Below are 55,015 nucleotides of genomic sequence, written 5' to 3' on the forward strand. Positions count from 1 at the left end.
GCCTGGGGAGTACGGCCGCAAGGTTGAAACTTAAAGCAATTGGCGGGGGAGCACACAAGGGGTGGATGCTGCGGTTTAATTGAATCCAACGTCGGAAATATTACCAGAAGCGACGGCAGGGTGAAGGTCAGACTGAAGATCTTACCTGACGAGCCGAGAGGTAGTGCATGGCGACCGTCAGCTCGTGGTGTGAACTGTCCGGTTAAGTCCGGTAAGTCTATGAGTGATGCAATGACACAAAAATTAAGGCTAACACCAGAAACAAGCTATATGCTTGGAATATACAGGTGCAATGCAGGAAAGCGCATTGAGCTTGCCTCAAGCGACGATGATATGATTGCGAGGTTCGCCAAGCTCGCTATGCAAGAGTTTGGCGTAGAGCCTAACAGGATACTCATCGAGAGCGAGGGCAGGCGCAAAAGGGCTTTCTTCTACAATTCCACATTAGTCAAGCGTTTTGAGAAAGCGCTTGAAAGAAGGCCGAATATATTCAAGTATGCTAACGCATACTCAGGCAGCTATTTCGCAGCGCTGTTCGACTGCATGGGCGGCAACGATGCAAAAGGCATCTTTATAAGCCGCCTTGACAGCGTTGACGAGGTGGTGCTTGAGAGGCTTAACATACATACGGAGAAGAGAGGCAGCAAGTCGTATTTCATTAATACTTCATCGTTTATCATGCTGATAAAAGAATACAGCCTTAAAATTGCGAGCATTGCTCATTGACCCGGAAACGAGCGAGACCCTTACTAACAGTTGCCATCTGTCTAGAGATAGGCAGAGCACCCTGTTAGGACCGCCTTCGTTTAAGGAGGAGGAAGGAGAGGGCGACGATACGTCAGTATGCTCTGAATCTTCTGGGCTACACGCGGCATACAAAGGTCGGCACAATGAGATGCAACACCGAAAGGTGAAGCTAATCCCCTAAAACCGGCCCAAGTTCGGATTGAGGGCTGAAACTCGCCCTCATGAAGCTGGAATCCCTAGTAATCGCTTGTCACTATCGAGCGGTGAATACGTCCCTGCTCCTTGCACACACCGCCTACCAAGCCACCCAAGTGAGGTCTTAGTGAGGCAGCGCCGCTGGCGTTTTCGAACTAAGGTTTCGCAAGGTGGGCTAAGGTATAACAAGGTATCCGTAGGGGAACCTGCGGATAGATCACCTCAACAATATAAGTGTGCGGGCCATATATCGGTACCTGCATAAATCCTCAAGACTGCAATTTTTGCTTCCCAGCGCGAGCCATTTTCTTTTTTCGAAACGTTTTTAGCTATTTAAAACAATAAATGCACGCAAGTGATAGAATGAACTTCTCAAAGCAGACGGACAATTTCCCGGAGACGTTTTACGCGTTCATAGAGATACCGCAGGGCAGCGGCATAAAGTATGAGTACAAGGAGGACCTCGAAGCGGTGGTTGTCGACAGGTTCCTTTTCACCTCGATGACGTATCCCACAAACTATGGATTTGCGCTTGGAACTAAGGGAAAGGACGGAGATCCCCTTGACGTGCTTGTAATGTCGCAGGTGCCGATATCAAGCGGCATGGTGATAAAAGTCAGGGCGATAGGCATCGCGGTGATGAGCGACGAGGAGGGCTCCGACAACAAGGTAATAGCCGTGCCTGTAGAAAAAGTTGATCCTTCGTTCGCTTCGTACAAGGACGCCCAGGACATACCTGAATTCATGAAGAACAGGATAAAGCATTTCTTCGAGCACTACAAGGAGCTTGAGAAGGGAAAATTCATGAAGTTCGAGAAGTTCGAGGGCAAGGAGGAAGCGATGAAAGAACTAAAGGAATCAAGAGTCTAAAGGGATTGAAGAACGCCATCTCCTATTTATTCTTTCTTTTCCAATTTGGCTTATGGCATTGGTTCTTTTCGTATGCAAGGAAAACACCTACAGGAGCCAGATTGCCGAAGCGTTGTTCAACAGCATGGCAAAGAGGGATTCGGCAATCAGCGCTTCAGGAGCAGAGCCGGCCAAAGAAATAAGCCACGATGCTATAATGCTACTCAAGAAAACGTATGGAATAGATATGAGCGGGCAGAAGCCGAAGATGCTCACGGAAAAGATGCTCAAGTCTGCCTCAAGGATAATAACAGTATGCGATCCCAAGGACTGTGTGCTTCTTCCTAAGAGTTACAACGCAGAGCACTGGAGCATACCTAAATTCGAAGGAATGAACGACGAAGAAAAGGAAAAGAACCTTAAAAATTTATATGAAAAGGTAAAGAAGTTGGTGAACGAGTTGGAAGCTGGTTCACCTTGATCGCGAAAGCTGCCCGTCCATTTCTACTGCAACACTGCAGTTTTTGTCCCTGCAGAAAGGCCTTGACCACTTCAGCAGCGGCAGCGCCGCCCTGTCCAGATCGCTGCCTTTGGCTGTAATAACGTAATGCACCGAATCGTTATCTTTGCGTATCAGCCCGTTGCTCTCCATCAGCTTTAATACATCAGCTAGGCCCTTTGGGCTTATCGGCGACAGCCTTTCCAAGAGTTGGTTATACCTTGAAGGGCCATAAACTGCTATGCTATTAAGCGCTATAAGAAGCCATTTCTTCGAGACCAGCGACAATGCTTCCTGTGCAGCGCATGCGCCTGAATTTTTCATTGCATCACCTTTCACTTTATAACTATAAAGTTTGTAGTTTAAATACCTTATTTGCTTATATTTAACAGTAGATTGCATGAACAGCTATGCGCAAGGCAGCAGTTTTGAAGCATTTGAAAGTACGACCGCAATCCTTAAGACGCTTAAAGTAAGGTTTCTGGCATTCTTCGCAGTTCTGTTCGTATTTTACTACGTCATTTTTTCATATTTCCATTTCGGCCTGGCGCTTTTCGGGATAGGCTATTATTTTTACTATATATTGGCATCTTCATTTGTGCTCTCAATACTTGCAGCTTTCTCCTTGGTCATAGGGCTTTATTCTCAAAAAGCCTTCAGTAGCGGCGCGAAGAGCAGCAGTAATGGTATTTATGCATTCATAATAAGCCTTGTGCCTTCCACAATGTGCTGCACCCCGGTCATACCTTCTATCCTTGTTGCAGTATTCGGATCAGGCGGCATTGCCCTCGCGTCAGGTGCAATACAAGGACTTCTTTCAGATTTTAGCCCTGTGTTCATAGTATTTGCAGCGCTGCTCCTTTATTATTCAATCTATGTTTCGTTAAAGAGGCTGAAGAAACCTTCGTGCAAATGTTAGCTGGTGAAAAAATGCAAAAAAAGAGAGTTATCTATGTATTTGCGGCAATATTAATTGCAATTGCTCTTGTATATTTCTTTGGGATAAATCGAAGCGCAGGAGCTTCGCAGTCGTTCATGCCGGCAGTGGGGGCAAAGGCTCCGAATTATTCCTTTATATACGCTTCTAATGGCACAGTGGCGAATGTTTCATCGTTGACAGGCAAGCCAGTGCTTCTTTGGTTTGTCGCAACGTGGTGCAGCGGATGCGCAGTAGGAAACGAAATGCTAAATGACAACATCAGTTACTTCAAAAATAAAGGCATAAATGTAATCGAAGTTGAGCTCTATAAAGACTTGGGATATAGCGGCGCACCCATAAACACATTCGTAAATGATTATGCGCCGGATGTGACTTCCTACAGCAACTTCAGAAGCGCCATTTCAGGTTATAACTTATCTCTTGCATACGATAAAGACGGTTATCTTGACATATATTATTTGATAGGACCAAATGGAAAGATACTTTACGAGAATGACGGCAGCCTTGCAGCCACGATGAAAAATCTTAAAAGTAAAATAAACTCCCTATCTAGTTCATTGTGATAAAACAGGTTTTATAAATGGAAAAATTCGACTATGCGATAATCGGGCAAGGAGCAGCTGCGTTCGCCGCAGCAATCAAAGCAAACGAGCTAGGTAAAAATACGGTAATGATAGGCAAGAATGCGACCGAAGGGGCAACGCTTGGAGGAACGTGTGTAAATGTAGGATGCGTGCCTAGCAAACGCATGATAACAGTTGCAAGATTCGCAAGAGAGCTGAAGGTCAAGCGCTTCAGAGGGTTCGACTATGATAAAGGCAGCCTGAAATACAAAGAGATAGTTCAGGAGAAAGATGACCTGGTAAAAGGATTCCACGAATCCAAATACGAGAACGTGATGGATTCGCTTGAAAAAGTCACCTATTTGAACGAGTTCGGCTCGCTACAGGGGGCTGGCAGGATAAAGGCAGGTTCCAAGGAGATTGAAGCAGGCAAGATACTGATAGCCACAGGGGCAAGGTCGTTCATACCGAAAGTCCAGGGCATTGAAACGGTAAAATGCCTGGACAACGAAAGCGCCCTGTCTCTAAAGGAGCTTCCGGAAAGCATGGTTGTCATTGGCGGCAGGGCAATAGGATTGGAATTCGCACAGATGTTCTCCATGTTCGGCACGAAGGTGACAGTATTGCAAAGGAGCCCTACAATACTCCCGAATTGGGAGCCTACGATATCAAAGCATTTGGACAAATACCTGCGAGATGACGGAATAGACATAAGAACCAATGTAGAGGTTAAATCCGTTGCTGGGAGTAGCGGCAGGACTGAAGTGAAAGCGCTGGTTAACGGCAAGGAAGAAAGCTTCGTTGCGGACAAATTGCTTATGGCTACAGGAAGAACGCCGAATACCGAAAAGCTAGGGCTAAAAAACGTAAACCTTGAGACTAATGATAAAGGTTTCATAAAAATAGACGGTATGATGCAGACAAACGTGAAGGGCATTTATGCGGCAGGTGATGTGACCGGCAATCCGATGCTTGAAACGCTTGCTGCCAAAGAGGGGAACATAGCTACGCAGAACATGTTCGGGAATAAGAAGGTGAAGATAGATTTAAACGAAGTTCCAAGCGCAGTGTTCACGGAGCCAGAAGCAGCAATGGTCGGCAGAACAGAGGAGCAAGTAATAAAGGACCTTAATAACTGCGGATGCAACGCACTTCCAATGGCGCTCGTTCCAAAAGCAGGCATAATATCTGATACAAGAGGTGTAATAAAAGTGGTAATAAACCCAAAAACGCATGAGATACTTGGAGCCCATATGCTTGGACACGGAGCTGCAGACCTTATACACGAAGCAGTAATGGCAGTAAAGTTCCATATGAAACTGGAAGACATAATAGACACGGTGCACGTATTTCCAACGATGAGTGAGGGATTCAAGCTTGCGTGCCAGTCGTTTTTTGCAGATGTATCCAAACAGAGCTGCTGCACGGTATAACTTGCACAAAGCTGGATGGAATTAATTTATACTTTGGCTGCTAAAATTGACTGTGATAGCATGGACGAGAATAAAAGCAGCCTTATTTCGATTATAGAAAAGTATAGGGACGACATGGTAAGCACTATGTCAAAGATGGTCTCAATACCTTCGATTTCGCCGATGAGCGACGGAAAGGGCGAAGGCGCAAGGGCTGATTTCCTTGAAGGAAAGCTCAAGGAATGGGGATTCGAAGTAAAGAGGTATGAGTATACCGATGAGACAAGCACAAAAAGGCCGAACCTTGTAGCTAGGCATGGGAATGCTCCAAGCACAGTATGGTTTGTGGCGCACATGGACACAGTCGCGCCAGGCGACAGGGCTTTGTGGCTTACCGATCCTTTCAAGGCTGAGATAAAGGAAGGCAAAATTTACGGCAGAGGAACCAATGACAATGGGCAGGACTTAATAGCGTCGATGTACGCGCTAAGGGCGCTCAAGGAATTTGGCAAGGAAACGGCCTTCAACATAGGCGTTGCATTGGTGGCGGACGAGGAACTCGGAAGCAGGTACGGTATACAGAAACTTTTGCAGGAGCAGGGAATATTCGGTGATAAAGACATGTTCGTAGTTCCAGACTATCTTAGCGAAGGAGGAGGCATGGTTGAAATAGCGGAAAAAGGCTCGCTTTGGCTGAGGATAAAGGTCAACGGGAAGCAGGTGCACGCGAGCACGCCTGCATTAGGGGTCAACGCCAACAGAAATGCATCCAAGCTCATAACCAAGATTGACGAGGTGCTGCACCAGAAGTACAATGCAACGGATGGGCTCTACCAGCCGCCGTATTCGACTTTCGAGCCTACAAAGAGGGAGAAAAACGTAGACAGCGTTAATATAATACCAGGTTCGGATGTTTTCTATTTTGATTGCAGAGTGCTGCCAAAATACAAGCTGGACGATGTGCTCAATGATGTCAGAGCCGTATGCAATTCGGATGAATTCAAAGCAGTTAAAGTAGAAATAGAAACGTTCAGCAGGGAGGATCCGGCCTCGCCCACAAGCATGGATTCTGATGTGGTGAAACGCCTTCTCAAAAGCATAAAAGAGGTAATGGGAGTCGAGGCAAAGCCCATGGGCGTAGGCGGAGGCACGTGCGCAGCATTCTTCAGGCATAAAGGATTCCCTGCGGTTGCTTGGGGCACCGAAGCGGAGGACATGGCACACCAGCCCAACGAATACTGCAGGATAGACGACATGGTAAACGATGCAAAGGTATTCGCCAACATGTGCTTATAAATTTTAGCGTGGCATTGCTTTATTTTATTAGCATGCCCTGGGCTATGCGCTTTGAGCCGCCGCCCCTGAATTCCTTTGCCTTTAGCTTAGCAAGGCTTGACTTAATGAATTCGCTTGCATCCTTTCCTGAATCGTTTCCTGATATGCATACCACGTTTCCAGATTTATTATGGAGTATTATTATCCTTGATGAATCAGTATCGACAACCTTTGTGGCGATCTGCCTAAGCATGTCGATGTCGTAATCCATTTCATAAATCATCGATTTTTCATTCGAGGATAGAAGCTTTTCCGCAGCCTGTGACACTTTCTCTGATTTCATTGATTCTATTGCGCTTTTATATTCAGAGAGCTGCTTGGACATCTGCGACAGCGTGTCTGTCAGCTTGGAGCTGTCGGTGCCGAGTATCCTTTCCGCTTCCAAAAGTTTTTCTTCCATAGAGTTTATGTGCTTGTATGATGCAAGACCAGCTACGTACTCAAGCCTGTCTATGCCGTCGTGTATCCTTTGTGAGCCTATTATTTTTATCGTTCCTATTATAGATTCTATGCCCATAGCGTGTATCCCGCCGCACGCTTCCGCGTCTATCATATTGCCCTCCATGTCGGTTATCTCCACAATCCTTGGCCGTGCTACAGGGATCCCATGGCCCTGGTATATTGAAAACCCGAATTTTGACTCGGCTTCATTCCTGTCCATCTCTTTCATGGTTACGCGTATCCCGTTCTGGAGGTATGAATTTGCTGTGGCTTCTATCTCTTTAATCTGCTTGTCGCTAAGCTTTTCATAATGCGCTATGTCTATATGCGCCTTTGCAACACCTTTGTGCGCACCTTCCTGCCAAGCATGCTTTCCTAGCACGCTTCTTGCAGCTGCGCTTATAAGGTGCGTAGCAGTATGGTGCGCTATAAGCTGCATCCTCCTTTTCCTGTCAACCAAGCAATGCACTTTCGAACCAACCTTGAAGTTGGGCCTTCCTTCAAGGAGATGTACTATCACGCCGTTCTGCGACTGCACATCCTTGACCTTTATGCCGTCAATTGTGCCGTGGTCAGCTTCCTGGCCGCCGCTTTCAGCATAGAACGGCGTCTTGTCCAGAACCACCATGTCAGAGCTGCACAGAAGCACCTTTGAATCAGATTCCAATGCGAAATTGTAGAAAAGCTTCTCGGTTTTCTTTATTCCGGAAACGTCAAGATCAAAACGGTCCTTTTTATTGGGCTTTTCTGTAAAATCGCCCTTTATTATGCTTGAGTACGAGCTTTCCGGAAGCTCAAGGGTAACGCCTCTTGAAGCTGCCACGCCGTTTACAAGGTCTGGAGTTATACCATTGCTCTCGTACAGCACCCTCATCCTTTCCGGAGTTATCTTTTCGTGCCTGTCTATTATCCCGTTTATCGTCTTTATTGCAGATGCCATCGTGTTTTCATAGCGCTCCTTCTCAACCCTGATTACGTCTTCTAGCTCATCTATGCTGCTGCTAAGCTCCGGATACATATGCGACATGGATTTTGCTATGATCTCCATGAGTTCCCTCATGTCGAAGCTCATGCGGTACCTTGAGCGGAAATCGAATATGCGCCTCAATATCACCCTGAGGTTGTAGCCACCCCCTACATTGCTTGGCAATGCGCCATCGGTTATGGCAAACAGCAGGGTTTTTGCATGGTCAGCTATGGCATATGCAGCTTGCATAGGCTTTATTATAGAAGTATACTCTTCCATGCTTATGCCTGCTGCCTTGGCTACTTTTAGTTCCACGTCTTCGAAGGATTTGCTCTCGCTGAGGTCTATCTTTCCGAATTGGCCTGCCACCTTTGAGTAAAGCGCTGTGTTCGGCCTTATGCCGCTTTCTTTATGGATATAGTCTAAGGCTTCCTTGAATACCTGGTCGTAAGCGGTCTGGGAACCGCTTTTGAACCATACTAGCCTCTCGAGCCCCCAGCCCACATCAACAACCTTCCCTGAAAGTTCGCGCCTCACCTCATTATTATACTCGAATTGTGTGAAGACGTTGTTGACCATTTCCAGGCCTCCGGAAAAGGCTTCGATACTTGGCCCAAACTCCGAGAAATCCCCCATAGCCCATACGTCTTCCACGTATGTCAGGTCCTTCTTTTTTACGCCGACGATTTTCGTAAGCACTTCGTAGTTAAGCTCCATCGTCCTGTCCCTCCAGTAGCCTTCCTTTGGGTAATTGAAGGCGGTCTGGCCTGCCATGATGAACGAAGTAAAGTGGCGCCCGGTAACCCCGACATTTGGTATGTCGTTAAACCTAAGGCACATCTGCGGCACTAGCAAAGGGTTTGCGTTGTATTCGAAGCTCATAACTCCGTTCTCTATCCTTTGGAAATCCTGTATGCTTGCAATTGTAAAATAAAGGTCCTGGCGCCACCTGCTTACGACAGGATAGCGCTCTATAACTGCGTGGCCGTTGTCCTCGAAGAATTTTGAGAATTTTGACCAGAATTTTTCAAGCGACACCTCTTCAGGGTCCTTTTTCATAAAACTGTATCCTTCATGTTCGGAATCCCCGCAGTATTCACGGCTTTCGTCAGCTGTCCAGAAGAATTTGCCGCAGCCCTTGCATTGCTTGCGAATAAAGCCTTCCCTTTCGAATAGTTTTGTGCTGTAATAGAGCTCTGGCTTCTCCGAAAATTCCTTCCTGAGCGATTCTTTGTCAAGCATTTCGATCACTTACAGTGTTTTTTGCCCGAACCACACTTTGCACTCTTTCCCGAAGAAAATGCAGTATTCGCATTTCCATTTTTCCTCATACGGCACCGGGAGGGCCTGCCTTTCGCCTTTCCAGTATTTTAGGGCGAAGTCTATGGTTCCGTTCAATTCTTCTTCGGTTATCCTGAATTTATAGTTGTCTATCCGCTTGCCAGTGTATTGGTTTATGTACCTGATTACCATGGTGTCGCTCAGGTGGCCTATGCTCCTGTATGCATTGAAGAATTTTTTGGTTATTTCTGCAAGATTCTGGGCAAGCTTGGCTATATTCAGTGCATCGAGCTGCCTTTCAAACTCTTTTGTGATGCTAAGCCTGTGTATGCCGTATTCCTTTGCAAAAATATCCTCGTTATAAGCGCCGGATATGATGTCTCCTAGCAGTTTTTTATAAAGGATCACCTGGGCCCTATGGGATCTGATCTGCGCTTCCGAAGGCATCTTGTCCGTGGCTCGCGTCTTATCCTCTATTATTACAACGCTCCCTCCTGATACGAGTAGCTCGTCCATCTTTCCTACTGTTTTGTAGCTTCCGAGGTTTCCATAAAGCAGCAGCTCCCTGGATTTCCTGTTCTTCTTAAGGGTCTCAAGCGCTTCATATGTTGTATAAAGGCTTTTGTACATGAAATCCGCATAGCTTTTCGGCTGCAGCACTATCGGTACGTTTGTTTCATTTTCCAGCTCTTCGTGTATCTCCTTCCCTTTTATTATCTCCCTTGTTATCTCTGGACCGTGGAGATAGTTTAGCTCCATCTGCTTTTCACACCAGTATTGCGCAGCTATGTCTGTTGCACGAATGCTTTTCTTTCCCAATCTTTGCAAAGCGTCCAATAAATCAGCCCGCCTACCTATCGTCATAGCCTTAGCTCAGCGATTACCTCAATCATCACATAAAGGTTTTCTGATTAAGGTTATAAATAGCTTTTGAATGCACAAAAGCAGTCACTTTTGCATGCGGGTCATGGCGATTTTGTATATTGCGTATAAGACTATGGCAAATGCGCCTATCGCAGCAAACGTTAATGCGATATGGCTTGTGGAAATCGCCTTCATCCCGAATATTATGAGGATTATGTCGTATATTCCAGTCCCTAGTATAGAGTATGCATAAAATTTTTTCTGGGACATTCTGGCAAAGCCGGCAGGGAAGCTCATTATGGTCCTCAATACAGGTATGAATCTTGTGAAAAATACTGAAGCGACGCCGTTTTTTTCAAACCATTTGTCAAATGCATCGAGCCTTTCCTGCTTTATGTGGAAAAGGCGCAGGTGCTTGTAGACTACGTCTTTGCCCAGGTAATAGCCTATATAGTAATCGACTGCCAGACCGCCTATGCTTCCTAAAAGCGCCGCTATATAAACAAGGAAGAAATTCATGGACCCGTTCGCCACAAAAAAGCCGGCCAAGGGCAAAACAACTTCACTTGGTACAGGCAATGACGAGCCCTCCATAAACATGAGCGCAAATATGCCAAAATAGCCGTAACCCTTGACTATGGCTACGACTTCTGATGAGGTGTGGCTTATAAGCGCGCCTATTGAGGCAAGTATTGAAAGTTCAATCATTTGTGCACCGCATGTTCTTATGCAACAGGGCATGGTATGGGGCGCGTCTTTACTATTTTAAAGAACGCAAGCTGGTTTGCATAGCTTGAATTTTCATAATATGCAAATAATCCAGAGCATAGGAACCCCGCAACTTCGCCTTTTTTTATTACTTCTGCAATTGCATTCGTTTGATTAAGCATTGCCTGAATATACCTGTATGAATATATCGTTATTGTCCCGTTCCTGTTTATTGATTTTAATGCAAAGTTGTAAAGACGCTGGTCTGGGCTGCATACAGCTGTAGTGCTGTTGTTTTCCGTGATGTAGGATTGGGTGCACGGGGCATACGATGCAAGCGAGCTGTTTGCAATCACATTCGTGGTGTTTGAGGTTATTCCTAAATTGTTTAGTGTAATGTTGATTGTAGAGCCATTCGGGCCTGTAGTGATGTTAAAGACTTTGTATATTTTAACTATGAACATCGCGCATGCTAGCCCAGGAAAGCAATATGGCGAGCTAGAGCCGTTGACTGTAATTGTGTACTTTGTCTGGGGCTTTAAGCCTGTAAATAACAGCTTGTACCTTGTATAGTTTGGGACTTGCAGCGTCTCGTTTGGCAGGACCGGACCAGTCACTTCGCCCCCTATGCCATATGTGGCTATGCCCAGGCTTACAGGCACAGTGGTGCTGTAGCCGCTGCCGTTCAGCGTTATTTTCATGCTGCTTGTCATATATTGCGATGGGATTATAAGCAGCGCTATGGAAGCGTAGCCATGCGGCTCTTGGCTCAGTACTGCTATTGCATGCTCGGAATTGTATAGTGCAAATGCGGTTACCATTAACGCTATTGCAAGCACTGCTACAAGCGCGACAAGCGCATACGCCATGTGTTTGTCGTAGTTATGGTTCTGATTGCCATGCATATTGATTCAGCCATTTAATTTATTTTGATTATTATATTTATACTATTAAAGCTTAATCCCCAAAGTAAGTGCAGTGCATATAATGAAGATGGTCAAGTTCTACCAGAATGAAGGCTTGATGAGGCTCAAGCTTGAAGGGACAGAGGATTTGTGGACCGCCCAAAGAATAATATTTTCAAACGACATAGTAAGGTCGAAGAGCTTGAGGCGCTTCAAAGCGAACGAAAGCGACACTGGCGAGCTTAAGGAGGTTGTAGTTTCCTTGCGCGTTGAAAAGACGGAGCTCGACAAGACCGCCATGAGGCTTCGCATAACAGGCAAGATAGTTGAAGGAAAGCCGGAGCAGTATATAAAGTTGAACAGTTACCACACTTTGAATGTTGCCTCATTGGATACCATAGATATAATCAAGCAGAAGTGGCCCGAATACCTTGTAGGCGTAGTTAAAGAGGCGGTAAAGGATACCAAGAAGCCAAGGCTCGGCATAATAGTGGTTGATGACGAAAAGGCTTTGCCGGCTTATCTTCTAGGGTATGGGGTTGAATTTAAAAGCGAGATTTACAGCAACCTGAGCAAGCGCATGAGTCAAAAGGATTTCCAGGAGCAGCAAAAAAAGTACTATGAAGCAGTGATAAATGCAATAGAGGGCATGGACGCAGAAAGCGTGATACTTGCCGGCCCAGGCTTCACGAAAGACGATATAAAATCGTATTTGGAAGCAAAGCAGGAGAGGATTGGTAAAAACATAATTTATATGCAAGCGAGCAATACGGAACGGTCAGGCATTTACGAAATAATAAAAAGCCCTGACGTGGCAAATCTGCTGCGGAGGGAGAGGATAAGGCACGAATTTATGCTTATGGAGGAATTCCTCAGGGGTCTTGCGGTCGGCACGTCTAAATACGGGCTAGCAGGAGTTAAGGATGCAATAGAAGCGTATCAGGCCACAATAGTACTTGTAAATGATTCTGTGCTAGGCGAACCGTCGATACAAAGCTTATTGGCTGCGGCAGAGGAAAAGCATTTGCGCATAGAGGTATTTAACTCTGGCGACGAGGTCGGGCAGCAGCTTGCGTCATTTAAGGAGATTGCCTCACTGGTCAGCATGTCACCATAGGTATTCTGCTTCCCTGATTGCTGCAGTGTAGTCGTTGTTGTAGAAATCCTGCAATATCCATTGTATGCCTGCGCTGGCCCAGTCATCAGGCGTGAGCTTGAAAATTTTCTTGTGCACCTTTTGGGCAAGCCACATAGTCGACTGCTTTCGCATTTTTGCCCCCCTGAAAAGGGATTTCGGAGGGTCTACCGAATCAAGCATGTTAAAGTTGCTTATCGCCTCTGACAGTGCCAAGCCTGACAGAAGACGGCCAGTATCTGATGCATCGATCTTAGATACTGCCAGGTCATGTTTATAGTAGTCAAGGAGCGGCAAAAAGCCATAGGCTTCAAAATCTTCATATCTTACGGCATTGGGCGAACCCTTAATGCCCACAATGAATCTCACTGCTGATTTCCTATTTGCCGGGTTGCTTGCAAAGTTGCTGTTCATGTACAATCCTGCAAGATGCTTCATCGACCCGCTGCTTATGCCTGTTGCACGTGCAGATATTACAGCCTCAAAAATATTAGGGTAGAATAAAAGCACAAACGATAAATTTTCATTCACAAGATCAGAGTTGTCCTGTATTATGCCGTTCCTCTTTTTAACAAGCCATAGTACGGCATCGTCAGCGGCGTCTTTGTTCCTGACGACAGACTTGCTCAGGGTTTTGAGGTCCCATATATGGAAATCCCTTTCTGGGTACGCATCCTGCAGTATCCTTAACATTGCTGGCGCAGATTTGACGCTTCTGGATGAATATGATTGAAAAAGGCTGAAAACTCCGAATTTAAGAAAATCATCGCTGCGCAAATCTATTGGATCGATTTGCAGCGTTTCAACCAGCTTTTTTATAACTTTTACCCTATCCTCCCTTGAGTTCCATTTGGTTTTGGGTTTATACCTGTCGTTATCAACATGCATGTATCCTTCATGCTCTAGCCAGCGCATGAAATTCAGCTTGGCATTTTTATCGTCAGTGCGCAGCATGCCGGAATTCGGAGCGCGCAGCACATTCTGTTCCTTGCTTATTGTCATAAAACCGCGAGAATTTGTGTGCTATATTAGATATTTATTAGTATGCTATTTTATTCCTTGCAATAGGCGTACTTGTACATAAGCTTTAAATATTATTCTGCATCTCTAAACTTAAGAACAAAAAGCGAGAACGCTTTTATAGAAGCAGCAAATGATATATGGTGTGATAATGCAAGCTGGGCTACTCTGGAATGTTTCAAGAGTCTCATCCTTTGTTGGTAGCTGCAGCATTACAGATCCAATAATTAAGTACACACCATTGAATCATCTGGCTGCATAAACCTCTTTAAAAAATTTTTGGGTGGTTTATGTGCGCCAGATGGTAGATAGTAGGTATGAGAATTATGAAAGGCTTACTCAGCGTGAGCAGCTGATCATAGTCGAAATAGGGGCCGACAAGATAGACAGCGCCAGCAGTTTCGTTATTTACATGAGCGAGGCTTATGGCATATCAAAGAGTTCGGTTTGGTATGCGCTGAACAGGCTGAAGGAGCGCAGGCTGGTAGATTTCGCAAGTAAGGACGATCCTGGAAGGCAGCTTGCGCTTACTGAGCAGGGGAATGCTGTGCTCCACAAACTTGCGGGGATGAGAAATAGGCTCTTGGAGAGCTATGCGACTGCATACTTGAATGGGAATGGGATTGTTACAGACAGAGTGTATAAGGAGTTTAGTAGCGTGCCAGGGCATTAAATGCCCTGGCCTGCCAACTAGACACTGCCCTTAGCTAAAGCTTTGCACCTTCAGCATTCAGCAAAGCGCGCTTTGCCTTTTTGCCGCCTGCTGCAGAGTAATTTCCTATGTCTCCGTTGCTTCTTATCACCCTGTGGCACGGCACTGCTGGAGCAAATGGATTTTTAGCCAGGGCGCTGCCCACTGCCCTGTAGGCCCTTGGATGCCCTATCATGATCGCTATTTCCTTGTATGTGCGCGTTTGGCCTTTAGGTATGGTCGCAGTCGCTATAAGAACGCTTTTCTGAAATTCCGTAAGGCCTGACCTTGAAAGCATTGCCGTAATGCGCTTATTCATTTTATGCACCCTGCGCATAGAATTAATGCATATAATTAATATTATCCTTTGCATTATTAATTTATGATGAGAGCATGAAGGACAAAAATTTTAATGTCTGGCTTGACGGCAAACTTGTGCCTTACGGATCTGCGGTTGTGCCCATATTAACGCATTCGTTGCAGTATGGATCAGGCATCTTTGAAGGGATAAGGTCTTACAGCACCCCTAAAGGCGCTGCAATATTCAGGTTGCCGGAGCATTTAAAGCGCTTCATGCAGACTGCAAAAATTTACTCCATGGATTTAAACCGGACTGAACGCGAACTGGCCGACGCGATCAAAAGCGTAATACGCTCGAATAAACTAGAGCAGTCTTATATAAGGCCTTTTGCGTTCTATAACGAGGATGAGATAGGCATAAACGCTTATGGCAAGAAGGTAAGCGTTTTTATTGCTGCAGTGCCGTTTGGAAAATATTTCGGGAGCGGCATGGATAAGGGGATAAGGTGCAAGGTTTCTTCATGGCGCAGGATAAATTCCGAAATACTCCCAGTAAGGGCCAAGGCGAGTGGTAATTACATTAATTCAATAATCGCCAGCAACGAGGCGAAGGCCGCTGGCTTCGACGAAGCGATACTATTATCTGGCGAGTATATAGCCGAGGGCCCTGGGGAAAACATATTTCTGGTACGGGACGGCAAGCTATTCACTCCTAACCAGGAATCAGACATACTGCTGGGCATAACAAGGTATACCCTAATCACCATAGCTCGAGATTTGGGGATAGAGGTTGTGGAATCCAAATTGCACAGGGAGGAGCTTTATACTGCAGATGAAGTCTTTTTTTCCGGAACGGCTGCAGAAATAACTCCGATAACAAGCGTAGACGGCATACCTGTAAGCGATGGGAAGGTCGGGCCGATAACAAAGAAACTGGCAGCTGCATATATGAACGTAGTAACAGGCAAAGATAAGAAATATGCAAAATGGCTCACGTTTGCTTGAGCTTTTCAAAGGAGCTTCAAGCCTCTGGTAAAAACGTCTATTTCGCCGCTTTTCCATGGGCCTATGCCTAAGGCTGTCTTGCTTCCTTTCGGAACTTCCGTTAGCCCGGCGTCAGTTACAAGTGCGCATGGGACCTTTTTGAATTTAAACGCATTATACAGCTTTATTAGCGCTTCCTCATTGCTTACCTTCAGCACTATCTTTTTTTCTCCGGTTTCAAGCCACTCTTTTGCCAGCTCCGGGTCCTGCCTTTCGGCTTCAAAATAGCTCATAAGCGATGCGTGGGCTGCTTGCGCGGCTATCTTGCCCTTGCTCATCTCTAGGTCTAAGCGCACGATTATTGCCTGCTTGAGCTCCTCTTCCAATGCAACACCATTGTTTTTAATTATTCACGGCTATTTTTATATTGGTTGCTGTACATCATTATCTGCAATGCATTTGTGGCCTTGGCCAGTGGTGTTCTTGTGTCTGTATTGGTATTCCTATATTCGCTATTTATATATCCGATAATTTACATATTCCCTGCCTACGCGGCAAATGGCGCGCCGGTGCTGTTTGGTGGTGGGAAGCCCCTTGATTTCAAGGCCAAAATAAGGAATAGAAGGGTCTTTGGAGACCACAAGACAATCAGAGGAACGGTCTCAAGCTTCTTGGCAGGCATAGCTATCGGCCTTATAGAATATCCGTTCCTTCATTACATGCTCCCTGTGGCCATACTCTTGACGGTAGGGGCTAACTTCGGCGACCTGCTCGGCAGCTTTATAAAAAGGCAATTGGGAATTGGTTCAGGGCGCAGTTTTCCTGTAATGGACCAGTATGGCTTTTTTGTATTTGCTGTGATATTCGCGTATGTTTTCAAACCTGGCGTATTTCCCGCACCGCTAGGCTTTCTATTCCTAGTCGTATTGACAGGGCTGATGCACGTGCTCACAAACAGGGGCGCTTATAAACTGAAGCTTAAGGAAGTTCCATGGTAGTTGCACAGGAGCGCGCAGATAAATTAAGTATATAAACCTGAATAGCAATAACTTAATCGATGTAATTGCTTTATTGCACAAAAGCGGATACAAAATGGCTACGACAAAAGATGCGCGGAGCGCCAGGGTTCAGCAGATAATAAAGCAAACTCATAGGGTGCCTATATGGGTTTATAGGTTAAAAGACATAGTGCTCAGGATTACAGAAAACAATAACTTTGTAGACGCCCTGTTAATTGCTGCTGCTTTCCTGCTTATAGCGTATGTATTCCCGTTTTACCCGTATCTGCTGGCTTTGCTGGTTCTGGTATTCTTGTTTGCATCTACGGAATACCACCCATTCCTAGGATTTATATTTTTCATGCTAGCAATACTTCCGATCTTCATATACCAAACTCCTGCGCTGGCATGGATATTTTTGTTCATACTCAGCTTTTCGCTTGTTTATGGCTACATGCATTATAGGACGATAATTTTTACTTATATACTTATAGCGGCATCCCTGTCGCTGCTGGGCTTTATTGTGGCCATACCTGCAGCGATATTCGCAATACTCACTGTAGGATTCAAAAGAGCATCAATAATGTTCATCCTTGTGATATTGGGTGTCGCAGCATTTTCCGGCACTACCGGCTTGAACGCCGTAGGCATTACTTCGTATAATGGCGCTGCGCACTACGCAAAGATTTCCGCGGGAAACGCGAACCTGCTAACCAACCTTAAGCTCGGGCAGCTTTCGCTAGTCAATTTCGTGCCGGCTTTTTCCAAATCAATAAACCTCTTCCTCTCTTCTGCAGCAATGGGCAGCATCGACAATACGTTTGTAATATTGGTCGGGGCCATAACTTCGGAGCTTTCATACCTCATAGCGCTGCCTATTGCGATACTGGCTGCATTTGTTATAGAATATTTGGCAATAAACAGCAGGTCTAAGTACAAAGGGAGCAAGGCGAGCCTTGCCGGAATAATATTCCCAGTAGGATACGAGATAGTTGCATACTTCCAAGGCTCTGGAATAAGCCCCTTTCCGTTCATTGGATTTGCCATTGCGCCTCTCCTCCTTGTAGTGATGGAGCTATATAACGTGCACGTTGTCAAGGCTCTTGATGTTAAAAAGCAGGATACCAGGATGAAATTCGGCGAAGCGTTTGAGGATCTGCAGCAGGGCAATGTACACGAAACGTTTGATGACATAGGCAACTATGAAAATACAAAGGAGGAGCTGAAGGAAGCCGTAATTGGCCCGCTCGAGAAGCACGGCATATCAAGGGCCTATAACATAAAGCCGCTGAAGGGGCTGCTGTTTTTCGGACCGCCGGGAACCGGAAAAACGATGATGATGAGGGCATTAGCAAATGAGATACATGCTAACTTTTTCTATGTAAAGGCGACAAACCTCATATCGGCATACACAGGCGAATCAGAGAAGCTTGTGAGCAACATATTTGCAACTGCAAAAAAGAATACGCCGTGCATATTGTTTATTGATGAAATAGATTCAATTGCACAGAGCCGCGAAGGCGAAATAGATGAAACGCACAGGCATGCATTGTCGCAGCTTCTTGTAGAGCTTGACGGATTCCAGAGGCTGGACAATGTTATCGTTGTTGGTGCAACCAACGCACCAGACAAGCTTGACCCTGCAATACTGAGGCCAGGTAGGATGGACAGGGCGATATACATGCAGCTGCCAGACTTCAATGGCAGGAAGAAGATTTTTGAAATTTATTTGAAGGGCTTGCCGCTTGCAAGCGATTTGGATCTTGACAAGATTGCAGAAAGCACACCAAGGTACTCAGGAGCCGATATAAAAGCGGTATGCGAAAGCGTTGCACAGATTGTCGCACAAGAGGCTGCAAACGAACACAAGATACTTGAGATAACTATGGACGACATACTAAGTGTGATTAGGGCGACAAAGCCTTCAACGTCTCTTGCGCAGATAGAAAAGTATAATAGGTTCAAGATAGATTTCGAAAGGCGCATGGGAAACGAAACGAATGCCAAGAATGATTCTGACGAAGTAACAATGGACAAGGTGATTGGCCTAGATTCAGCTAAAAAGGCGATAGTTGAAGCCATACAGCTGCCGCTCATGCATCCTGACCTTTTGGACAAATATGACATAAAGACAATAAACGGCATGCTATTGTTCGGGCCTCCAGGAACCGGAAAGACGATGCTTATGAGGGCTGTAGCTAACGAACTGAACGGCGTCACAATGCTTGAAATAGACGCGCCGGCATTGCAGGAGGAAGGCGTTGAAAACGCTAACAAGAAGATAAAGGAGATATTCTATAGGGCTATGGAAAACAAGCCTGCAATAATATTCATAGACGAAATTGACGGGCTTGTGGTGAACAGGCAGGGGGCCAGCGAGTTAAGTGCGCAGATAACGACTGAAGTGCTTAAGGACATGGACAGCCTAAAGAAAATGAACGATGTGATTGTAGTAGGCGCAACAAACAGACCTGACGTTCTTGACCCTGCAATACTGAGGCCCGGGAGGTTCGACAAACTGGTTTTCGTTAAGCCTCCGGATGCTGATTCCAGGGCAAAAATATTCGATGAATATCTTGAAAAGGCGCCGAAGGAAAACGATATAGACACGAAGAAGCTTGCGGACATGACGCCTAACTTCACTGGCGCCGACATCGCAAATGTATGCAGAGAAGCAAAGACCATGGCACTGCATAGGGCCATAAAAAGCGGAAGCGAATCCAAGATTTCCATGAGCGACCTTCAGACAGTTATAGGCAACATGAAACCTTCAGCGCCAGACATCGTAATGAGCAGGTATCTGGCGTTTTATTCAAAATACGGCCAGCGGTAATGCATGCACATTGTTCAGTGCTTTTCGGAACTGGCATTGCCTTGCAGTTCCGGCATGCATTCTATTTCCGTCTCTTTTGTACATTCTATTACAAAATGCCTGAGATCTATGCTTATGTTGCTTATTCGTACAATAGCCTGAGTCCGGCATTTGAGAAGCTTAAGCCGTGCGCTTTGCTTTTTGTATAAGATTATCGGTATCTGCTCCTTGCGCCCGATGAACATTATTGCCTTGGGCTTTCGGTTATTGAATTTTATCCCATCAACTTCCTCGTTTATTGCGTATATGCTGTCTTCTATCGAAACGCTTCCCAAGTAAAATTTGCATATGTATTTTGCAGCAAGAGCATTATCCCTTCCCAGATCGAAAAGCCCTCTGACTGCGTCGGCATTAATTACAGGCCAGGCAAGGCTTTTGCCGTATTTATCTTCAAGCCATGCCTTGACATTTCTTGCAGCGCTTTTTGAAAGCATTCCGTCGAAATAGTCTATCGTGTCGCCCAAATCCTGCATGGTATTGATTGCGCTTTACCTAATTAAGATTTTCCCAAAAAGCGCTTTTATTACAATTCCTGCACATATCCAGTGCAGGCTTTATATCAGCTGGCTTGCTACTGCAGCAGGCAAACTGCGCTTTTTTAGTTGGATGGGCGCTGCAACACGAACCCCTAATTATTGAAAATCTTTATATACTTTCGATTTAAATGCTTTTTAATTTTTAAGGGCCCGTAACTCAGTTTGGCCAGAGTGGGAGGCTTTTAACCTCTAAGTCGTGGGTCCAAATCCCACCGGGCCCGCCTTTTCTCGGAGAATGCAGAAAGGTGTAAGAATATGGATTGCAATTTATTTCTGTGGTTTTATGGATGGCAAAAAATTCAAATTCAGCGAGACTGCATTGGTCATCATTGATCTTCAGAAAGGTATTGCTGCGTCCGGGGCGGAGACCAAGCCCAATAAAACATCAACAGTGATTGCAAATGCAGCAAGGCTTGCAGCAAAGTTCAGGGAGCAAAAGGCACCTGTGTTCTTGGTGCATGTATCTTCTATAGACGGCAAGGACATGCTTAACCCTGTTGTAGACAATACTCCTAATTGGGGTGGGGCAAGGCCTGCGGACTGGGACGCATTTGTACCTGAGCTTAATGCACAGAGGAACGACATAATAATAACGAAAAGGCATTGGGGCGCATTTCACGGGACAGAACTTGACCTGCAGCTACGCAGAAGGGGAATCAGGAACATAGTGCTCTGTGGCATAGCCACCAACATGGGAGTTGAGTCGACAGCAAGGGAGGCGTACCAATATGGGTATAACCAGATATTTGCTGAAGACGCAATGGGCGCAATGAGCAATGAAGAGCACGACGCTACAGTAAAAAACATATTTCCAAGGATTGGGCTTGTAAGGAAGACGAACGAAGCGTTGGCTATGCTTTCCTGAATGCAGCAGCGCAGGCGTGCGCTTGAAAGCTGAAAGAACATGAGCGCCGGGGGTGGGAATCGAACCCACGAAGGCTTATTCGGCCAAACAGCTTAGCAGGCTGCCGCCCTTTAGAGTGTTTTAACATACCTCTAGGCGACCCCGGCACGAGTATTTTTTATCAACGCACTAATTTAAATATAGTGGCGGAAGCCGGCCCTGCCATTTGGCCTTTTGCTGCGTTTGCCATACTTTGACTCAGCCCTGTATCCTTGGAGCGTAGCTTAATTGCACGCTAATCGCAGTATGCTTAAGGTTGCTCCTTCCGGCCTGGCCTGGTTCACATACCAAGCTACCGCCGAGGGCATGACCTCATAGTTTCCGCATGGGCGCAACAAAAAGCCGAACGACTCAACCGGCATTGGCTCGCCTGAAAGGGATTTGCGAACGGGAAACCCTTAGCTTCCCCGCCTATCCGCCAAAAGTATATTTGATAAAGACTTATAAATAGGTTTGTTGATTATTATCAATTGACCTCTGCGCAATACTGCAAGGCGTGCCATACAATATATTAAATATTTTTTATACGTTATTATCTATGGCTTCTTAGAGATATTGGTGATTTAATAAACGACGAAGAATACGAAAGATTGCTTGACAGGGCCCTGTCAAAATTGCCTGTTCTTGAAACTGAAAAGTCGGATTTCGTGATACCGAAAGTAGACTCAATAGTACAGGGAAACAAAACGATAATCAGGAATATAGGGGCAATTGCCGACAAGGCTCGCAGAAATGTCCAGGATATAGCCAGGTACATAAGCAAGGAGTTCGGAGTTCCGGTTGGAATGGAAGAACAGAGGCTAGTAATCACAGGCAGGTTTTCAGCTGACGACCTTGACAAACGCATAGCTAGATACTTTGAGATTTATGTGATTTGCAGGGAGTGCCATAAACCGGATACGCATCTGGAAAATGCCGGCAGGGGCATGTTTTATATCGTATGCGAGGCTTGTGGAGCGCGATACGGGGTAAAAAGTTACTGAGATGCATAGAATGGGAAGAAATGACGGAAGAATGCATGACAGCAGGCGCGGGGCGCCAGTAACACATTCTACGAAGCTGCCTTCCGATGGCGAGGTCGTTGGGAAGGTGACAAAGCTTGTTGGCGCAACCAGATTCGTAGTTGACTGCAGCGACGGCAATCAGCGCATTTGCATAATACCAGGAAGGCTAAGGAGGATGTTCTGGATAAAGGAAAACGATGTTGTACTTGTAAAACCGTGGATAGTCCAGACGAACGAAAGGGGAGACATAATATGGCGATACAGCCTTATGGACATAGGAAGGCTTAAGGAGAAGGGCTATATAAATTAATAGTTAATGCTTGTGCAGTGTTTAATTGGGGGGTCAGATGCAGACACTTAATGACCTGATGAAGGAATCAAAGATATTTGCAAAGCGCGAAGTCCTTTCGCCCCATTATACCCCTGAAAAACTTGTGTTCAGGGAGAGAGAGATAAACAGCATAGAAAGGGCAATAGCCCCTGCGCTCAAGGGCGAAAGGGGAAGAAACCTGTTTATTTATGGCCGCACAGGGACCGGAAAAACCACCTGCACAAAGTATGTCATAAACGAGATAAAAGAGATTCCAAACACAAAGGCCAAAGTGTCATACATAAACTGCAGGCTATACAATACGAGATTCAGGGTATTCAACAAGATAATAGCAGACCACATGCCAAACTATGCACGCAGGGGCTACGGGACCGTAGACCTGTACGAAAAGCTTACCAATTGGATAGAAGAGGACAACAAGATATTGATGCTTGCGCTCGATGAGATAGATATGATAAAGGATCTTGATGATCTGGTCTACACAATGACGCGAATAAACAGCGACATAAGGTATGGGGGCGTTGCACTCATAGGCATATCGAACAAGGTTTCTTTCAAGGAGGAGCTTGACCCAAGAAGTCTTTCGGCGCTATACGAAAGCGAGCTTGTGTTCCCGCCATATTATTCGGACGAGATATATGCAATAATAAAGGATAGGGCTGCTGCGGGCTTTAAACGGGGTGTTATCAGCGACGACATACTTCATTTTATTGCGGCTGCAGCCGCAAAGGAGGGCGGAGATGCAAGGCTGTCGCTCAAAGTCCTCTCGAAGTGCGGCGAACTTGCTGAAGAAAGCAACGCAGATAAGATAACCATGGAAGAAGCTGAGAAGGCAGCGAAGATAGCAGAGAGCGAGATCGTTTATGAGTCAATTTCATTCCTGCCTGAGCACCAGAAGCTTGTGCTTTATTCCATTGTTCTTCTTGCGCAAAGCGGCGGTTCCTATAAAAAGCTTACAGACGGGATAGACACCTACCTGTTCAGCGGGGAAGTCTACAACCGCTATAAATCAATAGCCGAAAGCCTAAAAAAGGCCCCGAAGAGCGAGAGATGGTACAGGAACTACATATCAGAGCTTGAAACCCAGGGCCTGATCGCATCGTTTGACTCCGGCAGAGGCATACGGGGGCATACGAAATTGATCAAGCTGTTATATCCGACACAGAAGACACGCAGCATACTTGAGAAGGACATCTTCGGGCTTGAGCCTGACGGTGCTGCGGCTGCCGGGCAAACTTAGATATTTATGATGCAGTTTTTTGACGCAGTGAAATTTAATCCTGGACAGCATAGTGGACTCGACGCAAAGCTCGGATTCGGCCGCATATACGTTGGCGGATCTGATTTTAGGCTTGTGGGAGCGCAGCCAGGACAGGCAAAAGGCGCAGTAATTGAATTCAAAGGCAATGAAAACGCAGCTGCATGCATTAGGAACGGTGCAAAGGCCATAATTCCAGCAGAACCGGACATGTGGATTAAGCATAAGTTTGAGTTCGGATTGCTTAGGGAGTTCGACTGCGCTATCCTCATAGCAGCAAGCGTGCTGGAGAATGCAAATGGTTTCTACAGGCCTAAAGTCTTGTACAGCATATCCAAAATAATTAAGGCGGCACGGGCTTCAAAGGCAGACATAGGGCTCATAAGCCTAGCGTCAAGGCCTGAAGAGCTGCTTTCAAGCATGCAGCTCCTTGAGATCGGGATGCTTGTAGGGCTGAGCGAGCTCGAGGCAAAGACTGCATTGTCAAAGGTCAACCGTAAAGCGCTGGTGTAAAAATGATATCAGAAAAGCACAGGTACCTGCTTGTCGAATCCACTGCACAGATTTCAGGAAGCAGCTACGATTTTGAGAAGAAGCTTAAAAAGGCCATAATTGCAGTAGTTGGGCAGCTTGAATATGCTGAGGTAAACCCAAGGCTGCTGAACATAGTTGATGACAGGCATTTCGTAGTCAAATGCAATCTCAAAGGCTACAAAAGGCTTATCGTCGCCTTGGCGCTGATAAAGGACATGGAAGGATTGAGCTTCGGGCTTTACACGCTGAAAAGTTCCGGGACTTTGAGGGCGCTCCTAAAGGGATTTGGCACTGGAATGGCTTCTGGCTAGAATATCTCCCCTGCCACGCTGGTTATTCCGCCTTCCATGTTAAAGCTTTCAATGCCGTGCTTGTTCTTTAGGTGGTTTACGATGAATGCAGATGTGTTGCCGTGGTAGCATACGAATACGTGCCCTTCCAGCTTCCTTGCCTTATCAGCTTCCATTGTCAATATTTCCATTGGATCCAGCGAAATCATGCTCGACTCTTCAACCCCTATAAGCCTGCATATGTAATCCGCAGGCTCGCTGCCGAGCCATATGAATTTTACGCCCTCAGCGCCAACAAGCTCTTTCGCTTTTTCAAAACTTATGTCGCCCATCTAAACACCGCTGCATTGTTTTGGCACAGATAGCTCTAAAAACTTATTACACCAAATATATGTAAAGTTGAATGTGCCAACAAGTTTAAATACCATATTTTGCGCACAGGCCGTGTAGTTTTGTTTATTTTTCTAACCAACATATTTAAAATCAAGTAAAATAGAATAAAAGCAGTTTGCTTTATAGATATGGTGAAAATATGTACCCAAATATACAGGCATATGATAGAGGAGTGATGTTCAGTCCGGATGGCAGACTATTCCAAGTTGAATATGCAAAAGAAGCAGTTAGAAAGGGCGCAACTTCCATAGGGATGGTTGTTGCTGAAGGAGTAGTTTTTGTGGCACACAAGAACATAGTAGAGCCGCTGATAATACCAAGCACAGTGCAAAAAATATTCAAAGTTGACTCTTTTATAGGCACGACGTACAGCGGGCTTGTGGCAGACGGACTGCACGTAGTCAACATGATGCGCTCGAAAACGCAGACGCACAGGATGGTTTATGATGAAACAGAATCTGTAGAAACGATCTCCAGGGAGATATCAGAAGAAATGCAGATGGCAACGCAGTATGGCGGGCTGAGGCCTTATGCGGTTTCTTTGCTCGTAGGCGGGATCGACACCGAAAACAGACTTTTTGAAGTGGAGCCCGGAGCCTCATTTTCAGGATACAAAGCGGATGCAATAGGGGCAGGGAAAAAGGTAGCAGAAGAGATCCTTATTAAAGAATACAACGAAAACATGAAGATGAATGACGCAATAGCATTAGGCGTGCGAATACTGCAAAAGATAAATGAGAAGAAGCTGTCCCCTGATAACGTTGACGTTTCCGTGATAACAAGGGCAAAGGGGTACGTTCCTTTGACAGGCAAGGAAATAAGCTCTTTTGTATGACATGCAAGTGGTTAATTGGCAGCGAAAACGGTTATAGCCAAATACGCGGTCGGCAAGGACGATTTTGAGATACTTGTCGACGCAGATATGGCATACGAATACATAACCGGCAAGAGAAAGGACCCTATGAGTGTTCTTGAAGCTGAGGAGATATTTAAGGACGCAAAAAAAGGCGAGAGGCAGTCGGAGGAAAAGGTGAAAAAGGCGTTCGGAACTTCTGATTTGGCTGCTGTAGTAGATATAATACTTAAGAAGGGAGATGTGCCAATAACTACCGAGCAGAGGGCGCGCATGACTGAAGAGAAAAGGAAACAGATAATAGACATAATAGCGCGCAATTCCATAGACCCAAGGACAAAAGCACCCACGCCTGCCCTGAGGGTTGAAAACGCCATGCGCGAAGCCAAGGTGTCTATAGACCCGTTCAAGAGCGCAAACGAGCAGGTTGAGGCCATAGTGAAGAAGATAAGCATGATACTGCCCATCAAGTTCACAAACATAACCATAGAGGTTATCATACCTGCTGATGCGGCGAACAGATGCTATGGAATACTAAAGCAGTTCGGCACCAGGTCCGAGGACTGGCTTGGCGACGGCTCGCTCAAGGCGGTTGTGGAATTCCCTGCAGGAATGCAGAATGAATTCTACGAAAGGATAAACAATGCGACGCAAGGAAGGGCGGTGACAAAGATTATAAGCTGATTTAATGAGACGTTTAGTAACCCCTGGCGAAAGCGTGCCCAGGGAGACAAGGAAAAACGATTATGTTTATTATGATAACGAAAGTCCGTATTCTACGATCCTCGGCTTTTATGACGATGACAAAAATGAGGTGATACCGCTTGAGGGCACCTGGAAGCCGAGAATAGGCGATAGCGTAATAGGGATAGTTTCAGGGATAAGCAAGACCGAATTGTACACTATTAATCTTACCGACTTTGTAAGAGGCATTATAGCTCCGACGCGCTTCGAAAGCCAGAGATTCGCCATGGGCGATGTAATCGAAGCTACTGTAGAAGATGTTGAAAGGAAGCGCATAGCTGTTTTGTCACGGCCCAGGAAGCTCGCAAACGGCAGGCTCGTATCTGTAAAACCAGTAAGGATCCCAAGGATAATAGGAAGGAACGATACGATGATTGAGCAGATATCCAGGTTCACCAACACGATGGTGCGTGTGGGTCGCAACGGCATCATATGGCTAAGCGGGGGCAACATAGGCGTAGCCATAGAGATGATCAAGCTTGTAGAAAAAGAGGCGCATACCCACGGGCTTACTGAAAGGATAAGGCGTGAATTGGAGAGCAGGAAATCCGCTGATGGGCATTTATAAAAAGTTTATTATATTATTGCACAAGAATAGAATATTGTTAATCGAATATCGCTAAGTCTGCCTCATTTGCAGGCGCTTGCTGATTAAATAAGGAATTAGGTTTTTGATGTAAGTGATTTTATGGCTTCTTCGTTGAACAAACCAGAGCTTATAGTGAACGGAAAAAGGCTTGACGGGAGGGACTTTGACGAGCTCCGCGAGCTGAGGATAGAGGCTAACGTGCTGAAGAATGCAGAGGGTTCGGCATACCTTGAATGGGGCAATAACCGTGTGCTCGCAGCAGTATACGGTCCAAAGGAGGCGATGCCCAAGCACATGGCCGACCCGACAAAAGCAATAATAAAATGCAGGTATTCCATGGCTCCGTTCTCGTCACTGGAAGAGCACAGCAGGAGCGGTCCGAACAGGAGGGCGATAGAGATATCGAAGGTTACGAAGGAGGTGTTCGAGAACGTTATAATGCTGAATGACTTCCCGGGAAGTGAAATAGACATATTTATAGAGATACTGCAGAGCGACGGTGGCACCAGGGCCGCAGGCATCACTGCCGCTTCGGTCGCATTGGCAAATGCTGGAATAAAGATGCGGGACCTTGTATATGCTGTCAGCGCAGGCAGGATAGGCGAGCACGTGGTGCTTGATGTCAACATGATAGAGGACAACTATTCAGATGCAGACATGCCAATGGCCATAGGTCCGAGAAACAACGACGTGCTGCTGCTGCAGATGGACGGCGGGCTGACAAAGGAGGAATTTAACAAGGCAGTTGCAATGATATTGAAAGCAGGGGAAAAGATTTCAAGCGTGCAGAGGGACGCGCTGAAGAAAATATACGTAGAGGAATGATTTTATGGGAGCATTAAGCCTTATAAAAAGCGAATACATCAAGGATATCCTAGACAAGGGCGAGCGCACTGACGGCAGGGGATTTTTCGATTTCAGGAATGTCAAGATAGTGCCAGGAATAATAGACCATGCAGAGGGCTCTGCCCAGGTGGACCTCGGCAATACGAGGGTGCTTGCAGGGTCTAAGATAGTTGTGGACGATGTGCATTCTGATACGCCCGACCAGGGCAATATAGTGGTTTCCGCAGAGCTGCTGCCGCTCGCGGCCGCAGAGTACGAAGCAGGGCCGCCGAGCCCCGAAGCCATAGAGCTGGCAAGGGTGGTTGACAGAGGCATACGCGCGGGCAATTGCATAAGCCTAGAAAAGCTTTTCATAGGCGAAGGCAAGGCCTGGACAGTCTATGTTGACGTTTACGTACTGAATTACGACGGCAACCTATTCGACGCGAGCAGCATTGCTGCGATGGCGGCCATAGCAAACTCCAGGCTGCCGTCATACAACGATGGCAATCCTGATTACAAAAACAGAAGCAATGGGATCGAGATAGAAAACGTTGTGACCTCTACAACCTTTGCAAAAATAGGCAAAAATATCGTGATAGACCCGAATGCTGAGGAAGAATCAGCAATGGATGCCAGGATAACGATAACGACCGATGGCAAGCTCGTCAGGGCAATGCAAAAGGGCCTGAGCGGAAGCTTCAGCATTGACGAAGTGAGCAAGCTTATAGATGTTTCTTTTGAAAAGCATAAGGAACTTAGGGGCATCATAGAAAAGACAAAGAGGTGATTTGCATGGCAAGCCCGAATATAAGATATGGAGCGCGCATCAGAAAAAGGCAGCGAGCCATAAAGAGCGAAAAGATAGCAAAGTACAAATGCGAACGGTGCGGCGCTATAGCTGTAAAGAGGATAAGCACTAGCATATGGGAGTGCAGGCACTGCAAGACTGTTTATGCAGGCGGGGCGTATACAATGACTACGGCAGCAGGAGAGGTCGCAAAGCGCCAGATAGATGCATTGGCCAAAAGCTAAGGTAATTTTATGGTAAAGATAAGCTACTCGCCAATAAGCGAGCTGGTTGTTCATGAAGTCGTAAAGGTAGGGCTGGACGACCTTATGAGGGAAAGGATCACCCCTGCAGGCACTATGCCGCTTTACTGGTGCAACGGCGTAATATTCAGCTTCTCCTCAGTTCCACTGAACGAAAAGGTCATGGACGACTACATGCAGGGAAGAATACACTGGATGGAAGTGCATTTCGCAGAAATGGATAAATATATGGAAGTGGTAGAATTAAACGATGAGCATTATAACGGAGCCATGAAAGTGAGGGTTATAGACACCAGCAGGTCCCCGTTGCACATAGAATTTGTAAAGTGGCTTAAGAAGAATGGCAAGCCTAGCGCTTCTAAAAATGCTTGAAAAAGGTGTGTATAAATGAGTTATGTTTGCGTAAACTGCGGAAAGGAAATAGATAAGCTTGAGAGTTTCATAAGATGCCCATACTGCGGAGGCAGGAGGCTCGTAAAGAAGAGGCCAAACGTGCCGCGCGAAATAAGCACAGACTGATCGCCTTCTAGCGCGTTGCAGGAGCAGGCTTTTCCAAAGAGCTTACTATTATGGTTTCTGAAACGTTTTTGACGCGCTCATAGTTTATGCTGTTTTTCTTAAGCATCTGCGCAGTGTTTTCGCTTTTTATCAGGTTGTCGATTTTTGTAGTAAGCAGGCTTGCAACCACGCCTTTCTCAAAATCCAATATTATGTCCTCTACGCCGCCAAGGCGCTTGCCGTCATTGCTTATTATCTGCTTTCCGTAAAGTTCTGATACCAATACCATTTACACGCACCGTCATCTTATGCTAGGGATATGCTTGGAAGCGTATATCCTTACTATATAGGCTTTAATCTCATTTATAAACTTTTGCTCGTCTTTTTCCATTTCGCTTAGCTCGTCGGCTTCAAAAAGCTCTTTTTTTGTCTTTGCAAGCCTGCTTAAATACTCGTCAGTCAGATAGTAGGATTTTTTGCCGCACGACCTGCATACGTATATTGGCATAACTGGTATCTTTGACGCGTCAGATACAAGCTCTGCATACCTCTGCAAGCCGTAAGAGTTGCATGACGGGCATGCACGCGCAAAGGCGATATCCTCATAGACGCTTTCCTTCGGCTCTATGCCATTTTCGCTGAGATACGCTTCGACTGCCTCTTTTATCCCATGCCCCCCTATATTTAGCAGGTGCTGATCCACTATTGCACCGTCTCCATTGAAAAATGTCTGCAGAAGCCTTGAGCCTGCTTTGGGCTCCCATAGCACTGTTACTGCGCTATCCCCGTCTCCGTAATGGAGCTTTATCTTGTGTTGCGGACTTTCAGATATCTCTCCTGAAACCATTCAATCTCCAGATTTCAGCCTGTATGACTCTATGTCGTCAGATATTACCCTTTTCCTGTTGTTGGACTTGGCATTTAGCACTGCGTGCTTTGCGACCTTTGACATCTTTTCCTCGAGCGCCTGTGCCATCTTTTCGGCGGCGGCATCGTCCATGTTCATGCCAAATTTTGTCTTAACGAACCGCTTCACCATGCTCTTTGATATTCGCAAGGAATCACTTCAGCACTCAAGATCAACATCATAGCAATTGCTCAGCGCGCTTGAATCATCATTTAGCTTTATTTGCGCATTAATATATAAAAATATACCTCAGCAACGCATATTTTTCCAATAAAAGAGTTTTATCTTTATACAAACTACATATAAAAACATTTTAATATATTAAACAATGAAATTAATAACTAGCTTATTAATGCTTGGTGAACATATGGAAGTAAAAGATGTAAATTCGGCTAATTTCGAAGAAGAAGTGCTAAAGTCCAAAAAGCCAGTTGTAGTTGATGTATGGGCTGAATGGTGCGGGCCGTGCAGGATATACTCCCCGATAGTAGAGGAGGCTGCAAAGGACTTTGGCGAAAAGGTGAAGTTCGTCAAGGTTGATGCAGATGCAAATGAGGATATAGCTGCAAAATACGGCATAATGAGCATACCGACAACCCTGCTTATAGTCAACGGCAAGCTCAAGGCGCAGAATGTCGGTGCAGTGCCTAAGGAGGTACTTAAGAAATGGATAGACCAGAACCTCTGAGCTATCCAGACTAGCGCTGCACATAACTTTTTTATTTTGTTGTATCTCTAATTCTGCTAGAGCCTGTACTTGCCCATTTAAGTGATTTTGTGGCTGACATACCATTCCCGAGAGGAGTAAGAGACTTTATGCCTAACGAGGCAATATTCAGGAATCGGTTAATAGAGCGCATAGAAGGCGTATACAGGGGCTTCGGCTTCCTGCCCATATACACGCCTGCCATCGAAGCGCTTGCAGTATTGAGGGCAAAAGACGTCATAGGCGAAGAGAACAAGCTTATATTTGAACTGAAGGACCAGGAGGGCGGCTTGCGCTACGACCACACGGTAGGGCTTGCGAGATACATAAGCATGCACAGCAGCATGCCGCTGCCGTTCAAGAGATATGCCATAGGGCCGGTGTGGAGGATGGACGAGCCACAGCGACTTCGCTATAGGGAATTCTCCCAGGCTGACGTTGACATACTTGGCGGCGACCCTTACAAGGCAAATGCAGAAATTATCGGGGCTGTTGGAAAGGCGATGGACGCTATCGGCCTCAACTACAGGATAAGGCTAAACAGCAGGCTTGCCGTAGACAGATTCCTTGAAGGCATTGGGATCAAGAAAGGCCTGGAAAAAGCGATTATGCGCGCAATAGACAAACGCGACAAGATAGGGCTCGAAGGCGTTGAGAAAGAGCTTGAGGAGGCTGGGCTTGCCAGGGCTGCAATTGAAAAGATTCTGGAATTCATAAGCTTCAAAGGCAGCAATAAGGAAAAGCTTGATTTCCTTGAGCACCATTCCGGTAGCAAGGAAGCCGTTGAGGAAATCGAGGAGACATTGAGGCTCGCGGAAGTGTACAAGATAAAGGGCGCCATATCAATAGACTTCTCTGTTGTAAGGGGAATCGACTATTATACAGGAATGGTGATGGAGACCGTAGACAGTAATAATCCTAATGACTTGACTTCGCTTTGCTCTGGGGGCAGATACGACAATCTTGTATCGACTTTTGGCAGTGCAAAACTGCCAGGCGTTGGTGCCTCAATAGGAGTAGACCGCGTTATGGATGCCTTAGGGTTTAGGGAAAGCAAGCAGAAAAGCTATGCAGAGGTTTTCGTGGCGTTTATAAAGGACAAGAATTACGGCTACGCCCTGAAAGTTGCAAACTACATGCGCGATAAAGGGATTGCTGTGGACTTGAACATAGCGGCAAGGAATATATCAAACCAGCTGTCATACGCATCGTCGCTGTCTATTCCGTATGCTGCAATAATAGGTGACGACGAGGAGCGCAATAATATTTTAAAGCTAAGGGACATGGGCACCGGGGCTGAAAAGAAGCTCACTATGGAAGATGCGTGCAAGGAGATAATTGGAGCAGTAGGCTAAGATAAGCCAGTGCGTTGTGGGCAATGCCCAAAAGCTAAGCTCTTTAATCTTTTAAGTCTAACTATTACCTGCAATCAAATCAGTTATAGGGATATTTATGGGAAAATCGGATCTTGACAAGGTCACTGACGAGAAAATCGCAAAAGGCGGGGTGCTTGTAAAGCTTTACTTTGACATGCAGCATAAGGACAAGGACAAGCTGCAGCCGCTGATGGCAGACCTGATAAATGAGAGACTGATGAAGGAAAAGGGAATCGTATACTGCTATGGAAGCATAGAGGAGCCAATAGAAAAGGATGGCCTTTTCATAACAAGCGCAATTATAACCGTGCTGTTTGACAGCTTCATGCCGCTTATAGGCGTTGCATTCAATTACGCTCCTGCAGGGCTTGAGATACTCAGGCCTGAGAAGGAAATGCGGTTCACCACAGCAGAATTGCAGAGCATGATACTGGAGCTTTCACAGATCTCAGTGACATACTCCAAGTACATATTGGAGCATGTGCTGAAACCAGATGAGGTAGAAGCCATAGGGAAGACGCTTGATGTGCGCTCTGAGATAGGCAAGAAATTCATTGGCAAGCAGCAGGATGACAAAGCCGCATGAGCGGCACAGCGTTATTGCATTGCGGCCTTTCGCCCTGCAATAGAGTAATGCGATTCCATTTCCCTGGCAAGGCGCAATAATGCATTGCTTGAATCGCTGCTCGACATGTCTGAAGACTGCACTATCTCGCGCATGGAGCTTATGACGCTGTCGTATTCCTTTAAGTTTATCTCGTATGGTATGCCGTCTTTTCCCCCGACATTGTATGCGTATAGTATCGGGTCCCTGTAGTATACCTCCTCTTCGTACAAAAGCGTTGATATAAGCGCAAGCGACCTGAGGGTTTTCCTTCCAATGCCCTTTATGCCAAGAAGCTCCTCATAGTTCTGCGGCTGGAGCCCGTTGGCATACTCTAGCAATGCCCTGCCGCGTTTTGTAAGGTCTATGCCTTGCAGGATCTCATGCCTTTTAGGAAGCTTGAATGTCAAGGGGCTGAAATTAAGCACCTTCCTTATGTCTGTGTTTACTGCCTCGACGCTTAGTTTTTTAACAGGCTCGTTTTTGTGAAATGTCAGGTCCAATGAATTTTTCTTGAAATCCGCCACTATGGCGTTGTTCGGCTCGTTTGTCATGTCGTCACTGCTTACGGAATCAAGGCTTGCCTGAAAGCGTATGGCATTCTGCGAAGCACCGTGCATGGCCTGCTGTATAACGCACCAGGCTCCGCCTTTGGAGAAGATGAATGCATGATGGTAAATGCTTACATCATCATATACGAGCGCGGCGTCAGTTTTTGCAAGCATTCTGCTGTAGTTGGAGTACTCGCCGATTTTTGATTGGGAGGAAAAATATTCTAGGCCCTCTGCTATCTGCGCGGGCGTAGATGTGCCCTGCTTGCCTTTGCCGCCTGCGATGAAAATGTTGGAGTTGTAGTTGAGCGCCTCTTTCAAAGCCCCGACAGTCACTGTTGTAGTGCCGCTGCTGTGCCAGTCATATCCGATTGCACATGCAAGCGCCTGGAACCAATAGGGATTGGAAAGTCTGTTTATCAGCTCTCGCTCGCCATACATGCTTATTATCGAATCGCTTATCAATTTTGCAAGCTTCACCATCCTTGGGAAAAGCCATTTCGGGGCTCTTCCATTGTGAAGCGGCAATATGCTTATGCTCTGCATTAGCGTATCATGTGCTGGTATTCAAAGTGATGTTAAGAAGAATGCCTGGCGTCTCGATAGGGGTATTGGAGAGATAAAAGTCCGATACTGCTATGAAATTCTGGTGCTTTAGGGTATCAGCAACTACCCTGACAGACACTGGCTGCCCAGGTATTGTAAGCAATGGTATGCTGGCGTTCCTGAATGTATACGGTGCCGTAGAGCCAAAGTTAGAGATATTGTAAGTGTTGTAATGCGCTATGGCATAAGGCACGCCGTTGTGAAGCACCTCCACATAGAGCCCAGCGTTGTCAGGGCTTATTATCTTGAAATTCAGGAATGGCTCATTGACATAGAACTGGCTTGATGTGAGGTTGCCTGGGGAAACGCTTATGCCGCAATTGTACGTCGTGGCTATGAAGTTGGCAGATGCGCCTGTCCATGGGCTTGTAAGATAGCAGCCTTCCTGGTCAGCCTTTGTTATATTGAGCGGTGCGCTGCCGAAGCCTGTGCCTGTCCTTGTCCATCCTGAGTATTCGCCTGTGCCGAAGTTGCCGTTATAAACTGTTGGATAGATGAAACCCGAAGGAACCGTAGTTGTGCTATTCAGCTTTAATATTGAATATTGGTTGGAGCATGTGCCTCCGGGAACGCCTGTAGAAAGGCTCACGTTGTACATGTTGCCTGCCACGAAAGTATAGTTCTCCAAGAAGGTTATGCAGCTGTAGCTGAAGTTGCTGTTTACGGCTATGGAATTTGCGCTTACGTCTTTTATGCGTACTTGGCCGCTCTTCTTAGAGCCGCTTGCGACCCATATGCCAAGAGTAGTATTGCTCGATACGTCGCAGTATTCCGAAACTATAGAATTGCTAGAGTCATTGAATATTGCAAGGTTAGAGCAGCTGCTGAAATATTCTATTGTAGACTTTGTGGTTGTTGTAGATGTGTTCTTTGAAACATTTCTTGGGCTTACTGTTGTAGTGGCGTGTACAGGCAGTATGCTCTTTGGCACGCGCAGACCGGTAGCCAAGTACCAAATAAGTATTATTACAACTATCAGTATGATATAGCCTATGATTGCTTTTTTCATGACATCAGGCCTTGCGCCACTACCAAGGTGCTTACATATAGCTTATGACAGAATATATTTAAAATATGATGACTAATAATAGGTATTGCTGTGTCTGATCGCAGCCATACAATTTTTAAGGTGAAATTTTGGGAAGCATACCTAGGAAATGGAAAAAGAAAGGAAGAATGCGCTGGAAATGGAAAAAGAAAAGAAGGAAACGCTTGAAAAGAGCCCAGAAAAGGCGTGTAGGAGAGCTCTGAGCAGGAGCATTAATGCAATGCAGGGGTTTCCCTGCATTTTACTTATTTTATTATTTTGCTATTCTGTCTAGCAGCGGGTATGTTTCGAATAGGTTTTCCTGCTCGAGCTGCTGATACAGCATGTATATTATTCCGACGGTAAGCAGTATCCCTATGCCTGTGCCTATCGCACCGGTAAGGTTGGCTACTGCCGCAAGAAGCCCGACAAAAATGCTGCCCATCACGGTTATTGTCGGTATGTATTTGTTAAGCACATTCTCCACGATTCTTGGGTCCCTTCTGAAGCCAGGTATCTGCCAGCCCATGCTGCCGAGCTGCTCTGCCATGTTTTTCGGGCTCTGACCTGTCATTTCGACCCAAAACTTGCCAAATACAACACATAAGGCTACGAAAACGAGTATGTATATGATCATGTGTATCCATTCCGGAACAAGTACGAAGCCACCCCATGGCATGAATAGCTGCGTGGTATGCGTTGCAAGATATGTGAAGTAGGTGGCATAATTGCCTATCCCGTAAGGCGCGGCGTACGGAAGCGGAAAGTCAGGCGATATCAGGTATAGCAGTCCGCCATTCAGGGTTACGGTGCCTCCGACATTCTGGTATAGGCCAATGAACTTTGCTATGTTCCCTATCGAGCCGCCGACGTTGTAGAGCAATGGCTTGAACCATACGCTTAGGCTTTCCTCCAAAGCCGTAGCAAGTATTACAGGCAGCACGCTGACATACAGGAAAGGTATTGGAAGCCTTCCTCCGACTCCCCTAAGCTGCTCGAAGCTCAAAGGCAGTTCGATCTTCATCCCGTACGCGTATATGCTTATCAGGAATATTATTATGGCAAAAAACAGCGGGCCGAATGCCATAATTGCATTTGAAAGCGCTGCGGCGCCGCCAGCTTGTATGGCGCTTATCGCTTCCGGTATCAGTATCTTTATAGTTCCCGCAACTATTGCGAATGAAACGCCTGATGCTATAAACATGTTTATTCCTGAGGTTATTCCGTATTTCGTCATAGTCTCGTCAAGGAATATTATGATTATTGCGCCTATTGCAAGCTGCAATATGACTATGCCTATCTGTGCGCTGCTTATCACAGGCACGTAGCCGCTTATGACGAATACTGCGGATTCTATTACGGCGATGCTTATTGCAGCGAGCTTCTGCAAGGCCTGGAAGCGCGACTTTTGGGCCATGTCGTTCATGTCCATTTTCAGGATGCCAGAGCCGCTAAGGAGCTGCAGTATTATGCTTGACAGCACTATCGGGCCTATTCCGACAGTTATAAGGCTGCCGATTTTTGCCGCGAATATTATGCTTATAAGCTGCAGCACCGGCTCTGATACCGCGCTTGGGTTTACGCCTATTGCATATGCATTGTACAGCAGGAAGTATATGGCTATTATGCCTCCTGTCCAGTACATCTTCTCCCTTAGGGAGAGCGGCCTCTTCGGGCCTTTTATAGATGGTATGTAAGGGGCGATCTTGTCCATGAATTCTAGGGCCATCAAGCATCAACTGTTTGCAATATTCACACTCGGTACAAATAAACTTTACAAGCCATACCTATTTATTGTTAGACTTTTAAACTTTTGCTTAAATTAAGGCTGAGCGAGTATGCCAGGCCTGATTCCGAAAGCTCGCGCCTTATGGCGCAATGCCCGCCAAGCAGGCCTTCTATGAATGATTTTACGCTGTTTATATAACTGCTTGTTGAATTCCATGCAGCAAACTCGATCTTTATGCTGCTGCCCTTGACGTATACGTTTTCCGAAGCCACGAACCTTTTTATCAGGTTAGCAAGCCATTTTGGGTTTTGGTAAGCCTGTGGGTCGTTGCTCAGCTTTTTGAAGAATTGCCTGCCGAGTTCTGCGACCTTTTTATATTCTTCCTGGCTCATGTGCTGGGGAATTATTATGCTGTTGTATAAGCTTGAAAACTTAAGGGCATCTGATGATGCATGCTGATTTGAGGCGCTTGCGAATCTTGCAGCAGCTGACTGCCAGCCATTATATGCATTTGGCTGCCTTCCACTAACGAACCTGCATGTTTCCCCGCCATTGTACACGCACTCTTCTTCGTGCATTGGCATGTACGCGCCTTTGGCCGCGCTGAAAAAGCCGGTCATTAGCCCTGCTTCAAAAATGTGCATCGGCATGCCGATGTAGAGCTGATGGCCGAAATCCATGTATATTTGCGGCCCGTTAGGCTCAAATGCATTATATTTTACGTTGTAGCCTGCCTTTTCCAAAAATTCAACAAGCTTTGGTATTGAATCTTCATACCATTTTGGCCTTTCATTGCCGAATATTGAAGCATAGACTATTTTACCAGCGGCCATGCCGTCCCGGTATGTCTCTTCAGGGCCTTCTGAAATGCTTGATATGATTTTTGTAAGTATTATGCTGTCTTCGCTTGTGGTATTGGCGCTTCCAGAAAGTATAATGCTTTTTATTATGGCGTCCTTTGGTGAAAAATAGTTTATTGCTTTTGGTATGGACTTTAGTATGCTTTGCTTGCTGGGATTTTTGCGGGTGCGCTTTGGCTGTACTTTGGATTTCATACGCTTTGGCGCTGCTTTATCTGTTTTGTGGCTTGTTTTTCGCGCTGCGGATTTGATCCTCTTCCTGCGCGATTTGCCAGCGCCTGCGCTTTTCACAACTGCACGCTCTGGTTTTGCGTGCCTTCTTTGACGCGGTGCGCTTTTCTTTTTCATCTTGGAAATCACTTTTTGCGTTTACTGCGTGTGCTTTTTGGCTTCATAAAGCACTGCCTGCGCACGTTTCCGGCATAATATATTATTAGCACGAAATTTATAAAAACTGCAAGCAGCAGTATCGGCGTCTCGTATGCCGCTATGAATGTATTTAACGATATCAGTTCGCTGCTGCTCAAGCCTATTACGGCAAGGTTAAAGATGAGCGAGAAGCTGCAGCCGCAGCTTACCGCTGCGCTGCCTGCGAATGCTGTTATGCTACCGAAAATAGGCGCAGGCACGCTCGCCCTTTTGATCCTTGAATTTGCAATGCCGTAAATAGCGATAGTTATGAGCATTGAAGACGTGACTGCAAGGGCATAAAAGGCATATTCGGATATGACTCCGTTAAAAAGCACGATATGGCTGTTCAATAGTATTATGTTTTGCATTATCACGTAGTACAATGCAAAAACCACTACATTAAGCGCAATGTACCTCGGTTTGTATATCCTGCGAAGCGTATCTGGTATGGAGGCAAGCGATATCATTGCAATCCCATTTCACTTTCTAGCTCCTTTATGCCAGGCAGCTGGCATACTGAAGGGGTATTGTTAAGCGTGGGGCATAGATATGCTATATAAACGTCTGCGGCTGCGTATTCGCCCCAGGCGAACTGGTCGTTAAAGTTCTTCAGTTGCGAAAGCACTTGGGCATGCGTCTCGTTGGTAAGCGGAAGCACTGCAGTTTCCGGAGTGGTGTTGCCGAATACTATCCCAGTTGCACCCTGAGCTATCACATTGCCCCAAAAAGTGAACGGCGTTCCTTCAAAATCGTTTGTAGAGTTCATAAACGACATCGCAGACCTGTAGGTCGCATTTGGGGCCTGGCTTACAAAATAGGATATGGGCTGTACCTCAAAACCGTCAACTATCGGCGATTCATAGTCTGCCGATATGAAGTTGATGTACTTGCTTTGGTAGTAGTTGCCAAATCCTACGCCTTCAGGGGTTGTGTAGTTGTCCATATTCCAATATATGGTAGGCACGTCATGATCACCAAAGCTGCTATAGCCTTCGTAAAGCTTTGAAAAATTGCCGAAGCGTGAAAGGGCAAGAGCCATGGCCCAGCGGCTTTCTCCACAGAATACGCATGAGATTGCGCCGATGTATATCACGCTTGGCTTTCCGTTCGCAACAAAGCTGTGATTTGCTAGGGTGGTTGGTGGGGAATAAAGTATCTGATCTGTCAGCGAGCCGTTGAGCATCTTCAGAGCTGCGGTATTGAAGTTGGAATTCGGAGCGTTATTTATTACGGAAAGCTCCTGCTGGCTAAGCGGTACGTCTATGTTTGTGAGCCTTGAGCCGAAATGCAGATTTGCAGGCTTGAAAGGGTTGGAAAGGGCAAGCGCAAGTATTATTACTACGAAAAACAGCACAACGGTGCTCGCCTTGTAATAATTTTTCTGCCTTGAAAGCTTTTCTATGGTCCTTTTATTGGCTGCATTCCCGCTCTTGGAAGTCATTGCTGCCTTACCTTTAGCTGACATTACGAAAACCATTATTAAGTATATTATATATTAAAAATAAGGATATATATGCTTTTGTTAGCTTTTTAGCCGGTCGATATAAAATGGCATTTGCACAACTCAGTGTGGACAATAAAAGCATACAGTATAAGCAGAAGCTAGAATTCATAGATGCACATTGTCATGAGGACATGCTTGACGATGAAGAACTTGAAAGAGCTTCGAGGCTTGGAGTTACTGCAATAATAGTGAATGGAGTAGATACGAAGTCGAATATTGCAATAGCGAGCATGCCAAGAGGTAAAATGGTTTTTGCTGCCCTGGGAATTCACCCGGATAATGCAGTAAAGGCAAGTGATGATGAAATAAATTATAATATGGAGCTCATACGCTCCAATAGCAAGGATATCGTAGCGATAGGCGAGATAGGGCTCGACTTTAAATCTGCAACGACAGATAGTGAAAGGGAGAGGCAAAAACAGGTGTTTAAGAAATTCGTGAGCCTTGCAATGGAGCTTGACAAGCCTGTCAGTGTCCATTCGCGCGAAGCGATTGATGAGACGCTAGACATACTCGGTTCAATAGGGATAAAGAAGGTGCACATACATTTCTTCGAGGGCAACGAATCCCAGGCACAGAGGGCTGCAGGCATGGGATTTATGATGTCAGTACCACCAATGCATTCTGCTAAGAGGCTTAAGGCAATAGCCAATGTGCCGATATCAAATATAATGGCAGAAACAGATTCCCCAACTGCAGGCATGCACATATATGACATAGACAAATCGGTCATGCTCATAGCAAAGGCAAAAGGCATTGAATTCGATGAATGCGCTGTTGCGCTTGCAAATAACACAAAAAGGTTCTTTAATATTGGCGTCCACAATCTTATTCGATAAAAAGGGCTCGTAGCTCAGCTTGGACAGAGCAGCAGCCTTCTAAGCTGATGGTCGCGGGTTCAAAACGGTTTCTTTTTAGCGGCCGTGAAAATCCCGCCGAGCCCGAATTATTCAGTTGCAGGCTGGTCCTGCTTCTGCTGCCTCCCGCCGCGCTTGATTTGCCTATCCCTGCTTGCAGTCACAAATTCCATGGCCAAATCCTCATCGTTTTGCGATTCGGACCATGCTTTTATATAGGCCGCAATATTGCGCATTGGCTTTGTATACCTGTCGGTGATCTCGTATACTGTGCTCTCATGCTTTAATAGGCCTATTTGTACAGCGTAGTCCAGATAGCGCTTAGCTGTTGCAACTGGTATGTTTTTTGGCACATCCTTAAGCCTTAACCCGCCGGTTTTCTTTGCAAGCAGAAGCAATGACGCAAATCTGTAAGCCTCGTTCTCGTTGTCGAAGAATATCCTGGCTATGTCGCTGACTTTTGGATTTTTTATCTTCTCTTTAAGCGGAGCGTCCTCGTATTCCCAGTATTTTATTCCCATTTGTTCCACGCCTTGGATTAAACAATAGTTAATGCACGCTAAGATTTATCATTTTTCCCTTATGAATGTTATTACATCGCCTTCTTCAACAACATGGTTTACTCCGACTCGCTGGTTCTGGAACTTGACACTGGAGCCTGTGACATAAGCGCATTTCAGCGTGTTAAGCACCTCTGCATGCACCATTTTTGCTATTGCGCCTATGGTTGTGCCTGTCTTTACTATCATCGGCTCCGCCCTTGAAAATCTTGGCTTTGTGTAAATCCTTATAATGCCTAGATTCCTGTATATGCCTGCCTTAAGCTCTTCAAGGCCTGCGCCGGTGCTTGCGCTTACCGGAAACACCTCGATAGATTGCTTGGAGCTTATCTGCGATGCTATCTTGGGGCTTTCTTTTTCCAGATCTATCTTGTTAAGGGCAACTATAGCTTTGACATAATACGAATTTTTTGACAAGAAGCTTATCAGATCGTTCTCGTCTATGCGGTCCCATATGCTTACGCTTGCCTTATAAATGCCGAATGCGTTCAGGACAGCCCTTATGTTCTCACTGCCCATTGCTGATTTGTTGACCTCTATGCTTATCCCGTTTGCATTGTCTTTTTCTATAATTGATATTCTGGGGGGGATTTTGTTAATGTGTATGTTCAGCTTCTCAAGCTCGTCGAGCAGCCTGGCAAGCTGCCAAGTCTCTTTTATGTCTATCACAAAAACAACCAACTCAGAGATCTTCATTTGCGCTATGACGCTCCTGCCCCCGCCTTTGCCAAGATGGGCATCCTCTATTATACCCGGCATGTCCAGTATCTGTATATGTGCGTCGTTATAGAGCATTGTGCCTGGTATGATCTCTGTGGTTGTAAAAGCATATGCTGCAGTTTTCGACCTTGAATTTGTAAGCGCATTTAGCAATGAAGACTTGCCTGCGCTCGGAAAGCCCAAAAGGGACACTGTTGCATCCCCCATCTTCTTGACGAAGAAGCCCTTGCCCTTTTGGTGCTTGCCTGCCTCTACGAGCTCTTTTTTCGCAAGTGCGACCTTCGACCTGAGCTTTGCCAAATGCTTGTTTGTCGCCTTGTTGTCCTTTGTTTTTTTAAGCTCCTCTTCCAGCTCCTCGAGGCGTTTGCTAATCCTTTCCTTTTCCGCCATCGTTCCACTTTTATCTGAATAAAAAAATTTTATTTTTATATTAAATGATTTACTAATTAATTAATTTTATTAACCATAGTTTTTATAACTTATTAATCAATTATTGGTAGGTTAAAGTGAGACAAATGGCTAAGAAAAAATCATCAAAGAAGGCCAGCAAGAAAAAGTCAAGCAAGAAAAAGAGATAAGGCATTCGCCTTAAATTTCTTTTTCCTTTATTTTTCTTTTCTTTTTATTTGTTTTTTATTTTTCCGGTTTTATTGATCGAACTTTGACAAGAACTTTTTCATGTTCCTGTCATTCTTCATCATTCCGTACGATTTTTTCATCTTTGAGAAGTCAGAAAGTAGCTCTCTCACGTCTTTTTCCGTCGTGCCGCTTCCAAGGGCTATGCGCCTTATCCGGCTTTCTTGATGCACTAGTTTCTCGTCTTTTCTCTCTGCGTCAGTCATTGAAGATATTATATACTTGTATTTGTTCAGCTTTTCCTCGCTTTTTTCTATCGTGTCTTTTGGCACGTCGTTGGCGCCAAGCATGCCGAACAGGTTCTTCAGCGGACCCATCTTGTTTAGCGCTTTAAGCTGCTTGTAGAATGTGTCAAAATTTAGCTTTGTCAGGTCTACCTCTTCGGGGTTTATTTCCGCTTCGGCTATTGCGCTTTTGACCTTGCTCACCAGCTTCTCTATGTCGGGAATTCCCAAAAGCGAGCCTATGAACTGCTCTGAATTGTACGGCTCTATGTCTTGCAGCTTTTCCCCTGTGCCTATAAACATTACTTTTGCTTTTGCTTCGTTCGCGGCGCTGAGCGCACCTCCGCCCTTACCTGAGCCGTCCATCCTGGTTACTACAAGGCCGCTTATGCTTACATCCTTATTAAACTCCTTTGCAAGCCTGCCTGCGACCTGGCCTATGTCAGCGCTTATCACAAGAACAGTGTTGTCCGGATCAAAAGCGCCGTTTATTCCCTTGAGCTCTTCTATCAGGCGCTGGTCTAGGGAGCTCCTGCCGCTAGTGTCGCATATTATTACCTGTTTGCTTTTCAGGGCCTCCAGGCCCTGCCTGACTATTGTTACCGGATCCTTTGACCCTTTAATCCCGAAAAATGCAACCCCTGCCTGCGAAGCGAGTGTTTCAAGCTGCTCATACGCTGACGGCCTCGATACATCGCAACATATCAGTCCTGCGCTGAGACCCCTGTCCTGGTAGAATTTGGCAAGCTTTGCTGCAGTTGTCGTCTTGCCGGAACCGTACAAGCCGATAAGCATTATTCTCTGCTTTTCAAGCTTTGGCTCGTACGTGCCACCCATGAGGCTTACCAGTTCCTCATACACTATGTTCGTTATGTAGTCCCTTGTCGGAACTCCTGCAGGGGGCTTGCTTTTTATGGCTTGCTGCTCTATGGACTCTGTAAGTTTGAGGACCAGGCTGACGTCTACGTCATTGCTTATCAAGACCTTCTGCAGCTCCTTATTGAATTCCTTTATGGTCTTTGCATCTATTATAGTAGCGCGTGACAGCTTGGCGATTGCCTGTCTTAGCCCTTCTCCGAGATCCATGATAACGCACACTCTACAAGTCGGTTTTCCATGCGCATTTTAGCATTTAGCGTATACGCGTTAGATATTATATTTATTGCCTTCATATTTAAATGCATACTCTGGCAAATAGCTTAATGGAATTCAAGATTGCAGCGTGGTACATTGAAATTGCTTATAACCCAGGCAAACTTGACCCTTTTTGGGGGGGCGGAACGAGTTGTACTTAAAATAGCGCAGCATTACAGGGCAAAAATAATAACTGCCGAGTACAGCAGGGTCGAAACTTTCAGGGAGTTTGCAAAATTAGACATAGAGGTGATAGGCAGGGGCAAAGGCGTTCTGCCTTACGGGAGGGTAATGCAGGGGCTCAAATACGGGCTGGGATTCTATAATTTTAAGGTTGATGATGATTACGACGTAATAAACGCGCATATCGCGCCGAGCCACTGGATAAGGAACAGGAACGAGCACGTGCTGTGGTATTGCCATACGCCGCTTAGGGACGTTTACGACCTATATGCCTTAAGGATGGCAAGGAAGAAGGCTTATCAAAAACCGCTGCATTTTATCGGCATAAAGGCTGTCAAACGCATAGACCAGTCGATAGTAAAAAGGATAGAGTACATAGTGGCAAACAGTGAAAACACTAAATCGCGCATAGAAAAGTATTTCGGCAGAAACGATGCATTTGTCCTTGGAGGAGGGGTTGAGTACGAAAAATACGCATCGAAAGGCGATTCACAGTATTTCCTTTACCCTTCTCGTATATCCCCGAATAAACGCCAGGAGTTTGCAATAACGGCTTTTAAGATATTCAGCATGTCAAAAAAGGGGTATAAGCTCATAATAACCGGTGCAGTGTCAAAAGACCCATTCTATTATGACTATTACAAGCGCGTATTGCAGCTAGCAGGCAACGACCCCAACATAATAATAATGGACAGTGTGGGAGAAAAAAGATTAGCTGAACTCTATTCGAAGGCAACAGCAGTGCTTTACCCCCCGATAAACGAGGATTACGGCCTGGTTCCGCTTGAGGCTATGGCAAGCTCTAAGCCGGTTATAGCAGTGAACGAAGGCGGGCCTAGGGAAACCGTTGTAAATGGGGTAACCGGGTACCTTGTAGACAGCGAAGATGATATGGCTAAAATGATGCTAAAAATAGCAAGCGATGATGCGCTTGCTGAGAGGCTAGGAAAAAACGGCCGCAGGCTCGCTGTGAGCAAATACTCATGGAGCAGATTCTTCAAGGAGTTCGACAAAAAGCTAAAGAAAGTTGCTTCGATGTAGCGGCTATTTGGCATTTACTGATATCACGTACTTTGACATTACCTTGGCCACATAGTCAAGTATGTGCTTGACCTCGTCTTCGGTCCTTGCGCCTGTGCATATCATTTTGCCGTTCTTGAACAGTATTACTGTTCTTGATTTTGATATCTTAAAAATCGCGCCTGGAAACTGCTCTGGCTCATAATCCACGGCTTTGACCTCCCTTGAAAGCGCGTAAAGATCAACAACAGCGTGCAGGTCAGCGCTTACCACGATGTTGTATATTGATATCTTCGGATTGTCTAAGCTTCCAGTCCTTTCCTCCTTCTCATTGCTAACCTTTTTATCAGGTTTCTTTTTTGCCGTTAAACCACCATAACTATAATAAGTTTAAAAGGGAAAGCTATAAATACTAATGTTGGTGCCTGCAATGAAAAGAATAGCGATTGTCGGTGCAGGGGTGATAGGGTTGAGCTTGGCGCATGACTTGTCGGCCCTTGGCTTCGAAGTAGACGTATTTGACGGTAAAAAAAGCGTGGAAGAGGGCGCAGAAAAGGCTTCCGGCATACTATCAAAAAAAGGCTTAGAATTATCCGGTCTGGAATACAGCAGCGCCATAGTGAACACGCTTAACGGCGCGACGCTGCATTTTGGGGATGAAACCCTCAGGGTAAAGTCTGCTGCAGTGCAAGCCTATATACTTGACAGGGGCATTTTGGCTAAAAATTGCGCGGCCATGGCCATAGGCGCAGGAGCAGTGCTGAAGCTCGGGACCAGGCAGGATATTGCTGCCATAAGGAGGCTTGCTGATGAATACGACGTGGTGGTAGGAGCTGATGGTGCCACGTCCTACACCGCAAGCGCATACGGTTTCCCTGCAATAGGCAGTTATGTGCTCACGTACAAGGCAGAATATTCGGGCGCCGAGATAAAGGATTGGCATTCCGTAGACCTGCTATTTTCAAAAAAATTCGCAGATGGCTTTTTTGGGTGGGTCGCGCCTTATTCCAAGGAGCTTGTGGAGCTTGGCATAGGGATCATGCAGAACAGGGGAATGCACAGCTATGCAGCGTTTCAGAAGTTCTTGGCAGACACTTACGTGAGCACCTTGCTGAACGGAGCCAGGAGGCTCGCAGGGCATGCAAGCATAATACCTATAGAAAATCGCAGGCGCACAGTGCTTAAAAATGTGCTGCTGGTCGGCGATGCAGCCGGGCAGACGAAGGCCACGACAGGCGGCGGCATCATATTCGGGATTGCGTGCGCAAAGGTTGCTGCGCATGACATAAACGCTTATCTGGCGAATGGCGTGAGCCTTGCCAGGTATGAAAAGAATTGGAGAAAGAGGTATGGGATTGATCTGAAGCTGCACGGCATGCTTCACGCATATTATTCAGCGGTGTCTGAGCACAGCATGCAGAGGTTTATAAAGGTGGCAAAGGTCCTGGGAGCAGAAAGCTTCTTCTCGAAATACGGCGACATGGACAGCCCGACCCTCATGCTTAAAAGATTTTTCGTCAGGAGCAAGGCTAGCTGACTGTCATGCAAAGCCTGCAAGAGACGTTGCAGCGGCCTTGGCGGCAATGATAAGCGGTTCTGGATATACGCCGAATGCTATTATTACTGCAAGTATTGCGCCGATTACAAAATAGGCGCTTTTAGTAAGCGCTATGCTTCTTTGGTCTGAAGCGCCGTACATTGAGCTTATCAGGCGTCCGTAATAGTATATCGAAATGAAGCTGTTCAATATGCCTATTATTGCGAGTGCTATAAGCCCTGAGCTTATGGCGCTTGAGAACAGTAGGAACTTGCCAACAAAGCCTATGAGAGGCGGTATGCCTGCCAGCGACAGCATTATTATGGTAAGACCTGCAGCTGCAAGCCCGTTCCTTCTGCTTAAGCCTGAATAATCTTTCACTGTGGCGAGGCCGTAGGCCTCAAGCAAGCCTATTATTATGAATGCACCGACTATCATGAATGAGTGCGCGAATATCTGGAATAGGCTGGCTTCAATGCCAAAGCTGTTCGCGGCAGCTATTCCTACGCTTATATAGCCTGCCTGCGATATTGAGGAATAGGCGAACATTCGCTTTACGCTTGTTTGCGTCATTGCTCCGAGGTTTCCGAAAAACATCGTAAGGATTGCAACAACGGATAATATTACAGAAATCGTTCCAGTATAAGCTGCGAAAAGCGTGAAAAGCACTTCTATCAGGGCGATGAACGCCACCTTCTTGTTTAAGCCGGCAATCATTGCGGTAATGTGTGATGGGGCGCCTTGGTATACGTCAGGTATCCAAAAGTTGAAAGGGAACAGTGCGGCTTCCGTTCCGAATGCGACAACGAACAGGCCGAGCGAAAGCATGAGCAGGTATCCTGAATTAAACGGATTCGCCGTAGAGGCAGCATGAAGCGAAAGCGTAACGTCATATGGAAATGCCAGTGCTATTGCAAATGCCAACACCGATACCGATATTGCTGACAGCAAAAACATCTTTGTCGCAGGCTCTGCATAGCGCTTGCCTCCGAACGCTATAAGCAGTATAGTAGGCGCTGACATCAGCTCTATAGCTATTATTATCGTTATGAGCGAATTTGCCATTGGAACAGTGAATATGCCTATTGCAAGCACCGACATTATGAAGTTCAGCTTGAAATAGTCGCTAGCTGAGCTGTAGGCAAACCAGTTTATTATCAAAAATATCGAGGAGAACAGTACAAGCAGGTATGAGGAAAATGGGCTTATGCTGTAAGCGCTGAACAGGAGGGCATTGCTTCCATAAGCCATGTTGCTAAGGCTCGCAGCAAAAATCCCGGCAAGCAGTATAGATGTTGCTGCAAATGCGACCCTTTTATTCCTGTGAAAAAGGGATAGCAGGCCGAACAGCACCAATGCAAACATTAGCGCGGGAATTGAATAGTAAGTTGCATCAAAGACCATGATTCACACCTAGACGTTGAAAAGACCCATTAATATGGATGGGAACACCCCAAACAGGAATATGGATGCAGCTAAAAGCACATACGCTGCAGTTGCTTCAAATGGAACCTTTGAAATGCTCTGGCTCGTTTCCTTTGTTGAAAGAAACGACCTGTTTACAACCCAGTACAGGTAGAACCCTACGACCATTATGCTGAACAACGGGATTATTCCGTATATTCCGAAGCTTTTTATTGCGCCTATAAATACCAGAACGTCTGCTATGAATCCTGCAGTAAGCGGGATTCCAGTAGATGCAAACACTGCTATCAGGAACGAATACGCCGAGCCCATAGCGTCCTTTACTACGCCCTTGAGCACACTTATATTCCTTTCTCCAAATGCTATTTCTATGCCCCCGATTATTGCAAACGTAAGTGCTATGACGAGGCCATGTGCCAGCATCAGGTAAATTGCGCCGTCGGTGCCGAACGAATTCAGGGATGCAATGCCTATTAGTATTATGCCAGCCTCTACCATGCTCGTATAAGCGGCAATCTTTTTCAGATCCGCTTGCCGCATAGCTACAAAGGCAGCATAGAACGCAGATATGCCGCCAATGGCAAATGCGTATTTAGAGAAGTCTGATGACACAGACAGCATTGAAAATAGAAGCAGCATTCCATATGCACCGAACTTTGAAAGAACGCCTGCAATAACCATTGAGCCCTGCGTGGGTGCACTGGCATACGCATTGCTTATCCACGAATGGAACGGGAATATGGGCATTTTTACCATAAAGGCTATGAAGAACAGCGCAAATATCATGGCCTGTATGCCCTGCGGTATCATGTATGAATGGGCAGTTATGTAGGATATGCTGAAAGAATGCACAGGGGTATAGAAATAAATCATCATTATGCTGAACAGCAGAAGCGCGCTGGCAAAAATAGAATACACCAGGTAGGCGTTTGCCGCATGCTTAGCCTGCCCCTGCCCAAAAGAGCTTATCATGAAGTATGCAGCTATCACGCCCACGTCCCAGAATATGTAGAATATGAACAGGTTGCCAGATGCGAAAAGGCCAATGGCAGAAAGCTCAAAGAGCATTATTAACGGATATAGGTTTTTGCTATTTTCGAATTTGCTTGATTTGACTATTGTAGCGCATAGCGAGACTATGGCGGCAAGCAGTATGAGTATGATTTGCACAGGCGCAGCGGTGAATGCAAGGTCTATGCCAAATTGGCTTATGTAGCTTACGGATTCTATGGAATTCAAAAAGCCGTGCACCTCGAGCCCGTAGTATACAAGAACGATTGAGAGTACGAGCACTATTCCTGAGAATATGATTGCGAGCCTCTTCGCTGTCGCGTAATTCCTAGGAGCGTACGCTGCCAATACGCCAAATGCAGCTACAATCAAGATCAGGAATATTAAAGGCAGCATTTACTCATCTTATCAAAAGCAAAATTATTATTATGCCGGCAACCAGAGCCGCGATGTAGACGTTTGTGGATCCGTTTACTGACTTGCGCATCAGGCTTGAAAGCTTAAGCACCCCACTACCGCCTGCGCTGAAAAATCCATATATGAGCTCGTCGAGCACTTCTATTCCCTCTGCAAAATATAAGACAGCTTTCGCTAGAAACGCATATGATGCGTTGACTGCTACACTATTGAATAGTATGTAATACGCCTTTTTCTTTATGGTGCCGGTGGGCTTTGCCAAGACAAATAGCTTGTAGGATATGAAGAGCCCCACGGCTATGGCTATGCTTTCTATTATGGAAGCTGCAATGCCTATCCCTGAAGCTGCGTAGTCATAGGATGCTGCAATGCCGTTCACATACAACAGGCTTATCGCAGCAATTATTACGAATGCCGATGTTGTTGCACCTGCTATCAGCATTGTTTTTGGCAGGTCGCGATACGCAGTCCTCAGGCCTGACTCCTGCTTTAACGGAGCGCGCCTTGAATGAAGGAAAATCCACCTGAATATGTAAGCGCTTGTGGCAAAGTCTATCACAAGAAGCAGCAGGTACACATATATGTTCGACTGTGCACTTGTTTCTATGGCAACCTTGCCAAAGAAGCCGCTAAGCGGGAATATGCCGGCTATGGAAAGCACACCTATGAGCATTGGTATGTATAGGAGCTTGTTGTACCTTGAGCCGAACGATTTATAGATATCCTCGCTTTCCCCGTTTGCTCGCATTATGGACCCTGCGCTCATGAAAAGAAGCGCCTTATAAAATGCCTGCACTATGAAAAACAGTATAGCAGCGGCAATTGCACCCATTCCTACTGCAACGAACATGAGGCCCAGGTCCTCTATCGTAGAATATGCAAGAATGCGCTTTATGTGGTGCGAGGATATCGCATTCGAGGCGCCTATGAATGCAGAGATCAGGCCTATGGCAAGTATTACTTCCAACAGGCCAGCCTTAAGGAACAGGGGAAACAGGACTATTGCCAGGAAAACGCCAGCTTTAACCATAGTTGAAGAGTGCAAAAACGCAGACACTGGCGTGGGGCCTTCCATGGCGTCTGCTAGCCATTCATGAAACGGGAATTGCGCGGATTTGGTGAAGATGGCTACGAGTATGAGGCCCATTGCAATGGGCAGCACTGTGCTCTCCGGAGCTGCGATTATTGAGCTGAAATTGAAAGTGCCGTATGCAACCCATATCAAAAGCATTCCAGAAAGCATTGCAATGTCGCCAATTATTACAGTTGTTATCGCTTTCCTTGCAGCTGTTGGCGCCTTTTCCTTGCCATACCAGAACCCTATGAGCAAGTAGCTCGTTATGCCAAGCATTTCCCAGCCTATGAACATGGTTATGAAATTTGCCGACATTGCAAAGACCATCATTGCGGCTGCGAATATGCCCATCTCGAAATAGAACCGCGGTTTTTCCGTATTCACGCTTATGAACCCGATGGAGTACAGCAGTATTAGCGGGGTTATTATGCCAACGAGCCAGAGCAGCACTAGGTTAAACGGAAGCATGGAAACAGCTATGTGGTATGTGAAAGGCTTTATGGAAAACCACACGATTTGCTGGAATGCAACAATTTTCCCAAATGTAATGTACAGTATAAGCGCTAGGCTGCCCAAGCTTCCGGCAAGCGTTACCGGGCCTGCATATCTGGAATTGCGGCCGCTTAGCAGCGCCGCTATGATTGATGCAAGGACTAGCGGCGCAATAGCTATCAGGCCGAACATTTTATTCCCTTAGTTTCTCCAGCCTTTGCACGTCCAGGCTGGTCTCGCTTCTTACAAGATATTTGTAGAACACTATTATCACAACGATTTCTGCTGCTGCAATGCTCCATATTGAGAAAAGCAATGGAAGGATTGCTGCCTGCGCGGAAGTATTGAAATAAAAGAATGTGACTGCAAGCAGGGCGGCTGCCATGAGTACGGCTTCTACGCTTAGCAGCATTATGACTACATTCCTGCTTGAGGCTAGCCCAGCCACGCCCAGGGAGAATATCGCGAATGCAACTATTATCAGCACGTTTTCAATCATTTCATCCTGCCTATCTGCCTAAACATCAGTATAGCTGAAATGCTAATGCCAAAAAGCATTAGAGTTATGATGTAAAACTGCGCTATGTAGTTCTTCAGCCCATAGGTGATCTGGGGCGGCCCGAAAATGTTTGAATTTTGGGAAGCCGGCCTGAGCGAAAGCAATGGTATGGACAGAGCAACGAACAATACAAGGAAAATTATTACCAGTGCTAGCTTGTTCGTATGCTTGAACCTTGAAAAGCTTGCAGAGGCTACGCCTACGAGCGCATACGTTGAAATGCCTCCGACAAGTATGAAAAGCTGTATGATTGCAAGCAGTGGCTGCTGAAGCACCAGAAAAAGCGCAGAATTTAGCACAAATGCAATTGTCAACGCAAGAACCGCATGAAGGAGCTGCCTGAAAATGAATATGCAGGCTATCGCTGACAGCTCTGCGGCTGCAATTATTACAGCTGTATACAAAGTTATGGCGTCCATCTAAATCTTACTGCAAATCCTCAGGCCTGCGTACGTATTCCCGCCTGTCATATGCTTCGAAATTATAGTCTTTTGTAAGTATGAGGCATTGCGGAGGGCACACTTCTTCGCAAAGCGCACAGAAAAGGCACCTCTCCAGATTTATCTGCGGCATCTTTTTTGTGCCTTTGTCAGTTTCTATGTCGACCATGTCAATCGTCTGGTTTGGGCATATCCTTGCGCAGGCGGCACAGCTTATGCAAGTCTTCATGTCCAGCTTGTGTATGCCCCTGTAGTTGTCTGCAAGGTCGTCCCTTTCTTCAGGGTACTGCAGCGTAGCAGGCTTCTCAAGCAGCTGCTTGCCGACTTTGTATACGCCTTTCAGTATGCTCATTTTACCACGCAAATATCATATATGCAGCAAAAAGGTTTATTACAGCCAACGGTATGAAATAAAGCCACCCTATCCTAAGCAGCCTGTCAAGGCGCATCCTAACCGTAGTGGCCCTTATGATAATTATGAACACTGTCAGTATTATCACCTTTATCATTATCCATGCAAATGGAGGCAGCACAGGACCGTTCCACCCGCCCAGAAATAGTATTGATATTAAAAGCGTACCTACAAACATGCGCGTATAGTCAAGGAACAGCGCCAAGCCGTAATAAGGCGCACTTACGTCCGTAAGCCATCCAGCTATCAATTCGTTGTCGGCTTCCCTCAGGTCGAACGGCGGGCGCTCAAGCTCTGCCAGCATTATTATGAAGAACAGGACGAAGCCTATTGGCAATAGCACTGCATACCATAATGAGGACTGGTCTTTTACTATGCTCATGAAGGAAAAGCTTCCAGAAGCCAAAGCGATCGAAGCTATCACTAATATGAGCGGTATTTCATAGCTCAGGAACATCATCACGGACCTCTGCGCGCTTATCGAGCCGAACTTGTTCCCGCTGGTCCAGCCCGCAAGGAACAGCATGAACGGCATTGTTGAAAGCACCAGAAAAACCGCAACGAGCGCTACGCCTGTGTCTATCCCGACAAAAGAGCTTGTAATTGGTATGAATGCAAGGGCAAAAACAAACATGGCGTATATCGTTGGCAGCACCATTCCGAAAAGCGGATTGTCAGCGTTCTTAGGCACTACCTGCTCCTTGGTTATAAGCTTTACAAGATCTGCCATGTTCTGCAGAATTCCGAACGGCCCGACATATGTGGGCCCGTGCCTCGATTGCACCCTGCCCATTATCTTCCTTTCGCCCCATCCGAACATATATACAAAAAGCGATATCAGTATAACAAGCAATATGGCAAATATTACGAAGCTTATCAGAAATGAAAGCACATCCGCAACTGCATGCGGCATTATTGGCTGCAAGGCATTATAGATTGCATAATAAAAGTGACCTATAAAGCTAGAACTTACCTTTAGCAAGCCAAACACCACACTTATATTGCACCGAATTTTTATAACACTTGCGCAACAATATATTTTATGTGTTTATATGTTGAGCAGCAAAGCCGCAATGGTAATATCGAAGGGCAGCGTCAAGATAAGGGTCAAAAGGGCAGGCATGCTGCAGATGATAACGTTTTCGGTGAAGCGCGTAGAGATAGGAGGCGCAAAGTTCGTCGAGCTTTATAGCAGCAGGCACATAGAGCTTGACGAGCTCGCCAGAATCGCAAATGATGTTGGGCTGCCGGTAGAGGCGGAGGATAAAAGGGCATTCCCGAAGGGCACAGGCGCAAAGGATTTTATAGGGCTATAGCTGCGCTATATGTAAAAGTTTGCGAGTGTCAAAAATCCGACGGCCTTGTGCACCGTGTTGTTATACATGTATGTCATGTTCATGTTGTAGACTGTCTCTGTAGCGCTCACCTGTATCGGAGTTGATAGCGAAGCGCAAGCGAAGCTTAGCTGAACGCTTGCGTTATGCACTACTGTTGCATTTATTTTCGTGGAAGGCTGCACATTGGAATCGCTGCACGACACGTTTAATATCCTTATCTGGCCCGGGAGTTTGTTTGTTATGACTGCAGACGCTTTGCCAGAGCTGTAATTGAAGCTTTTGAATGTGCAATTTATTGGTGTACTGCCGAAATTGCATGTGCTGGTTATCTTAGGGGTCCATTTAGCATAGGCGCTGGTTAGATTGAGCTTATACATAAGCTCTGCTGCGTTAAGCATTGCATAGGGTATGGTTGTGCGGTTTACGAAAGAGAATACTGTAAGGTTATAATTTGGGGTTGCTGCAACCGACTTTACCAGGCTGAGGTTGACGAATTCGGCGGAATTTTGGACGTACGCATATGAGCATGTGCTGAAGCCTGTTGAATTGTTTAGGTATACGAATCCGTTGCAAGTGAAATTCTTTGATATGTTAATAGAAGGATGCGATGAGAATATTGTTGCAAAACTGCCGGCATTGTTCTGGAAAAGCCTGTATGTTGAATAATTTGCTCTTGAGACTCCGACAGCCAGCCCTATCGTTGTAGAATTTATATAGCTGAAATTGTCAAGCTTTGTGTTTATTGCATTGTATGAATCTGCAAGGCTTTTCAGTTTTTGGTATTCTGAGGAGCTATAATTCTGCGCGACAACGTTTGCGCATGTTACATGCAGGCTGGAATTGTCATATACTGCAATCTTTGTCCAGCCGCCGCTTGAAAAACTGCACATGCTAGTCGTGTTGCTTATTTTCATGTACTGGACTTGATTGCCTGAAATGTTCATTTCATTGCCATGCAAACTGAACGTAGATTCGATAGCCTTTATGTCGGAATTGTTAAGCTCGCCCTCAAGCCAAAGCCCATACGCAGAGCTCCCGTTAGAGTATGTGGAATATACTCCGTTGGCTATGCTTGCCACGTTTGACAGGTCAAAAAGCATCTTTGACACTATGGATGGGGCCTGGCTTATGAACCTTAGGAATGTGCTTTGGTTGTATGTAAGGCCGGCAACAGAGA

General features: G+C 45.9%; 63 protein-coding genes, 3 tRNA genes and 1 rRNA gene (1 of these 67 cut by a window edge). 35 read left to right on the plus strand and 32 right to left on the minus strand.

Going from position 1 to position 55,015, the window contains the following annotated elements; translation table 11 throughout:
* The 3 genes from M1125_02700 to M1125_02710 all read left to right on the plus strand — a co-directional run.
* Window positions 1–1,168, plus strand: a 16S ribosomal RNA gene (locus M1125_02700); the annotation flags it as partial.
* A 137-nt stretch (window positions 1,169–1,305) separates the two neighbouring features.
* A complete protein-coding gene (gene ppa / locus M1125_02705) occupies window positions 1,306–1,812 on the plus strand; it encodes an inorganic diphosphatase (GenBank protein MCL5404723.1) in 507 nt (168 codons plus the stop codon).
* 52 nt (window positions 1,813–1,864) lie between these two features.
* Entirely contained in the window at window positions 1,865–2,272 is a 408-nt protein-coding gene (locus tag M1125_02710) for a low molecular weight phosphatase family protein (protein MCL5404724.1), read from the plus strand.
* Here the strand turns inward: M1125_02710 and M1125_02715 are convergent.
* Entirely contained in the window at window positions 2,264–2,614 is a 351-nt protein-coding gene (locus M1125_02715) for a helix-turn-helix transcriptional regulator (protein ID MCL5404725.1), read from the minus strand. The genes M1125_02710 and M1125_02715 overlap by 9 nt on opposite strands.
* 76 nt (window positions 2,615–2,690) lie before the next feature.
* Here M1125_02715 and M1125_02720 point away from each other — a divergent pair, with 76 nt between their 5' ends.
* From M1125_02720 to M1125_02735, 4 genes are read left to right on the plus strand one after another with little or no spacing between them, the layout of a single operon-like run.
* Window positions 2,691–3,209, plus strand: a complete 519-nt coding sequence (locus M1125_02720; protein ID MCL5404726.1) for a hypothetical protein — start codon at window positions 2,691–2,693, stop codon at window positions 3,207–3,209.
* Window positions 3,210–3,220: 11 nt separating this feature from the next.
* Window positions 3,221–3,793 carry a redoxin domain-containing protein gene (locus M1125_02725; GenBank protein ID MCL5404727.1) on the plus strand — a complete coding sequence of 191 codons (573 nt, stop codon included), beginning with the start codon at window positions 3,221–3,223 and terminating at the stop codon, window positions 3,791–3,793.
* 17 nt (window positions 3,794–3,810) lie between these two features.
* Complete coding sequence (gene merA, locus M1125_02730) at window positions 3,811–5,226, plus strand: mercury(II) reductase (GenBank protein ID MCL5404728.1); 1,416 nt, start codon at window positions 3,811–3,813, stop codon at window positions 5,224–5,226.
* A 60-nt stretch (window positions 5,227–5,286) separates the two neighbouring features.
* Window positions 5,287–6,501 carry a M20 family metallo-hydrolase gene (locus tag M1125_02735; protein ID MCL5404729.1) on the plus strand — a complete coding sequence of 405 codons (1,215 nt, stop codon included), beginning with the start codon at window positions 5,287–5,289 and terminating at the stop codon, window positions 6,499–6,501.
* 19 nt (window positions 6,502–6,520) lie between these two features.
* On the opposite strand, the gene alaS is transcribed toward M1125_02735, so the two are convergent.
* From alaS to M1125_02755, 4 genes are all read right to left on the minus strand, one after another.
* Entirely contained in the window at window positions 6,521–9,190 is a 2,670-nt protein-coding gene (gene alaS / locus M1125_02740; GenBank protein ID MCL5404730.1) for an alanine--tRNA ligase, read from the minus strand.
* A 9-nt stretch (window positions 9,191–9,199) separates the two neighbouring features.
* Window positions 9,200–10,066 carry an exonuclease V gene (locus M1125_02745; protein MCL5404731.1) on the minus strand — a complete coding sequence of 289 codons (867 nt, stop codon included), beginning with the start codon at window positions 10,064–10,066 and terminating at the stop codon, window positions 9,200–9,202.
* A gap of 111 nt (window positions 10,067–10,177) precedes the next feature.
* Window positions 10,178–10,801: a DedA family protein gene (locus tag M1125_02750; GenBank protein MCL5404732.1), complete on the minus strand. Its 624-nt coding sequence runs from the start codon at window positions 10,799–10,801 to the stop codon at window positions 10,178–10,180.
* 17 nt (window positions 10,802–10,818) lie between these two features.
* Window positions 10,819–11,706, minus strand: coding sequence for a hypothetical protein (locus M1125_02755; protein ID MCL5404733.1), 888 nt, complete (start codon window positions 11,704–11,706; stop codon window positions 10,819–10,821).
* Between the two features lie 82 nt (window positions 11,707–11,788).
* Here M1125_02755 and M1125_02760 point away from each other — a divergent pair, with 82 nt between their 5' ends.
* Window positions 11,789–12,823: an mRNA surveillance protein pelota gene (locus tag M1125_02760; protein MCL5404734.1), complete on the plus strand. Its 1,035-nt coding sequence runs from the start codon at window positions 11,789–11,791 to the stop codon at window positions 12,821–12,823.
* On the opposite strand, the gene M1125_02765 is transcribed toward M1125_02760, so the two are convergent.
* Window positions 12,815–13,843 (minus strand): hypothetical protein, encoded by a 1,029-nt coding sequence (locus M1125_02765; GenBank protein MCL5404735.1) that lies wholly within the window; start codon window positions 13,841–13,843, stop codon window positions 12,815–12,817. The two genes, M1125_02760 and M1125_02765, sit on opposite strands and share 9 nt — an antisense overlap.
* Window positions 13,844–14,162: 319 nt before the next feature.
* Between M1125_02765 and M1125_02770 the strand changes: the two genes are divergently transcribed.
* A complete protein-coding gene (locus tag M1125_02770) occupies window positions 14,163–14,534 on the plus strand; it encodes a hypothetical protein (GenBank protein MCL5404736.1) in 372 nt (123 codons plus the stop codon).
* A gap of 34 nt (window positions 14,535–14,568) precedes the next feature.
* Here the strand turns inward: M1125_02770 and M1125_02775 are convergent, their stop codons facing one another.
* Window positions 14,569–14,871, minus strand: a complete 303-nt coding sequence (locus M1125_02775; GenBank protein ID MCL5404737.1) for an MGMT family protein — start codon at window positions 14,869–14,871, stop codon at window positions 14,569–14,571.
* Window positions 14,872–14,945: 74 nt separating this feature from the next.
* Between M1125_02775 and M1125_02780 the strand changes: the two genes are divergently transcribed.
* Window positions 14,946–15,857, plus strand: coding sequence for a branched-chain amino acid transaminase (locus tag M1125_02780; GenBank protein MCL5404738.1), 912 nt, complete (start codon window positions 14,946–14,948; stop codon window positions 15,855–15,857).
* Window positions 15,858–15,862: 5 nt separating this feature from the next.
* Here M1125_02780 and pth2 read toward each other — a convergent pair whose 3' ends face one another.
* Window positions 15,863–16,222, minus strand: coding sequence for a peptidyl-tRNA hydrolase Pth2 (pth2, locus tag M1125_02785; GenBank protein MCL5404739.1), 360 nt, complete (start codon window positions 16,220–16,222; stop codon window positions 15,863–15,865).
* Between the two features lie 99 nt (window positions 16,223–16,321).
* Between pth2 and M1125_02790 the strand changes: the two genes are divergently transcribed.
* Both M1125_02790 and M1125_02795 read left to right on the plus strand, forming a co-directional pair.
* Window positions 16,322–16,834 (plus strand): CDP-2,3-bis-(O-geranylgeranyl)-sn-glycerol synthase, encoded by a 513-nt coding sequence (locus M1125_02790; protein MCL5404740.1) that lies wholly within the window; start codon window positions 16,322–16,324, stop codon window positions 16,832–16,834.
* 94 nt (window positions 16,835–16,928) lie between these two features.
* Window positions 16,929–19,667 (plus strand): AAA family ATPase, encoded by a 2,739-nt coding sequence (locus M1125_02795; GenBank protein ID MCL5404741.1) that lies wholly within the window; start codon window positions 16,929–16,931, stop codon window positions 19,665–19,667.
* Window positions 19,668–19,681: 14 nt separating this feature from the next.
* Here the strand turns inward: M1125_02795 and M1125_02800 are convergent, their stop codons facing one another.
* The gene (locus M1125_02800; GenBank protein MCL5404742.1) at window positions 19,682–20,179 is read right to left on the minus strand and encodes a hypothetical protein; all 498 of its coding nucleotides are present in this window, start codon (window positions 20,177–20,179) and stop codon (window positions 19,682–19,684) included.
* A 209-nt stretch (window positions 20,180–20,388) separates the two neighbouring features.
* Between M1125_02800 and M1125_02805 the strand changes: the two genes are divergently transcribed.
* Both M1125_02805 and M1125_02810 read left to right on the plus strand, forming a co-directional pair.
* Window positions 20,389–20,463: transfer RNA gene (locus M1125_02805), tRNA-Lys, on the plus strand.
* A gap of 62 nt (window positions 20,464–20,525) precedes the next feature.
* Entirely contained in the window at window positions 20,526–21,107 is a 582-nt protein-coding gene (locus tag M1125_02810; GenBank protein ID MCL5404743.1) for a hydrolase, read from the plus strand.
* Between the two features lie 44 nt (window positions 21,108–21,151).
* On the opposite strand, the gene M1125_02815 is transcribed toward M1125_02810, so the two are convergent.
* Window positions 21,152–21,253, minus strand: a tRNA-Ser gene (locus M1125_02815).
* Between the two features lie 483 nt (window positions 21,254–21,736).
* On the opposite strand from M1125_02815, the gene M1125_02820 reads away from it, so the two are divergent.
* From M1125_02820 to M1125_02840, 5 genes are read left to right on the plus strand one after another with little or no spacing between them, the layout of a single operon-like run.
* On the plus strand, window positions 21,737–22,129 hold the full coding sequence (locus M1125_02820) for a translation initiation factor IF-2 subunit beta (GenBank protein MCL5404744.1): 393 nt from the start codon (window positions 21,737–21,739) through the stop codon (window positions 22,127–22,129).
* Between the two features lie 10 nt (window positions 22,130–22,139).
* Window positions 22,140–22,460: a translation initiation factor eIF-1A gene (locus M1125_02825; GenBank protein ID MCL5404745.1), complete on the plus strand. Its 321-nt coding sequence runs from the start codon at window positions 22,140–22,142 to the stop codon at window positions 22,458–22,460.
* 37 nt (window positions 22,461–22,497) lie between these two features.
* Window positions 22,498–23,721, plus strand: a complete 1,224-nt coding sequence (locus M1125_02830; GenBank protein MCL5404746.1) for an AAA family ATPase — start codon at window positions 22,498–22,500, stop codon at window positions 23,719–23,721.
* Window positions 23,722–23,730: 9 nt separating this feature from the next.
* Entirely contained in the window at window positions 23,731–24,252 is a 522-nt protein-coding gene (locus M1125_02835) for a hypothetical protein (protein MCL5404747.1), read from the plus strand.
* A gap of 2 nt (window positions 24,253–24,254) precedes the next feature.
* The gene (locus tag M1125_02840; GenBank protein ID MCL5404748.1) at window positions 24,255–24,584 is read left to right on the plus strand and encodes an Rpp14/Pop5 family protein; all 330 of its coding nucleotides are present in this window, start codon (window positions 24,255–24,257) and stop codon (window positions 24,582–24,584) included.
* Here M1125_02840 and M1125_02845 read toward each other — a convergent pair.
* Window positions 24,581–24,895 carry a rhodanese-like domain-containing protein gene (locus M1125_02845; GenBank protein ID MCL5404749.1) on the minus strand — a complete coding sequence of 105 codons (315 nt, stop codon included), beginning with the start codon at window positions 24,893–24,895 and terminating at the stop codon, window positions 24,581–24,583. The two genes, M1125_02840 and M1125_02845, sit on opposite strands and share 4 nt — an antisense overlap.
* 200 nt (window positions 24,896–25,095) lie before the next feature.
* Here M1125_02845 and M1125_02850 point away from each other — a divergent pair, with 200 nt between their 5' ends.
* The 8 genes from M1125_02850 (at window position 25,096) to M1125_02885 (ending at window position 29,539) form a co-directional block, all read left to right on the plus strand.
* Entirely contained in the window at window positions 25,096–25,791 is a 696-nt protein-coding gene (locus M1125_02850) for an archaeal proteasome endopeptidase complex subunit alpha (protein MCL5404750.1), read from the plus strand.
* A 15-nt stretch (window positions 25,792–25,806) separates the two neighbouring features.
* Window positions 25,807–26,493: a ribosome assembly factor SBDS gene (locus tag M1125_02855; GenBank protein ID MCL5404751.1), complete on the plus strand. Its 687-nt coding sequence runs from the start codon at window positions 25,807–25,809 to the stop codon at window positions 26,491–26,493.
* 4 nt (window positions 26,494–26,497) lie between these two features.
* Entirely contained in the window at window positions 26,498–27,121 is a 624-nt protein-coding gene (locus tag M1125_02860; GenBank protein ID MCL5404752.1) for a hypothetical protein, read from the plus strand.
* Between the two features lie 120 nt (window positions 27,122–27,241).
* Window positions 27,242–27,967 (plus strand): exosome complex exonuclease Rrp41, encoded by a 726-nt coding sequence (rrp41, locus tag M1125_02865; protein ID MCL5404753.1) that lies wholly within the window; start codon window positions 27,242–27,244, stop codon window positions 27,965–27,967.
* 4 nt (window positions 27,968–27,971) lie between these two features.
* Window positions 27,972–28,757: an exosome complex protein Rrp42 gene (gene rrp42 / locus M1125_02870; GenBank protein ID MCL5404754.1), complete on the plus strand. Its 786-nt coding sequence runs from the start codon at window positions 27,972–27,974 to the stop codon at window positions 28,755–28,757.
* Between the two features lie 5 nt (window positions 28,758–28,762).
* Window positions 28,763–29,002 (plus strand): 50S ribosomal protein L37ae, encoded by a 240-nt coding sequence (gene rpl37ae, locus M1125_02875; protein ID MCL5404755.1) that lies wholly within the window; start codon window positions 28,763–28,765, stop codon window positions 29,000–29,002.
* Between the two features lie 9 nt (window positions 29,003–29,011).
* Window positions 29,012–29,392 carry a hypothetical protein gene (locus tag M1125_02880; GenBank protein ID MCL5404756.1) on the plus strand — a complete coding sequence of 127 codons (381 nt, stop codon included), beginning with the start codon at window positions 29,012–29,014 and terminating at the stop codon, window positions 29,390–29,392.
* Window positions 29,393–29,407: 15 nt separating this feature from the next.
* Window positions 29,408–29,539, plus strand: a complete 132-nt coding sequence (locus tag M1125_02885; protein ID MCL5404757.1) for a DNA-directed RNA polymerase subunit P — start codon at window positions 29,408–29,410, stop codon at window positions 29,537–29,539.
* Window positions 29,540–29,546: 7 nt separating this feature from the next.
* On the opposite strand, the gene M1125_02890 is transcribed toward M1125_02885, so the two are convergent.
* From M1125_02890 to M1125_02900, 3 genes are read right to left on the minus strand one after another with little or no spacing between them, the layout of a single operon-like run.
* On the minus strand, window positions 29,547–29,807 hold the full coding sequence (locus M1125_02890) for a PRC-barrel domain-containing protein (protein ID MCL5404758.1): 261 nt from the start codon (window positions 29,805–29,807) through the stop codon (window positions 29,547–29,549).
* A 12-nt stretch (window positions 29,808–29,819) separates the two neighbouring features.
* Window positions 29,820–30,365: a hypothetical protein gene (locus M1125_02895; protein MCL5404759.1), complete on the minus strand. Its 546-nt coding sequence runs from the start codon at window positions 30,363–30,365 to the stop codon at window positions 29,820–29,822.
* The gene (locus tag M1125_02900) at window positions 30,366–30,575 is read right to left on the minus strand and encodes a DUF1931 family protein (GenBank protein MCL5404760.1); all 210 of its coding nucleotides are present in this window, start codon (window positions 30,573–30,575) and stop codon (window positions 30,366–30,368) included. It lies immediately after the preceding gene.
* Window positions 30,576–30,792: 217 nt separating this feature from the next.
* Between M1125_02900 and trxA the strand changes: the two genes are divergently transcribed.
* The 3 genes from trxA (at window position 30,793) to M1125_02915 (ending at window position 33,093) form a co-directional block, all read left to right on the plus strand.
* A complete protein-coding gene (gene trxA, locus M1125_02905) occupies window positions 30,793–31,113 on the plus strand; it encodes a thioredoxin (protein ID MCL5404761.1) in 321 nt (106 codons plus the stop codon).
* An 89-nt stretch (window positions 31,114–31,202) separates the two neighbouring features.
* On the plus strand, window positions 31,203–32,486 hold the full coding sequence (gene hisS, locus M1125_02910) for a histidine--tRNA ligase (GenBank protein ID MCL5404762.1): 1,284 nt from the start codon (window positions 31,203–31,205) through the stop codon (window positions 32,484–32,486).
* 97 nt (window positions 32,487–32,583) lie between these two features.
* Window positions 32,584–33,093, plus strand: coding sequence for a hypothetical protein (locus M1125_02915; protein MCL5404763.1), 510 nt, complete (start codon window positions 32,584–32,586; stop codon window positions 33,091–33,093).
* 11 nt (window positions 33,094–33,104) lie between these two features.
* Here the strand turns inward: M1125_02915 and M1125_02920 are convergent, their stop codons facing one another.
* The 6 genes from M1125_02920 to M1125_02945 form a co-directional block, all read right to left on the minus strand.
* Complete coding sequence (locus tag M1125_02920) at window positions 33,105–34,208, minus strand: DUF763 domain-containing protein (protein ID MCL5404764.1); 1,104 nt, start codon at window positions 34,206–34,208, stop codon at window positions 33,105–33,107.
* Window positions 34,209–34,215: 7 nt separating this feature from the next.
* On the minus strand, window positions 34,216–35,277 hold the full coding sequence (locus M1125_02925; protein MCL5404765.1) for a hypothetical protein: 1,062 nt from the start codon (window positions 35,275–35,277) through the stop codon (window positions 34,216–34,218).
* 292 nt (window positions 35,278–35,569) lie between these two features.
* Complete coding sequence (gene secY / locus M1125_02930; GenBank protein MCL5404766.1) at window positions 35,570–37,024, minus strand: preprotein translocase subunit SecY; 1,455 nt, start codon at window positions 37,022–37,024, stop codon at window positions 35,570–35,572.
* A 68-nt stretch (window positions 37,025–37,092) separates the two neighbouring features.
* Window positions 37,093–38,232, minus strand: a complete 1,140-nt coding sequence (locus tag M1125_02935) for a hypothetical protein (protein MCL5404767.1) — start codon at window positions 38,230–38,232, stop codon at window positions 37,093–37,095.
* A gap of 8 nt (window positions 38,233–38,240) precedes the next feature.
* Window positions 38,241–38,762: a hypothetical protein gene (locus M1125_02940; protein MCL5404768.1), complete on the minus strand. Its 522-nt coding sequence runs from the start codon at window positions 38,760–38,762 to the stop codon at window positions 38,241–38,243.
* Entirely contained in the window at window positions 38,759–39,760 is a 1,002-nt protein-coding gene (locus tag M1125_02945) for a DUF929 domain-containing protein (GenBank protein MCL5404769.1), read from the minus strand. The genes M1125_02940 and M1125_02945 overlap by 4 nt, the downstream gene beginning before the upstream one ends.
* 83 nt (window positions 39,761–39,843) lie before the next feature.
* Here M1125_02945 and M1125_02950 point away from each other — a divergent pair, with 83 nt between their 5' ends.
* Window positions 39,844–40,638, plus strand: coding sequence for a TatD family hydrolase (locus M1125_02950; protein MCL5404770.1), 795 nt, complete (start codon window positions 39,844–39,846; stop codon window positions 40,636–40,638).
* Between the two features lie 3 nt (window positions 40,639–40,641).
* A tRNA-Arg gene (locus M1125_02955) sits at window positions 40,642–40,743 on the plus strand.
* Window positions 40,744–40,745: 2 nt separating this feature from the next.
* Here the strand turns inward: M1125_02955 and M1125_02960 are convergent.
* The 3 genes from M1125_02960 to M1125_02970 all read right to left on the minus strand — a co-directional run bounded on the left by M1125_02960 (window position 40,746) and on the right by M1125_02970 (window position 43,882).
* Window positions 40,746–41,177 carry a hypothetical protein gene (locus M1125_02960; protein MCL5404771.1) on the minus strand — a complete coding sequence of 144 codons (432 nt, stop codon included), beginning with the start codon at window positions 41,175–41,177 and terminating at the stop codon, window positions 40,746–40,748.
* Window positions 41,178–41,225: 48 nt separating this feature from the next.
* Window positions 41,226–42,326, minus strand: coding sequence for a 50S ribosome-binding GTPase (locus tag M1125_02965; protein ID MCL5404772.1), 1,101 nt, complete (start codon window positions 42,324–42,326; stop codon window positions 41,226–41,228).
* A 257-nt stretch (window positions 42,327–42,583) separates the two neighbouring features.
* Window positions 42,584–43,882, minus strand: coding sequence for a signal recognition particle receptor subunit alpha (locus M1125_02970; GenBank protein ID MCL5404773.1), 1,299 nt, complete (start codon window positions 43,880–43,882; stop codon window positions 42,584–42,586).
* A 144-nt stretch (window positions 43,883–44,026) separates the two neighbouring features.
* Here M1125_02970 and M1125_02975 point away from each other — a divergent pair, with 144 nt between their 5' ends.
* Window positions 44,027–45,154, plus strand: a complete 1,128-nt coding sequence (locus tag M1125_02975; GenBank protein ID MCL5404774.1) for a glycosyltransferase family 4 protein — start codon at window positions 44,027–44,029, stop codon at window positions 45,152–45,154.
* A 3-nt stretch (window positions 45,155–45,157) separates the two neighbouring features.
* On the opposite strand, the gene M1125_02980 is transcribed toward M1125_02975, so the two are convergent.
* The gene (locus M1125_02980) at window positions 45,158–45,406 is read right to left on the minus strand and encodes a hypothetical protein (GenBank protein MCL5404775.1); all 249 of its coding nucleotides are present in this window, start codon (window positions 45,404–45,406) and stop codon (window positions 45,158–45,160) included.
* Between the two features lie 157 nt (window positions 45,407–45,563).
* On the opposite strand from M1125_02980, the gene M1125_02985 reads away from it, so the two are divergent.
* On the plus strand, window positions 45,564–46,670 hold the full coding sequence (locus M1125_02985) for an NAD(P)/FAD-dependent oxidoreductase (GenBank protein MCL5404776.1): 1,107 nt from the start codon (window positions 45,564–45,566) through the stop codon (window positions 46,668–46,670).
* Window positions 46,671–46,673: 3 nt separating this feature from the next.
* Here the strand turns inward: M1125_02985 and M1125_02990 are convergent, their stop codons facing one another.
* Genes M1125_02990 through M1125_03020 form a run of 7 tightly spaced genes read right to left on the minus strand, consistent with a single transcriptional unit; the run spans window position 46,674 to window position 53,483 of the window.
* Window positions 46,674–48,074: an NADH-quinone oxidoreductase subunit N gene (locus tag M1125_02990; GenBank protein ID MCL5404777.1), complete on the minus strand. Its 1,401-nt coding sequence runs from the start codon at window positions 48,072–48,074 to the stop codon at window positions 46,674–46,676.
* Between the two features lie 9 nt (window positions 48,075–48,083).
* Complete coding sequence (locus M1125_02995) at window positions 48,084–49,502, minus strand: NADH-quinone oxidoreductase subunit M (GenBank protein ID MCL5404778.1); 1,419 nt, start codon at window positions 49,500–49,502, stop codon at window positions 48,084–48,086.
* A 4-nt stretch (window positions 49,503–49,506) separates the two neighbouring features.
* A complete protein-coding gene (locus M1125_03000; GenBank protein MCL5404779.1) occupies window positions 49,507–51,282 on the minus strand; it encodes a hypothetical protein in 1,776 nt (591 codons plus the stop codon).
* A 1-nt stretch (window position 51,283) separates the two neighbouring features.
* Entirely contained in the window at window positions 51,284–51,589 is a 306-nt protein-coding gene (locus tag M1125_03005; GenBank protein ID MCL5404780.1) for an NADH-quinone oxidoreductase subunit K, read from the minus strand.
* A complete protein-coding gene (locus tag M1125_03010; protein ID MCL5404781.1) occupies window positions 51,586–52,068 on the minus strand; it encodes a hypothetical protein in 483 nt (160 codons plus the stop codon). Before M1125_03010 ends, M1125_03005 begins: the two co-directional genes overlap by 4 nt.
* A gap of 7 nt (window positions 52,069–52,075) precedes the next feature.
* Window positions 52,076–52,441, minus strand: a complete 366-nt coding sequence (locus M1125_03015) for an NADH-quinone oxidoreductase subunit I (protein MCL5404782.1) — start codon at window positions 52,439–52,441, stop codon at window positions 52,076–52,078.
* Window position 52,442: 1 nt separating this feature from the next.
* Entirely contained in the window at window positions 52,443–53,483 is a 1,041-nt protein-coding gene (locus tag M1125_03020) for an NADH-quinone oxidoreductase subunit H (protein ID MCL5404783.1), read from the minus strand.
* A 70-nt stretch (window positions 53,484–53,553) separates the two neighbouring features.
* Here M1125_03020 and M1125_03025 point away from each other — a divergent pair, with 70 nt between their 5' ends.
* Window positions 53,554–53,817 carry a hypothetical protein gene (locus tag M1125_03025; GenBank protein MCL5404784.1) on the plus strand — a complete coding sequence of 88 codons (264 nt, stop codon included), beginning with the start codon at window positions 53,554–53,556 and terminating at the stop codon, window positions 53,815–53,817.
* Between the two features lie 5 nt (window positions 53,818–53,822).
* Here the strand turns inward: M1125_03025 and M1125_03030 are convergent, their stop codons facing one another.
* Window positions 53,823–55,015, minus strand: the 3' portion of a protein-coding gene (locus M1125_03030) for a hypothetical protein (protein ID MCL5404785.1). It continues 517 nt past the right edge of the window; the window shows 1,193 of its 1,710 coding nt (coding positions 518–1,710); its start codon lies off the right edge, out of view — the gene reads right to left on this strand; the stop codon is at window positions 53,823–53,825.

The organism is Candidatus Marsarchaeota archaeon, from assembly GCA_023485295.1.
In the GTDB taxonomy this organism is placed as follows: Archaea; Micrarchaeota; Micrarchaeia; order Micrarchaeales; family Micrarchaeaceae; genus Micrarchaeum_A.

Excerpts from the sequence above, each read along its gene's own strand:
- ppa (MCL5404723.1), top strand. The coding sequence starts at position 1,306 with ATGAACTTCTCAAAGCAGACGGACAATTTCCCGGAGACGTTTTACGCG.
- M1125_02710 (MCL5404724.1), top strand. The coding sequence starts at position 1,865 with ATGGCATTGGTTCTTTTCGTATGCAAGGAAAACACCTACAGGAGCCAG.
- M1125_02715 (MCL5404725.1), bottom strand. The coding sequence starts at position 2,614 with ATGAAAAATTCAGGCGCATGCGCTGCACAGGAAGCATTGTCGCTGGTC.
- M1125_02720 (MCL5404726.1), top strand. The coding sequence starts at position 2,691 with ATGAACAGCTATGCGCAAGGCAGCAGTTTTGAAGCATTTGAAAGTACG.
- M1125_02725 (MCL5404727.1), top strand. The coding sequence starts at position 3,221 with ATGCAAAAAAAGAGAGTTATCTATGTATTTGCGGCAATATTAATTGCA.
- merA (MCL5404728.1), top strand. The coding sequence starts at position 3,811 with ATGGAAAAATTCGACTATGCGATAATCGGGCAAGGAGCAGCTGCGTTC.
- M1125_02735 (MCL5404729.1), top strand. The coding sequence starts at position 5,287 with ATGGACGAGAATAAAAGCAGCCTTATTTCGATTATAGAAAAGTATAGG.
- alaS (MCL5404730.1), bottom strand. The coding sequence starts at position 9,190 with ATGCTTGACAAAGAATCGCTCAGGAAGGAATTTTCGGAGAAGCCAGAG.
- M1125_02750 (MCL5404732.1), bottom strand. The coding sequence starts at position 10,801 with ATGATTGAACTTTCAATACTTGCCTCAATAGGCGCGCTTATAAGCCAC.
- M1125_02755 (MCL5404733.1), bottom strand. The coding sequence starts at position 11,706 with ATGCATGGCAATCAGAACCATAACTACGACAAACACATGGCGTATGCG.
- M1125_02760 (MCL5404734.1), top strand. The coding sequence starts at position 11,789 with ATGAAGATGGTCAAGTTCTACCAGAATGAAGGCTTGATGAGGCTCAAG.
- M1125_02765 (MCL5404735.1), bottom strand. The coding sequence starts at position 13,843 with ATGACAATAAGCAAGGAACAGAATGTGCTGCGCGCTCCGAATTCCGGC.
- M1125_02770 (MCL5404736.1), top strand. The coding sequence starts at position 14,163 with ATGGTAGATAGTAGGTATGAGAATTATGAAAGGCTTACTCAGCGTGAG.
- M1125_02775 (MCL5404737.1), bottom strand. The coding sequence starts at position 14,871 with ATGAATAAGCGCATTACGGCAATGCTTTCAAGGTCAGGCCTTACGGAA.
- M1125_02780 (MCL5404738.1), top strand. The coding sequence starts at position 14,946 with ATGAAGGACAAAAATTTTAATGTCTGGCTTGACGGCAAACTTGTGCCT.
- M1125_02795 (MCL5404741.1), top strand. The coding sequence starts at position 16,929 with ATGGCTACGACAAAAGATGCGCGGAGCGCCAGGGTTCAGCAGATAATA.
- M1125_02800 (MCL5404742.1), bottom strand. The coding sequence starts at position 20,179 with ATGCAGGATTTGGGCGACACGATAGACTATTTCGACGGAATGCTTTCA.
- M1125_02810 (MCL5404743.1), top strand. The coding sequence starts at position 20,526 with ATGGATGGCAAAAAATTCAAATTCAGCGAGACTGCATTGGTCATCATT.
- M1125_02825 (MCL5404745.1), top strand. The coding sequence starts at position 22,140 with ATGGGAAGAAATGACGGAAGAATGCATGACAGCAGGCGCGGGGCGCCA.
- M1125_02830 (MCL5404746.1), top strand. The coding sequence starts at position 22,498 with ATGCAGACACTTAATGACCTGATGAAGGAATCAAAGATATTTGCAAAG.
- M1125_02835 (MCL5404747.1), top strand. The coding sequence starts at position 23,731 with ATGCAGTTTTTTGACGCAGTGAAATTTAATCCTGGACAGCATAGTGGA.
- M1125_02840 (MCL5404748.1), top strand. The coding sequence starts at position 24,255 with ATGATATCAGAAAAGCACAGGTACCTGCTTGTCGAATCCACTGCACAG.
- M1125_02845 (MCL5404749.1), bottom strand. The coding sequence starts at position 24,895 with ATGGGCGACATAAGTTTTGAAAAAGCGAAAGAGCTTGTTGGCGCTGAG.
- M1125_02850 (MCL5404750.1), top strand. The coding sequence starts at position 25,096 with ATGTACCCAAATATACAGGCATATGATAGAGGAGTGATGTTCAGTCCG.
- M1125_02860 (MCL5404752.1), top strand. The coding sequence starts at position 26,498 with ATGAGACGTTTAGTAACCCCTGGCGAAAGCGTGCCCAGGGAGACAAGG.
- rrp41 (MCL5404753.1), top strand. The coding sequence starts at position 27,242 with ATGGCTTCTTCGTTGAACAAACCAGAGCTTATAGTGAACGGAAAAAGG.
- rrp42 (MCL5404754.1), top strand. The coding sequence starts at position 27,972 with ATGGGAGCATTAAGCCTTATAAAAAGCGAATACATCAAGGATATCCTA.
- rpl37ae (MCL5404755.1), top strand. The coding sequence starts at position 28,763 with ATGGCAAGCCCGAATATAAGATATGGAGCGCGCATCAGAAAAAGGCAG.
- M1125_02880 (MCL5404756.1), top strand. The coding sequence starts at position 29,012 with ATGGTAAAGATAAGCTACTCGCCAATAAGCGAGCTGGTTGTTCATGAA.
- M1125_02885 (MCL5404757.1), top strand. The coding sequence starts at position 29,408 with ATGAGTTATGTTTGCGTAAACTGCGGAAAGGAAATAGATAAGCTTGAG.
- M1125_02890 (MCL5404758.1), bottom strand. The coding sequence starts at position 29,807 with ATGGTATTGGTATCAGAACTTTACGGAAAGCAGATAATAAGCAATGAC.
- M1125_02895 (MCL5404759.1), bottom strand. The coding sequence starts at position 30,365 with ATGGTTTCAGGAGAGATATCTGAAAGTCCGCAACACAAGATAAAGCTC.
- trxA (MCL5404761.1), top strand. The coding sequence starts at position 30,793 with ATGGAAGTAAAAGATGTAAATTCGGCTAATTTCGAAGAAGAAGTGCTA.
- M1125_02915 (MCL5404763.1), top strand. The coding sequence starts at position 32,584 with ATGGGAAAATCGGATCTTGACAAGGTCACTGACGAGAAAATCGCAAAA.
- M1125_02920 (MCL5404764.1), bottom strand. The coding sequence starts at position 34,208 with ATGCAGAGCATAAGCATATTGCCGCTTCACAATGGAAGAGCCCCGAAA.
- M1125_02925 (MCL5404765.1), bottom strand. The coding sequence starts at position 35,277 with ATGAAAAAAGCAATCATAGGCTATATCATACTGATAGTTGTAATAATA.
- secY (MCL5404766.1), bottom strand. The coding sequence starts at position 37,024 with ATGGCCCTAGAATTCATGGACAAGATCGCCCCTTACATACCATCTATA.
- M1125_02935 (MCL5404767.1), bottom strand. The coding sequence starts at position 38,232 with ATGAAAAAGAAAAGCGCACCGCGTCAAAGAAGGCACGCAAAACCAGAG.
- M1125_02940 (MCL5404768.1), bottom strand. The coding sequence starts at position 38,762 with ATGATATCGCTTGCCTCCATACCAGATACGCTTCGCAGGATATACAAA.
- M1125_02945 (MCL5404769.1), bottom strand. The coding sequence starts at position 39,760 with ATGTCAGCTAAAGGTAAGGCAGCAATGACTTCCAAGAGCGGGAATGCA.
- M1125_02950 (MCL5404770.1), top strand. The coding sequence starts at position 39,844 with ATGGCATTTGCACAACTCAGTGTGGACAATAAAAGCATACAGTATAAG.
- M1125_02960 (MCL5404771.1), bottom strand. The coding sequence starts at position 41,177 with ATGGGAATAAAATACTGGGAATACGAGGACGCTCCGCTTAAAGAGAAG.
- M1125_02965 (MCL5404772.1), bottom strand. The coding sequence starts at position 42,326 with ATGGCGGAAAAGGAAAGGATTAGCAAACGCCTCGAGGAGCTGGAAGAG.
- M1125_02970 (MCL5404773.1), bottom strand. The coding sequence starts at position 43,882 with ATGGATCTCGGAGAAGGGCTAAGACAGGCAATCGCCAAGCTGTCACGC.
- M1125_02985 (MCL5404776.1), top strand. The coding sequence starts at position 45,564 with ATGAAAAGAATAGCGATTGTCGGTGCAGGGGTGATAGGGTTGAGCTTG.
- M1125_02990 (MCL5404777.1), bottom strand. The coding sequence starts at position 48,074 with ATGGTCTTTGATGCAACTTACTATTCAATTCCCGCGCTAATGTTTGCA.
- M1125_02995 (MCL5404778.1), bottom strand. The coding sequence starts at position 49,502 with ATGCTGCCTTTAATATTCCTGATCTTGATTGTAGCTGCATTTGGCGTA.
- M1125_03000 (MCL5404779.1), bottom strand. The coding sequence starts at position 51,282 with ATGTTCGGCCTGATAGCTATTGCGCCGCTAGTCCTTGCATCAATCATA.
- M1125_03005 (MCL5404780.1), bottom strand. The coding sequence starts at position 51,589 with ATGATTGAAAACGTGCTGATAATAGTTGCATTCGCGATATTCTCCCTG.
- M1125_03010 (MCL5404781.1), bottom strand. The coding sequence starts at position 52,068 with ATGGACGCCATAACTTTGTATACAGCTGTAATAATTGCAGCCGCAGAG.
- M1125_03015 (MCL5404782.1), bottom strand. The coding sequence starts at position 52,441 with ATGAGCATACTGAAAGGCGTATACAAAGTCGGCAAGCAGCTGCTTGAG.
- M1125_03025 (MCL5404784.1), top strand. The coding sequence starts at position 53,554 with ATGTTGAGCAGCAAAGCCGCAATGGTAATATCGAAGGGCAGCGTCAAG.